This is a genomic window from Hahella sp. HN01, assembly GCF_018986435.1.
Classification (GTDB): Bacteria; Pseudomonadota; Gammaproteobacteria; order Pseudomonadales; family Oleiphilaceae; genus Hahella.
The window spans coordinates 114,406-169,567 of sequence record NZ_JAHMIN010000012.1 but is presented as its reverse complement, the minus strand read 5'-3'; the positions used below and the strand labels follow the sequence as shown (position 1 = coordinate 169,567).

Annotated in this window: 43 protein-coding genes and 1 tRNA gene; 30 read left to right on the top strand and 14 right to left on the bottom strand. The window is 53.4% G+C overall.

Annotated features, from left to right (window positions below; translation table 11 throughout):
• Positions 1-158 precede the first annotated feature (158 nt).
• Together KP814_RS13835 and KP814_RS13830 are read right to left on the bottom strand one after the other, a co-directional pair.
• Positions 159-1,739 (bottom strand): FecR domain-containing protein, encoded by a 1,581-nt coding sequence (locus KP814_RS13835; RefSeq protein WP_216737310.1) that lies wholly within the window; start codon positions 1,737-1,739, stop codon positions 159-161.
• Positions 1,740-1,800: 61 nt separating this feature from the next.
• Positions 1,801-2,487 carry a response regulator transcription factor gene (locus KP814_RS13830; RefSeq protein ID WP_216737309.1) on the bottom strand — a complete coding sequence of 229 codons (687 nt, stop codon included), beginning with the start codon at positions 2,485-2,487 and terminating at the stop codon, positions 1,801-1,803.
• A gap of 607 nt (positions 2,488-3,094) precedes the next feature.
• Between KP814_RS13830 and KP814_RS13825 the strand changes: the two genes are divergently transcribed.
• From KP814_RS13825 to KP814_RS13815, 3 genes are all read left to right on the top strand, one after another.
• Positions 3,095-5,224: a hypothetical protein gene (locus KP814_RS13825; RefSeq protein ID WP_216737308.1), complete on the top strand. Its 2,130-nt coding sequence runs from the start codon at positions 3,095-3,097 to the stop codon at positions 5,222-5,224.
• A 117-nt stretch (positions 5,225-5,341) separates the two neighbouring features.
• Positions 5,342-5,665, top strand: a complete 324-nt coding sequence (locus tag KP814_RS13820; protein ID WP_216737307.1) for a BolA family transcriptional regulator — start codon at positions 5,342-5,344, stop codon at positions 5,663-5,665.
• A gap of 8 nt (positions 5,666-5,673) precedes the next feature.
• A complete protein-coding gene (locus KP814_RS13815) occupies positions 5,674-6,291 on the top strand; it encodes an L-threonylcarbamoyladenylate synthase (protein WP_216737306.1) in 618 nt (205 codons plus the stop codon).
• A 36-nt stretch (positions 6,292-6,327) separates the two neighbouring features.
• On the opposite strand, the gene KP814_RS13810 is transcribed toward KP814_RS13815, so the two are convergent.
• Positions 6,328-6,942, bottom strand: coding sequence for a hypothetical protein (locus KP814_RS13810; protein ID WP_216737305.1), 615 nt, complete (start codon positions 6,940-6,942; stop codon positions 6,328-6,330).
• Positions 6,943-7,115: 173 nt separating this feature from the next.
• On the opposite strand from KP814_RS13810, the gene sbcB reads away from it, so the two are divergent.
• Positions 7,116-8,567 (top strand): exodeoxyribonuclease I, encoded by a 1,452-nt coding sequence (gene sbcB, locus KP814_RS13805; RefSeq protein ID WP_216737304.1) that lies wholly within the window; start codon positions 7,116-7,118, stop codon positions 8,565-8,567.
• Positions 8,568-8,680: 113 nt separating this feature from the next.
• Here sbcB and KP814_RS13800 read toward each other — a convergent pair whose 3' ends face one another.
• Together KP814_RS13800 and KP814_RS13795 are read right to left on the bottom strand one after the other, a co-directional pair.
• Entirely contained in the window at positions 8,681-11,479 is a 2,799-nt protein-coding gene (locus KP814_RS13800) for an insulinase family protein (RefSeq protein WP_253938360.1), read from the bottom strand.
• A 221-nt stretch (positions 11,480-11,700) separates the two neighbouring features.
• The gene (locus KP814_RS13795) at positions 11,701-11,997 is read right to left on the bottom strand and encodes a hypothetical protein (protein ID WP_011398751.1); all 297 of its coding nucleotides are present in this window, start codon (positions 11,995-11,997) and stop codon (positions 11,701-11,703) included.
• Between the two features lie 338 nt (positions 11,998-12,335).
• On the opposite strand from KP814_RS13795, the gene phbB reads away from it, so the two are divergent.
• From phbB to KP814_RS13780, 3 genes are all read left to right on the top strand, one after another.
• Positions 12,336-13,082 carry an acetoacetyl-CoA reductase gene (phbB, locus tag KP814_RS13790; RefSeq protein WP_216737302.1) on the top strand — a complete coding sequence of 249 codons (747 nt, stop codon included), beginning with the start codon at positions 12,336-12,338 and terminating at the stop codon, positions 13,080-13,082.
• Positions 13,083-13,513: 431 nt separating this feature from the next.
• Entirely contained in the window at positions 13,514-15,499 is a 1,986-nt protein-coding gene (locus tag KP814_RS13785) for an SDR family oxidoreductase (protein WP_216737301.1), read from the top strand.
• Positions 15,500-15,903: 404 nt separating this feature from the next.
• Positions 15,904-16,506, top strand: coding sequence for a peroxiredoxin (locus KP814_RS13780; protein ID WP_011398748.1), 603 nt, complete (start codon positions 15,904-15,906; stop codon positions 16,504-16,506).
• 130 nt (positions 16,507-16,636) lie between these two features.
• On the opposite strand, the gene rnt is transcribed toward KP814_RS13780, so the two are convergent.
• Complete coding sequence (gene rnt, locus KP814_RS13775; RefSeq protein WP_011398747.1) at positions 16,637-17,293, bottom strand: ribonuclease T; 657 nt, start codon at positions 17,291-17,293, stop codon at positions 16,637-16,639.
• 103 nt (positions 17,294-17,396) lie between these two features.
• The gene (gene pyrC / locus KP814_RS13770; RefSeq protein ID WP_216737300.1) at positions 17,397-18,434 is read right to left on the bottom strand and encodes a dihydroorotase; all 1,038 of its coding nucleotides are present in this window, start codon (positions 18,432-18,434) and stop codon (positions 17,397-17,399) included.
• A gap of 153 nt (positions 18,435-18,587) precedes the next feature.
• Between pyrC and KP814_RS13765 the strand changes: the two genes are divergently transcribed.
• Entirely contained in the window at positions 18,588-19,493 is a 906-nt protein-coding gene (locus tag KP814_RS13765; RefSeq protein ID WP_371824060.1) for an OmpA family protein, read from the top strand.
• Positions 19,494-19,633: 140 nt separating this feature from the next.
• Positions 19,634-20,848: an argininosuccinate synthase gene (locus tag KP814_RS13760; RefSeq protein ID WP_127969249.1), complete on the top strand. Its 1,215-nt coding sequence runs from the start codon at positions 19,634-19,636 to the stop codon at positions 20,846-20,848.
• Between the two features lie 104 nt (positions 20,849-20,952).
• Here KP814_RS13760 and KP814_RS13755 read toward each other — a convergent pair whose 3' ends face one another.
• Positions 20,953-24,123, bottom strand: coding sequence for an Ig-like domain-containing protein (locus KP814_RS13755; RefSeq protein WP_216737298.1), 3,171 nt, complete (start codon positions 24,121-24,123; stop codon positions 20,953-20,955).
• 471 nt (positions 24,124-24,594) lie between these two features.
• Between KP814_RS13755 and KP814_RS13750 the strand changes: the two genes are divergently transcribed.
• The 14 genes from KP814_RS13750 (at position 24,595) to pyrF (ending at position 40,805) form a co-directional block, all read left to right on the top strand.
• Positions 24,595-26,118 (top strand): fumarate hydratase, encoded by a 1,524-nt coding sequence (locus KP814_RS13750; RefSeq protein WP_216737297.1) that lies wholly within the window; start codon positions 24,595-24,597, stop codon positions 26,116-26,118.
• A gap of 97 nt (positions 26,119-26,215) precedes the next feature.
• A complete protein-coding gene (locus tag KP814_RS13745; RefSeq protein WP_011398741.1) occupies positions 26,216-26,554 on the top strand; it encodes a 4a-hydroxytetrahydrobiopterin dehydratase in 339 nt (112 codons plus the stop codon).
• A 45-nt stretch (positions 26,555-26,599) separates the two neighbouring features.
• Complete coding sequence (purU, locus tag KP814_RS13740) at positions 26,600-27,454, top strand: formyltetrahydrofolate deformylase (protein WP_216737296.1); 855 nt, start codon at positions 26,600-26,602, stop codon at positions 27,452-27,454.
• Positions 27,455-27,617: 163 nt separating this feature from the next.
• Positions 27,618-28,046 (top strand): CBS domain-containing protein, encoded by a 429-nt coding sequence (locus KP814_RS13735; protein WP_216737295.1) that lies wholly within the window; start codon positions 27,618-27,620, stop codon positions 28,044-28,046.
• Positions 28,047-28,361: 315 nt separating this feature from the next.
• Entirely contained in the window at positions 28,362-31,001 is a 2,640-nt protein-coding gene (gyrA, locus tag KP814_RS13730) for a DNA gyrase subunit A (RefSeq protein WP_216737294.1), read from the top strand.
• 61 nt (positions 31,002-31,062) lie between these two features.
• Complete coding sequence (gene serC / locus KP814_RS13725) at positions 31,063-32,148, top strand: 3-phosphoserine/phosphohydroxythreonine transaminase (RefSeq protein WP_216737293.1); 1,086 nt, start codon at positions 31,063-31,065, stop codon at positions 32,146-32,148.
• Positions 32,149-32,151: 3 nt separating this feature from the next.
• A complete protein-coding gene (pheA, locus tag KP814_RS13720) occupies positions 32,152-33,249 on the top strand; it encodes a prephenate dehydratase (protein ID WP_216737292.1) in 1,098 nt (365 codons plus the stop codon).
• Between the two features lie 110 nt (positions 33,250-33,359).
• Entirely contained in the window at positions 33,360-35,576 is a 2,217-nt protein-coding gene (locus KP814_RS13715; protein WP_216737291.1) for a bifunctional prephenate dehydrogenase/3-phosphoshikimate 1-carboxyvinyltransferase, read from the top strand.
• Entirely contained in the window at positions 35,573-36,262 is a 690-nt protein-coding gene (gene cmk, locus KP814_RS13710) for a (d)CMP kinase (RefSeq protein ID WP_216737290.1), read from the top strand. The genes KP814_RS13715 and cmk overlap by 4 nt, the downstream gene beginning before the upstream one ends.
• A gap of 135 nt (positions 36,263-36,397) precedes the next feature.
• Positions 36,398-38,077, top strand: a complete 1,680-nt coding sequence (gene rpsA, locus KP814_RS13705; RefSeq protein ID WP_216737289.1) for a 30S ribosomal protein S1 — start codon at positions 36,398-36,400, stop codon at positions 38,075-38,077.
• 108 nt (positions 38,078-38,185) lie between these two features.
• Positions 38,186-38,482 (top strand): integration host factor subunit beta, encoded by a 297-nt coding sequence (locus tag KP814_RS13700; protein ID WP_011398732.1) that lies wholly within the window; start codon positions 38,186-38,188, stop codon positions 38,480-38,482.
• A gap of 110 nt (positions 38,483-38,592) precedes the next feature.
• Positions 38,593-38,877 (top strand): lipopolysaccharide assembly protein LapA domain-containing protein, encoded by a 285-nt coding sequence (locus tag KP814_RS13695; RefSeq protein ID WP_216737288.1) that lies wholly within the window; start codon positions 38,593-38,595, stop codon positions 38,875-38,877.
• Positions 38,878-38,883: 6 nt separating this feature from the next.
• On the top strand, positions 38,884-40,044 hold the full coding sequence (gene lapB / locus KP814_RS13690; protein WP_216737287.1) for a lipopolysaccharide assembly protein LapB: 1,161 nt from the start codon (positions 38,884-38,886) through the stop codon (positions 40,042-40,044).
• A gap of 59 nt (positions 40,045-40,103) precedes the next feature.
• A complete protein-coding gene (gene pyrF / locus KP814_RS13685) occupies positions 40,104-40,805 on the top strand; it encodes an orotidine-5'-phosphate decarboxylase (RefSeq protein ID WP_216737286.1) in 702 nt (233 codons plus the stop codon).
• A gap of 117 nt (positions 40,806-40,922) precedes the next feature.
• Here the strand turns inward: pyrF and KP814_RS13680 are convergent.
• Together KP814_RS13680 and KP814_RS13675 are read right to left on the bottom strand one after the other, a co-directional pair.
• Positions 40,923-40,998 (bottom strand) — tRNA-Asn (locus KP814_RS13680).
• Between the two features lie 144 nt (positions 40,999-41,142).
• Positions 41,143-42,327: a pyridoxal phosphate-dependent aminotransferase gene (locus tag KP814_RS13675; RefSeq protein WP_253938359.1), complete on the bottom strand. Its 1,185-nt coding sequence runs from the start codon at positions 42,325-42,327 to the stop codon at positions 41,143-41,145.
• Positions 42,328-42,460: 133 nt separating this feature from the next.
• Here KP814_RS13675 and uvrB point away from each other — a divergent pair, with 133 nt between their 5' ends.
• The 4 genes from uvrB (at position 42,461) to KP814_RS13655 (ending at position 47,735) form a co-directional block, all read left to right on the top strand.
• Positions 42,461-44,473, top strand: a complete 2,013-nt coding sequence (uvrB, locus tag KP814_RS13670; protein WP_216737285.1) for an excinuclease ABC subunit UvrB — start codon at positions 42,461-42,463, stop codon at positions 44,471-44,473.
• An 11-nt stretch (positions 44,474-44,484) separates the two neighbouring features.
• Positions 44,485-46,008 carry a DNA recombination protein RmuC gene (gene rmuC, locus KP814_RS13665; protein ID WP_216737284.1) on the top strand — a complete coding sequence of 508 codons (1,524 nt, stop codon included), beginning with the start codon at positions 44,485-44,487 and terminating at the stop codon, positions 46,006-46,008.
• Complete coding sequence (locus tag KP814_RS13660; RefSeq protein WP_216737283.1) at positions 46,005-46,763, top strand: sulfite exporter TauE/SafE family protein; 759 nt, start codon at positions 46,005-46,007, stop codon at positions 46,761-46,763. The genes rmuC and KP814_RS13660 overlap by 4 nt, the downstream gene beginning before the upstream one ends.
• A 141-nt stretch (positions 46,764-46,904) precedes the next feature.
• Complete coding sequence (locus KP814_RS13655) at positions 46,905-47,735, top strand: DUF4126 family protein (RefSeq protein ID WP_216737282.1); 831 nt, start codon at positions 46,905-46,907, stop codon at positions 47,733-47,735.
• A 35-nt stretch (positions 47,736-47,770) separates the two neighbouring features.
• Here KP814_RS13655 and KP814_RS13650 read toward each other — a convergent pair whose 3' ends face one another.
• Entirely contained in the window at positions 47,771-48,922 is a 1,152-nt protein-coding gene (locus KP814_RS13650) for a cation diffusion facilitator family transporter (RefSeq protein ID WP_216737281.1), read from the bottom strand.
• A gap of 181 nt (positions 48,923-49,103) precedes the next feature.
• Here KP814_RS13650 and KP814_RS13645 point away from each other — a divergent pair, with 181 nt between their 5' ends.
• Positions 49,104-49,373, top strand: a complete 270-nt coding sequence (locus tag KP814_RS13645) for a PilZ domain-containing protein (RefSeq protein ID WP_216737280.1) — start codon at positions 49,104-49,106, stop codon at positions 49,371-49,373.
• A gap of 619 nt (positions 49,374-49,992) precedes the next feature.
• Positions 49,993-51,018 (top strand): quinone-dependent dihydroorotate dehydrogenase, encoded by a 1,026-nt coding sequence (locus tag KP814_RS13640; RefSeq protein ID WP_216737279.1) that lies wholly within the window; start codon positions 49,993-49,995, stop codon positions 51,016-51,018.
• Between the two features lie 80 nt (positions 51,019-51,098).
• Here KP814_RS13640 and rmf read toward each other — a convergent pair whose 3' ends face one another.
• On the bottom strand, positions 51,099-51,308 hold the full coding sequence (gene rmf, locus KP814_RS13635) for a ribosome modulation factor (protein ID WP_216737278.1): 210 nt from the start codon (positions 51,306-51,308) through the stop codon (positions 51,099-51,101).
• Positions 51,309-51,604: 296 nt separating this feature from the next.
• Between rmf and rlmKL the strand changes: the two genes are divergently transcribed.
• Complete coding sequence (gene rlmKL / locus KP814_RS13630; protein ID WP_216737277.1) at positions 51,605-53,758, top strand: bifunctional 23S rRNA (guanine(2069)-N(7))-methyltransferase RlmK/23S rRNA (guanine(2445)-N(2))-methyltransferase RlmL; 2,154 nt, start codon at positions 51,605-51,607, stop codon at positions 53,756-53,758.
• A gap of 23 nt (positions 53,759-53,781) precedes the next feature.
• On the opposite strand, the gene KP814_RS13625 is transcribed toward rlmKL, so the two are convergent.
• Together KP814_RS13625 and KP814_RS13620 are read right to left on the bottom strand one after the other, a co-directional pair.
• Entirely contained in the window at positions 53,782-54,372 is a 591-nt protein-coding gene (locus KP814_RS13625; RefSeq protein ID WP_216737276.1) for a porin family protein, read from the bottom strand.
• Positions 54,373-54,514: 142 nt separating this feature from the next.
• Positions 54,515-55,084 (bottom strand): hypothetical protein, encoded by a 570-nt coding sequence (locus tag KP814_RS13620; protein WP_216737275.1) that lies wholly within the window; start codon positions 55,082-55,084, stop codon positions 54,515-54,517.
• Between the last annotated feature and the right edge of the window lie 78 nt (positions 55,085-55,162).

The following is a 55,162-nucleotide window of genomic DNA, read 5'->3' as shown; positions in this document are numbered from 1 at the left end:
GGGTTGGGCTGCGCATCAGGTTTGCCTGGGATCATCCCATAAAGGCCCTTTTTGTTGTGAGCGAAACAGTGTTGTTAGTGAAATACTGCTGTGAGTGAACTAGCCCTGACGTTGCTTGCGCCCGATACGCCTTATGGGAATAACGGGTCTGGCGGAGTCTACGGCTCTATTCTGACCGCCTGAATCGCGCCGAAGTTCGACGAATAGAGCGGCCCTGCAACCGGTCTGATACGAATCCAATATGTCTTTTCCGGAGTCAAACGGAGATTGGCGGAGGTTTTCTCCACTTGCTGCTCTTCAATGACCCGGCTGAAAAATTCGTCTTCCGCCAACTGAAGTATATACCGGTCTGCATTGGCCACGCTTTTCCAGAACACTTTCGCTTTTTCGTCAAAATAATTCACCGCGATGACGTGGGTGTCGTCAAGCTTTCCCAAAATGGTGAATCTCCGCGGCTCGCTATAGGAAAAATCGTCGCCGCCAGCCAGTGTGGCGATACGCCAGAAATACTCGCCTGCATTCAGGTCGCGTTCGGCTTGGGCGCTGGATATGGAAGAGAAGGGGGTGCGGGTGTAGAGGGCGGTGAACTGAGGATCGGCGGAGATTTCAAGGCTAGACATCTGGGTTGGCGTGTCCAGTCGCCAGCGGAAGACGGGGCGAGGCTCTCGCAGCAACGCCCCCGTCAGCGGGGTAATCAGCTGCGCCGGCTCCGCCTTTTGCTCCACCCTGAAGCGCACTTCCGTATCCACGCCCTCCAATCCTCCCGGGTCCACCGCCCGCAGCAGTAAACGGTAGTCGCCATTGCCCAGGTCGGGCAACTCAACCAACGGAGCGTCAATCTGCTGGGAAAAAACCGGCAGCTCCTTCCCATCGCCTTTAAATACTTCGATCACGTACGCCGTCGCATTGGGCACCGGAGCCCAGCTCAAGGTCACCGGCGCGGCGTTATACACCGCCGAGGCGGAGACTTCCGGCGCCTCCGGCAATTGAATTTCGGAGAAAACGGAACCGGAGCCAACCGTGGCGCCCTGGCCTTTATAGAGCTTGCGAGAGGCGGTGGCGTTGGAGACTTCCACCACGCCCTCGGTAACTTCCGCTACGGTGACGTCGGCGGTCGCCCGCAGACGGAAAGCGGTACCGCGCACCGCCGCAACGGCGGAGGGTGTGGAGACTTCGTAACGTGAAGCGGGGCCTCTGCGCGGCGTCACCTTCTGCTGCATTTTGCCGCGCAGCAAACGCAACCGCGTATCCACCATGCCGGTATCGCCATAGTGGGTCAGGGTATTGAATATCACGATGGATTGACGGGAGACTGTCAATTCGCTGCCATCTGCGAATCCAACCAGCGCGGAGCCCTCATCGGTTTTGATCTCATCGCCGATTTCGAGTTTGGCTTCCTGCGTCGCCAGTACGTAATGAGAGGAATGCGCTTTACGCAGCCACACTTTGCCGCGCAGATTGAGGAAAGAGGCGGATTGTGGATAGTGGCGCAGCCAGTCGACAGGAATTCTTAACTGCGTGCCAGGCGTTAGTGACCAGGCGTCGTTGAGGCTGTTATAGCGCATGAGCGCGTCCCAGCCGCGATTGGGCGCCAGGAAGCGCTCACCGATGCTTTGCAGGCTGTCGTTGGGCCGGGTGGTGTAGGTCCACTCCATCTTGTCGGGTTCTTGGGCGAACCCGGTGCAGGAGAACCAACACAGGAACCAGAACCACAACAGGTGGCGTTTGCTCTGTTTCAATCAGACTCCCAATATTCACAGTGTCGTCAATCGTTGGCCGCAATACCCGGACAATGCTGGCCTATTCCACTTCTTCCAGCCGATAACCGTGCTGGTAGATGGTCTTAATGCGAAATCCGTTTTCCGGTTTGATTCCCAGTTTTCGCCGCAGACGGCTCATATGAGTGTCCACAGTGCGGGTATTGATGTCGCTACTGACGCCCCAGACCCGTTCCAGCAGGTACTTGCGCGACAGCAGGCGGCCTTTGTTTTCGAACAGAAACGTCGTCAGGTCGAAGTCTTTGTCCGTCAACGTCAGTGGCTCGCCGTTCAGTTGAATGGTCCGTTTCTTGTGGTTGATGCTGAAAGCGCCATAGCTGGCTTCTTCGGCATCCGTCTCCTCCGTGCGGTTTCTCCGACTCAGCGCTTTGAGCCGGGCGATGAGTTCGCCGGGCCGCGCCGGCTTCACCATGTAATCGTCGGCGCCGGACTCCAGCGCCTCAATAATGTCTTCTTCCGCTTCGCGCTGAGTCAGGAACAGCACCGGTATCGGCCATTCCTGCTGCTGCCGCACCTTGCGGAGGATATCGATGCCGTCCATATCCGGCAGTTGCCAGTCCATGATGAGCAAATCGAAGCTGTCATGGGTGACGGCGAATAAAAAATCTTTCCCCGTATTGTAGTGGCGGCATTGAAAATCTGAGTTCCGCAGATTTAGCAATAGCTGGTCCGCCAGATTCTGGTCGTCTTCTAGAAGTCCGATTTTCATAGTCTGCGTTCGTCTAACTGTTTGATGTATATCTAAGTTTGGCAGTAAACCGCCAATCTCGCTAACTTTTGCCGAAAAATGTGCGGACGGGGTTGAACCGCACCTGATTCAGCGACTTTTTCGACAGACAGCAAACCTTGCGAAAAGCCGGACTAGGGCAAGGTCTACTTCAACTTAAATGATTTTTGTGAGCAATTTAAAAATGTAACAACAAGCTACTTTTTGCATCGTACGGGGCCTTTCAACGCATTCTGGCGGCTCAAATTTCACTTCGATAATGCGTGTTCGCAAACATCTGTTGGACTTAGCCATGGTCCTGGCGGCGGGGTTGGTTATATGATGGCGCTGCGGCTCTCCCGAAACTCACGCCAAGGCGTGGACCAATCAACGGGATGAGCGCAGCGCTCCGCGCCGGAGCGGTGTCAGGCGTTCAAGCAGGAAATGGAACCGTCCAAATGCGAGGGGCTGTGGTCGCAGGGATCGGAAGTCAGGATCTTATGCGGGTAAGCGAAGCGTGCAGTGCTCCCTTCGCGACGCCCTGATAAAGGGATGGACGGCGAATATAAGGAAATAGCGGCGATCGCAATGATCGCTGTGGAGAAGGAAAATGAAATTAATAAGGACTTTTAAACGAGAAACAGGATGTAAACTTCATTTAGGTGTGGCCCTTTTTGCGCTGTTGACGGCCTTTGCTCTTCCAACTCTGGCGGAGATCAATTTTTACCCGCCTGTAAATCTGTCCTACTCAGAAGGTCTGAGTTTTAACCCCAGTCTGGTGACTCAAGGCGATAATCTCTTTGTGATCTGGGACGATAACAGTTCCGGTGTGAAGGAAGTGATGTTCGCGCGCTCTCGTGATAAAGGCGAAAACTACACGCAGGCAAAGCAGCTGTCGTCGCCTTCAGGGCAGTCCAGTGCGCCCGATGTAGCGGTGGACTCCCGTGGTCGCGTGCATGTGGTGTGGCAGGATACCTTGTACGGCGCCTCTACGATCCTTTACGTGCGTTCGGAAGACGGCGGCAAGACCTTTACTCCGGCTGTCAGCCTGTCTGGGGATGATAGCGCGTCCGTGCGGGCGGATATTCTGGTGGACTCGGCGAACGTGATCTACGTGGCCTGGACCGACACCGGTACGGAAGAAGTGATAGTGACCCAGAGCGTGGACGGCGGCGACAGCTTTCAACAGGTCGCCAAAATCAAAGCCAACTTTGTCTCCAGCGTGCGCATGGCGGCGGGCGGAGATCGACGTATTCATGTGGCCTGGACTAATGCGCAGAATGTCTATCACATGTATTCCAGGAATGGCGGGCGCAGTTTTTCTCAGCCGGTGAGCATTTCCGCTAGCAGTGCGGTGTCGTCTTCTGTATCGCTGGCGGCGGACGCGGGCAGCAATGTCTACATCAGCTGGAGCGAGCAGATCAACGATGAGGCGGAGATCTATGTGGCGCGCTCCGAAGACGGCGGACAGCACTTTGCGCCGCCCGGCAACATCAGCCGCAACCCGGGCGCTTCGATCGGACCGGACTTGACCACAGATGCGGAGGGCGTGCTGTATGTCGTGTGGCAGGATACGACGCCTGGCAATTACGAAGCGATGTTCGCGTATTCCTCCGACAGAGCGCTGACCTTCTCGTCGGCCGCCAACATCTCTCCCAGCGAACTGGGGTCTCTGGTGACCAAGGTGGCGGTTAATGAGTCCGGCGGCATATTTGTCGCCTGGGACGATAATCGCAGTGGCAATTTTGAGATTATCGTGGCGCGAGGGATGCAGGGCTTGGCGGCGATCAAAAACGCCACCGCCAAGCCCTCTCCCTTCAGTCCGAACGGGGACGGCGCCAACGATACGTTGAGAGTGCGCGCTGATTTCACCGCCCCGCTGCAATGGGAAGCCTCCGTTCTCACGTCTGAGAATGAACCTGTGAAAGTGTTTCGCGGTAATGGAGAACTTTTCGATTTAACTTGGGATGGGCTCGACCACAATGGCGCAGTAACCCCGGACGGCTCCTATCGTTTTCTGATTACAGGCGTGGACGTGGACGGCGTGGCGGCGGCGCCGGCGGAAGTGTATTTCAGCGTGAATACCGTATCGGATTCGGAACCTCCCCAGTTGTTGAGCTACGAGTCCAACTATGCGGAGTTTGGCCCGGACGGCGACGGACGACGCGATAGCGTCGCGCTAAAAGCGAGCTTCAATAAAAGTCTCGATTGGACGCTCAGCTATCAAAACCGGGATGGCGTGGAGCTGTTCAGCCAACAAGGCAGCGGCGTTTCCTTGGACAAGCAGTGGGACGGCCGTGATTTCAGTGGAATCACCGTTGCGGATGACCGTTATGTGATTGCGTTGTCGGCCACAGACACCCAGGGAATCAGTGTGAGCGGTGAATTGCGGGTGATTGTAGACACAGTGGCCCCGCAATGGGCCAATATCAGTGTGACGCCGGAGGTGATCACTCCCAACGGCGATCAATCCAATGACAAGGCGCGGCTGGAGTTTGATCTCAACGAAGGCGCTTTGACGACGGTGTACGTCTACGAGGCGCGGGGCGGCTCTCTGGTGCGGGAGTTGTATCGGGAGCCGTTGATTGGCGAGCGTCACGTCGTGATCGACTGGGATGGACGCTCCGGCACTGGGAGCGTCGTGGCGCCGGGAAAGTATATCTTTAAGGTATGGATGCGGGATTACGCGGCCAATCGCGCGGAGCCCTATCCGGTCGTGGCGGGCGTCACAGTGAGATAAGCGGAAGCCGCTCCGCTCGTCGAATGCGGCGGAGTGGTTTATAGTGTAGGCATTATCTACGCCGCGACGAGGCCCGTCGCGGCGGCTTGCTGTCTAATCCTATCTGCTGAATAAAATATGAAAATCCAAATCTCTGTTGAGAATAAGTTAAAAGAGGCTTTCACTCCGACGCACCTGGAGGTGATCAATGAAAGCCATATGCACAGCGTCCCTCCCAATTCAGAAACCCACTTCAAAGTGGTGTTGGTGACGCCGCAGTTTACGGACGTGCGCTCCGTACAACGGCATCAGAAGGTGTATGCGGTGCTGGGAGAGTTGATGCAACAGGGCATTCACGCGCTGGCGCTGCACACTTTCACCCCACAGGAATGGCTGGAAAAAGGCCAGGCCCCGGACTCGCCCAACTGCATGGGCGGCAGCAAAAAAGCTAAAACGGAGTAGGGTGGTCAATGAGCCAGTTTTTCCAGATTCACCAAGATAACCCACAGTCCCGTCTGGTTCGTCAGGCGGTGGAAATCATCCACAACGGCGGCGTTATCGTTTACCCCACGGATTCAGGCTATGCGCTGGGGTGCGCTATCGGCGATAAAAGCGCCGCCGACCGCATCAAGAGCATTCGTCGCCTGGATGATAAGCATAACTTTACCCTGGTGTGCCGGGATTTGAGCGACATCTCCACTTACGCCAAGGTGGATAACAGCACCTATCGCCTACTGAAAAACCACACCCCCGGCGCTTATACCTTCATTTTGCCGGCGACCTCGGAAGTACCGCGCAGGCTGCTGCATCCGAAACGGCGGCAGATCGGCATCAGGGTGCCTGATAACCGCATTGCGCAGGCGCTGCTTGAGGAGCTGGGCGAGCCGCTGATGAGTTCTACGCTGATTATGCCTGGCGAAGAAATGCCGATGACCGATCCTTATGAGATCCGCCAGATGCTGGAGCATGCGGTGGATTTGATCATCGACGGCGGTTTCTGCGGTATGGAGCCCACTTCGGTCGTCGACCTGACCGACGATACGCCGGTAGTCCTAAGGGAAGGCGCGGGCGATATCTCCGGCTTCTGAATGAGTGCGCCGCCGGATTCCTGGCGGCGCCTCGCATCAACTGATCGAGATGGAGAAGGCGGCGCCGGAATTTGCGGTCATTTCCGCCGCGGCGGACCCCATCTTGTGAAAGCGCTGCACGATGTCCTGCAGGGAATTGTTCTGCGGATTGGAGGAAAGCAGCGAACTGAACAGCGAATTGTCGCCGCCGTAGGCATTCTGCAGACGCATGACGTTCTGAACGTAGTCCAGTGCGGGCTTCTGATTGCTCAGACGCACGAACGTTTGCTTGATATCCGGGTTGCGGTTGATATCCGCTTCTATCTTCTGCTTGGCTTCGGTCGGAATGGCGCCTGAAATTTCCAGCGCGCCGGTCTCGTTGCGACCCAGGCGAACTTGTCCGCGCACGCTGGTGACGCCATACTCGGCAAGCTTTTGCCTGAGCGTCTGCTGTACAAAGGCAGTATCTTGCCCGACGCCTTGTTGAAACTCTTTGATCATGACCCGGGGACGGGAGCTTTGTTCCTGCTGCTGACCCGACAGGGTGACGGTTCCTGGCTCGGGAAGATTGTCCATGGCCGCGTCGGCCTTTGTCTGCTGGGCGGCGGTGGGCTGTTTCAGGCCTTCGTACGCCTGATTTCCGTATTCAAATAAAGTGCGAATTAAACCCATGACGGCTACCTTGTTATCTCTGAGTGCGTTGTTTCCGACATTGGAAAGCACGTATTCCTGACATATTCAGAACTTATTCAAATGCTGTGCCAGCATTGCTCCGGGAATCCAACATGACGAACGGGGCGCTATTGGCTAACATGGGCGCCTGATTGACGACTCAGAGTAGTTAAATGGCTGACACCTTTTATTGGTACGATTTCGAGACCTGGGGCGCAGATCCCCGCAGAGACAGACCCTCTCAGTTTGCGGGCGTGCGCACGGACTTGGATCTCAACCCCATCGAAGAGCCGCTGGTGATGTATTGCAAGCCGGCGGAAGACGTATTGCCGCAACCGGAAGCCTGCCTGATTACCGGCATCACGCCGCAGAAGGCGCTGTCCGAGGGCGTGAGCGAAGCGGAGTTTATCCGTCTGATCCACGAGCAGTTTTCGCGCCCGGGAACCTGTGTGGTTGGCTACAACAGCATCCGCTTCGACGATGAAGTCACCCGCAATACGCTATATCGCAACTTCTACGATCCATATAGCCGGGAGTGGCGAAACGGCAATTCCCGCTGGGACGTTATCGACATGGTGCGGCTTACCTACGCCATGCGGCCCGAGGGCATAAACTGGCCCATGAACGCGGAAGGCGTCCCCAGTTTTCGCCTGGAAGAACTCACCAAGGCCAATGGCGTGACGCATGAAGCGGCGCATGACGCCATGTCTGACGTGTACGCCACCATTGCCGTGGCGCGTCTGATCAAAACGGCGCAACCCAAGCTGTATGACTACGTGCTTGGCCATCGCAATAAGAAAGTTCTGGAAGGGCTGGTGGATATCGAACGCATGAAACCCTTGTTTCATGTGTCCTCCAAATTCCCGGCGGCAATGGGCTGTTGCGCCATGGTGGCGCCGATAGCGCGTCATCCAACGAATCCTAACGGTGTGATCGTCTATGATCTGCGCGCTGATCCCTCCACCTGGACGCACCTGCCGGTAGAGAAGATTCGAGAGCGTATCTTCACTTCAAATGAAGACCTCCCTGAAGGCGCGGAACGTATCCCGCTGAAAGTCGTGCATCTGAATAAATGCCCGATTCTGGTGGAGAGTAAAATTCTCAAAACCATGGATCCGGAAAGATTGCGCGGTTTCCAGCTGGATGGCGACAAGTTGAGATCGCACCTGCAGGCGTTGCGTCAGGTAGCGAATATTCAGCAACGGGTGGCGGATGTGTTCAACGAGCCCATGGACGACAGCGAGACCGATCCAGACCTGATGCTCTACAGCGGCGGCTTTTTCAGCAACAACGACCGGGAGCTGATGACTTTTATTCACGAGCAGTCGCCGGAAGTGCTGGGGGAGCTGGAGCTGCCCTTTGAAGATCCACGGCTGCAGGAGATGCTCTTCCGTTATCGGGCGAGAAACTTTCCTGGCACGTTGAATGAAGAAGAAATGGAGAAGTGGGAGCGGTATCGTTATCACCGTTTGGCGGGTGAATCCAGCGGAGCCTCAATCGGCTTTCAGGCGTATTTCAAAAAGTTGGAGCAGCTCGCCGCTAACCCGGATATCACGCCGTTTCACTTATCCATTCTTCAGGATCTGCACTTATACGGCGAGTCCATTATTCCCATGGACTTCTGATCTCAGATAGCGCCATAGCCACAGCGCCTGACTCTCGCTGGTGGATAGCGTAACGAAAAAGACCCGCATGATGCGGGTCTTTTTTATTGGAGCGAGCTTCGCTGGAGCGCCTGTCAGTATTTGGCTCGCAGCGGAAACAGCTTGTTCGCGTTGAGCCAGCTCTCTTTGTCCTTCAACGGCTCCGCTTTTCCAGGACGCCAGTGCGCACCGTTTTTGTCCCCATCGGTGACTACCAGCAGCGCGCTCTTATCGGTCACAAACTGCGTGTCGAAGTAATCCGCCAGTTGATCAAGGCTGAGTGTGTCCACTTCGCTGGCGATCTGGTTCAGGGTGTCGAACTGCTCGTTGCCAACGTCAATTTCCGTCCAGAACCGGTCGGAGCGCTGCTCCAGAGTCTGATCTTTCTCCATCAGGCGCGCCTTCAGCGCAGCTTTATGTTTCTCAAACTCCGCTTCAGGCAGCAGGCGCAACTCTTTCGCAAAACGAGCAATGAAGTTCTCGGTGGCGGTGTGGATTTGCTTCGGCGTGTGCGACGGAGATTGCACGATAAAGGCCAGGGCAGGCGTATCCAGCAGCGTATAGGGCGTCGCGAACACCACATAGCCCATCTGCGCTTCTGTGCGGATGTCGTTGTAGTATTCCGGCGAAATGATCTGTGCGATCAAACCGAAAGCTGCACGGTCCGCATAGGTTTTTCCGGGACCCTGAACATAATAAAGATAGGCGGAGTCCTGATGTGGCGTGCTGATTTCTTTAAACCAGTCGCCCCCTTGAATATCCACCACCGCGCTTTTCTGCACATTGACGATATTGGCGCCGGCCATTAGTTGCGTTTCCACAACTTTGGCGGCGTGCAGCGCCTGCTCACGCGAGATATTACCGTGGGCGAGAGCGACCAGATTGATATCCTTGAGCGCAGTGGGCGCGAATGCGCGTACGTCATCCAGCGTGATCTTCTTCAACGCTTCAATCTGTTGCTGTTCCGTCCAGTAAGGTTGCAATAACCAAGTTCGCGCTTCTGAGGCAAGGCGCTCGAACGGCTTGTCCTGAATCGCATTTTTGAGGTCGCGTAACATATCTTTCTTGAACTGATTGAAGCGGTCTTCGCGCAGTTCAGGATGCTTCAATGTGGTCAGAATTCGCTCCAGGAGCACGGGCTGTTTGTCGCTGAAGCCGTCGATGCGAAGCGTTATGCCGCGCAAATGCTTGTAGAGCTTGAAATCCAACCCGGCGAGGTAGGCGGGGTAGGAGTATTCGCTTAACTCGTCACGGGCCAGTGAGATAAATAGCTCCGTCAGCGCCTGATCTCTCGGGCTCTTGTTAGCCAGCGGCGAGCGAATGCTCAAGTAGAAGCTGGATTTGGGAGAGTCGAAAGACAGGTCTTTGGCGAACCAGACTTCATATCCTGGGTGCTCATAGATCTTCTCGGGAACCGGCATGTCTGGGCCGGCCAGCAAATCGAGATCGTCTGGTATGAATTCGTTGGGGCCTGGCAGATGAATGGCGGCCTGTTGATCCGGTGAACGGATCTCGGCGTCTTCTTCTGTGGTGAAGGCGCGCACGCTGTAGGGCGTTTCGTACCAGCGTTCAGTTTTATCGGTGGCGACTTCAGGCGCGGACAGCACCGCCAGCATATTTTCCGGACTCAAGCGGTCGGCGAATTCTTTCAACACCTTGGCGTCATAGTCGTCCATGGCGTAAGGCGCGCGCAGCACTTGCTCAGGAGAGTGATCCTGTAGGCGACCCGCCAGACTGCTCACGTAGTGAATGGGTGCGGCCTGATCCTGGAAGCGATAGGCGATATCCAGCATCTTCGCCTGTTCCTGAAAGCGCCATTCCTCAATGCCTTGCTGCTTGATCAGATTGATGTAAGTGAATACGTCACGGACAACCTTAATCCAGTTCTTCTGGCCTTTCTCCGTCAGCGTGATGGAGACGCTGACCACAGAGCTGTCTTCCTCGCTGGTGAACAGACCGGAAGAAAGTCCCTCCGCCAGATTCTGCTGTTTCAACCAGGAAAGCAGACTGCCTTCGCCTTCGTGGCCGATGAGGTTGGTCAGGTAATACACCGGTTTGGCGTGGTAGTAAGGCTCAATCGGCGGCGCTTCAAACATCAGATGTAACGAGCGCTTTTCCTTGATCGGTTTGACGGACAGAAGCGTCGGCGCTGCGCCGGGTTTGAACAGCGGAGGCCGTTTCTGGTTGTGTTCGATGTCGCGCTTTTTCACGCCGCTGAACTTTTCCTTCACCCAGGCTTCCATCGTGTCCAAGGGCTCTTTGCCATAGACGGTCAGCTTCATGATGTCTGCGGAGTAGTGTTGCTCGTAAAACTTGAGCAGGGCGTCGCGGACGTCTTCGCCAGGACGGTCAGCCAGGGTTTCCAGATTGCCGACGGCGAACTTGGCCATGGGGTGGTCCGGATTGATGGCCTGTTTCACCGCAGCGAAAAAGCGGCGACTGTCTTCCCGCAGCTTCGAAGTATATTCCGAATGCACGGCATTCTTCTCACGCTCGACATAGGCTTCGGAAAACAACGGCGCGACAAACTGCTGGCTGAATCGGTCCAGCGCCGGCTCCAGCGCGTCGGCGTCCACATCGAAGAAATAGTTGGTGTGATCGAAAGCGGTGAAGGCGTTGTGAGAGCCGCCATGCTGGTTGATAAAAGACTGGTATTCGTCAGGCTGGGGGTATTTTTCCGTTCCCAGAAACAGCATGTGCTCCAGGAAGTGCGCCAGCCCCTCCCGACCGACTGGATCGGCTCCGCTGCCGACGTCCACATCTATCGCGGCGGCGGCTTTATCGGTTTCCGGGTCGGATATCAACAGCGCCTGTAAACCGTTGTCCAGCGTGACAGCCCGATATAGTCGCTTGTCATTCGGGCTTTTGGCTATGTTGTTGTTCACTGAGGGCATAGTGTTAGGACTTTTATTGAGAACGCTGCAAGCGGAAATAAAACTAAAAACCAGGATCAAAGTGCCGGCGGCTGCAACGCTAAGGGTTCTTGATCGCATAACTTAAGGCCATTTACTGAGTATAGGTGTTTTGCGGGATAAATTGGCGGGCCGTTGCAGTCTTTTGCTGTGCCGGCGAAGCCAATATCCGGTTAGCTGAGACACGTCCGCCAAGACTTGGTTCAATGATGTTTTGCGGGTTGGTTGGCTTGCTGCAGGGCTTCCAGCGCTGATGAGGCGATGGTTTTGGCCTCGCTCACGGATTCCCTGGCGCTGAGTTCGCTGATTTTTTTCAGCGCGCTTTCAGCGATGCCGGCGTTTTGTTCAATGATCAGAAACTCTTTTTTAAACGCTATATCGATGGCTTCATAAACTTTGCGGATGTTTTCCTGCAGAGCGTCCTTGTCGGTGGAGGTTTCGTTGATGGCGCGCAAACAGGCTTGCGCGATGCGGATGTATCTCTGGTCTTTATTGGTCATGGCGGCCACATCAGGTTAAACATGGGCCGAGTATATCACAATGGTTCTTGAGTCCGACCTGCTTAAGGAATCTTAATGTGAGACTTCATCCGCTTGCTGAAATCTCTCCCGTACGACGTTATTGCCCGGTTTAGCGGGCTCTTAGAGGCGCGAAAATGGTGATCATTGTTGCGCCGGGAAAAATCGAATGCAGGCAGTAGGACATCTCTTGACGTTGGTCAAGACGGGCCCCCTCGGCGAAGGTCTAATTTAAGCTGTCACATAGAATAAATAGTATCCAAAATGCGACTTTTCGCACTGGACAGAAACTCGCATTGGAAAGAAATAAGGAGATTGACATGGAACAGCACATTGCATTGGTTACTGGCGGCACAGGGGGTATCGGGACCGCCATCTCTCAGCGTTTGGCGGAGGACGGCTTTCGAGTGATCGCCACCTGCAGTTCGCCGGCCAGGCGCGCTCATGCGGAAGCCTGGCGGGCTGAGCAGAGGGAGCGTGGGTTTGATATCGCCATCGAACTCATGGATGTCTCCAGTTTCGAAAGTTGCGCCGCGGCCGCCGCGGATATTCGTGAAAAATACGGGGTGGTCGACGTGCTGGTGAATAACGCCGGCATCACCCGCGATGCAGTTATGAAAAAAATGCAGATGGAGCAGTGGAAGGATGTCATCGACACCAACCTCGGCAGCGTCTTCAATGTCACCAAGCAGTTTCTCGACGATATGCTGGAAAGGCAGTACGGCCGCATCGTCAATATTTCCTCCATCAATGGCCAGAAAGGGCAGTTCGGCCAAGTGAATTACTCCGCCGCCAAAGCAGGCATTCATGGTTTCACCAAAGCGCTGGCGCAGGAAGTGGCGCGCAAAGGCGTGACGGTGAACACCATCTCCCCCGGCTATGTCGCCACGGCAATGGTGATGGCGGTGGCGGAAGAAGTCAGAGAGAAGATCAAGGCGCAGATTCCCGTGGGGCGCTTCGCTGAACCGGAAGAAATCGCCCGTGCAGTATCTTTTTTGACAGCGAAAGAGGCGGGTTATATCACCGGCTCCAACCTGTCTATCAATGGCGGCCAGCATATGTACTGACGCCTCCGATGGAACCGGCCGCTGCGGCGGCCGGAGCCTCATTGTCGATCAAACACTCTAATCCCTTGTGATTTTCTTGCACGAAATCCGTTGATTTCGCCTCCGTTGTTTTTACGCTCCGCAATGCCTCATCATCCCGCTTACAATGCGGGTTAGGGCGCATCGGAAGAGTCTCTTCCGTCAGTGTCGCCTTTATCAAATTGTAGTTATTTTGATCTAATCCATATTTCGAGCCATTGCTCTAACACAAACAATGAGTTGCGGAATAAAAATAAGTACACTCGTAAAGGTTTATAGCCTAGGCATTCGACAATAAAAACCTTTGCCATACTTAAAGGCTATACAACTGGAAAACAGGAAAGCTTTGCACTGAATCGGTGGAGCTGGGTTCATTAATAAAGTTAAAAAACATCAACCGGAATGGAGTGGATATGAACTACTTCGTGACAGGAGGCACCGGATTTATCGGTCGTTTCCTGGTTCCCAAATTATTAAAACGCGGCGGAACCGTATATTTATTGGTGCGGGAGGCGTCTCTCCCCAAGCTTGATGAGCTGCGTGAACGCTGGAGTGCGTCGGATGAGCAGGTAGTCGGCGTTGTCGGCGATTTGGCGGAACCGATGCTTGGCGTCAGTGAAAAAGATGTCGCGATGCTGCAGGGCAAAGTGGATCATTTCTTCCATTTGGCGGCCATCTACGACATGCAGGCCTCTGCGGAAAGTCAGGAGCAGGCGAATATTGAAGGCACTCGGAATGCGGTTAAGCTGGCCGATAGCCTCAAGGCCGGCTGCTTCCATCATGTCAGCTCCATCGCGGCGGCGGGTCTCTACCGGGGCATCTTCCGCGAAGACATGTTCGATGAAGCGGAAAAACTGAATAACCCCTATCTGCGCACCAAGCATGAATCCGAAAAACTGGTGCGGGAAGAGTGCCAGACGCCTTGGCGCGTCTATCGTCCGGGCATGGTTGTCGGTCACTCTAAAACCGGTGAGATCGATAAGATCGATGGCCCTTATTATTTCTTCAAGTTGATCCAGAAGCTGCGTAGCGCACTGCCGCAGTGGATGCCCACCATCGGCCTGGAAGGCGGACGCATCAATATTGTGCCCGTGGATTTCGTCGTAGACGCGATGGATCACATCGCGCATGCGGAAGGCGAAGACGGCAAATGCTTCCACCTGACTGATCCTGATCCCCATAAAGTGGGCGAAATTCTCAATATCTTTGCGGAAGCCGGCCACGCTCCCAAAATGGCCATGCGCATTGACGCGCGTATGTTCGGGTTTATTCCTCCGATGATTCGCCAGGGGATTGCGCGCCTGCCCCCAGTACAGCGGATGAAAACCGCTGTGCTTAACGACCTTGGGATTCCGGATGAGGTAATGAGCTTTATCAATTACCCAACCCGCTTTGATAATCGCGAGACTGAGCGCCTGCTTAAAGGAACCGACATCTCTGTGCCCCGCTTGCAGGACTATGCGCCGGCGATTTGGGATTACTGGGAGCGTCACCTCGACCCCGATCTATACAAGGACCGTACTTTGCGTGGGGCGGTGGAAGGGCGTGTCTGCGTTATTACTGGCGCCACCTCCGGCATAGGTTTGAGCGCCGCCCGCAAACTGGCGGAGGCGGGCGCCAAAGTCGTGATCGCTGCGCGCACCCCGGAAAAACTGCAGGAAGTGAAGAAAGAATTGGAAGCGCTGGGCGGCGAGATTTATGAGTACTCCGTCGACCTCTCTGATCTGGAAGACTGCGATCGCTTTGTCGCCAATGTCCTTAAGGATCTGGGGCATGTCGACGTATTGGTGAATAATGCTGGCCGCTCCATTCGTCGCTCCATTCAGCATGCGTTTGATCGTTTCCATGATTTTGAGCGCACGATGCAACTTAACTACTTCGGCTCATTGCGGCTGATTATGGGGTTTGCGCCCAGCATGCTGGAGCGGAGGCGGGGGCATATTGTGAATATTTCCTCAATCGGCGTATTGACCAACGCGCCTCGCTTTTCCGCGTATGTGGCTTCCAAGGCGGCGCTGGATGCGTTCTCCCGCTGTGCGGCGGCGGAGTTCTCCGATAAGAACGTCACTTTCACCACTATTAATATGCCGTTAGTGCGGACGCCGATGATCAGCCCCACCAAGATCTATGACTCGGTGCCAACGCTGACGCCAGAGGAAGCGGCGGATCTGATTGCGGAGGCGATTATTCATCGTCCGAAGCGCATCGCTACACGTCTGGGCGTATTTGCGCAGGTGCTGCACTCCATGGCGCCGAAGTTTAGTGAGATCATCATGAACACCGGCTTCAAGATGTTCCCTGACTCCAGCGCCGCCACGGGCGGTAAAGATGGCGAGAAGCCCAAGGTTTCCACCGAGCAGGTCGCTTTTGCAGCGATCATGCGGGGAATTCACTGGTAACGTCTATCGCTGTCGGAAAACGGGTTCCGGTCTTGGCGCCGGGGCCCGGCTTATTATTATCAAGTATCCCCGTAGTCTGCCTGAATCAGGCCGTTGCGCATTAGAAAATTGGCGGCAAAACACCTACACTTGCTGGCTCAGGCTGCGTAACCCGAAAATTTTTAGGCATTATTTCGGTTCGTAGGGGCTCCGTGATTTTATAGGGCGGACCTATGCTCGCCATTAATAAATTAAATGGCGCGACAATAGGCTTGGTTCAGTGGAAAAGGTATGATTACGCCACTTTTGTGTGGTGTCTTTCACCCTCTGAACGCAGCAACATATCGCTGCAATAATTTGTTGAAATAACAAGCGTATTTTGATGCTTGCATCAAAACAGAAAATGTAATTTAGGAGAAACAACGATGGGCGTTCTAGTAGGAAAACCTGCTCCCGACTTTACCGTTCCCGCTGTTCTGGCTGACGGTCAGATCGTAGACGAATACAAGCTGTCTGAAGCAATCAAAGGCAAATATGCTCTGATTTTCTTCTACCCTCTGGACTTCACCTTCGTATGTCCTTCTGAGCTGATTGCACTGGATCACCGTGTAGAGCAGTTCAAAGAGCGCGGCGTAGAAGTGATCGGCGTTTCCATCGACTCACACTTCACTCACAACGCATGGCGTAACACGCCAGTGGACAAAGGCGGCATCGGTCCCGTCAAGTACACTCTGGCGGCTGACCTGAACCACGAAATCTGCAAAGCGTTTGACGTTGAGTCCGCTGGCGGCGTTGCGTTCCGTGGCGCTTTCCTGATCGACAAAGACGGCGTTGTGCGTTCCCAAATCGTTAACGACCTGCCGCTGGGCCGCAACGTAGACGAGCTGATTCGTCTGGTTGACGCGCTGCAATTCCACGAAGAGCACGGCGAAGTATGTCCTGCTGGCTGGAAGAAAGGCGACAAAGGTATGCAGGCTTCCCCAGAAGGCGTAGCTAACTACCTGTCTCAAAACTCCGACAAGCTTTAATCGCTGTCGAGTTAACGAAAAAGGCCGCTTTTGCGGCCTTTTTTGCGTCTAGGAGAAGGGGGTGACCCAAAAAAGAAAAGCGCTGTAAACAGCGCTTATCGAATCGGTGTGGATAACCTAAATCCGAAGATCAGTCTGCGTAGTCTTGCTGATCGGTAGTCCAGCCGCCCAATTCTTTCCAGCGATTCACGATAGAGCAGAACAGCTCGGCCGTTTTCATCGCGTCATATTCTGCGGAATGCGCTTCTTTATTATCGAAGGGAATGCCGGCTAACTGGCAGGCCCTGGACAATACTGTATGCCCATAGGCCAGCGCCGCTAATGTCGCTGTGTCGAATGTGGAAAACGGGTGAAACGGATTGCGTTTTACATCTCCTCTCTCGGCGGCGGCGAACAGGAACGAGTGATCAAAAGTGGCGTTATGGCCGACCAGGATCGCGCGATTACAGCCGTTGGACTTCACGGACTTGCGAATAGGGCGGAACAGCTCGTTCAGCGCATCGGCTTCGGGTTTGGCGTCGCGTAAAGGATTGAATGGATCAATGCCGGTGAACTCCAGCGCAGCCTGTTCGATATTGGCGCCGGCGAAGGGTTCCACATTGAAGCTGACTGGCGGTTCAGGGTAGAGCATCCCATCATCTTCCATGCTGATAATGACGGCGGAGACCTCCAGTAGCGCATCGGTCTTGGAGTTGAAGCCGGCTGTCTCGACATCCACCACAACAGGCAGAAAGCCGCGGAAACGTCTGGCGAGAGGGGATTTAGGGCGGTTTTGCGATTCAGACACTGGTTATCTACTTTTGGTTGGGGTGGCGAACATCTCCCGCCACGGCTGTACTGTTATGAGAAATAAAGGTTTTGCGCGACAGGAGAGTGCGCGAGGAGCTGCGTCAGAGCAGCTCGGCCTTCCAGCGAATGGTCTCTCCAGCGCGGAAAGGAACTATAGTTGAGTCGCCCAACGCCATGCTGGTGGGCATGGTCCAATCCTGTTTGCTCAAGCGTACTTTGCCGCTATTGACTGGCAGGCCGTAAAACTTCGGACCGTGATGGCTGGCGAAACCTTCCAGTTTATCCAGCGCGCCCAGCTCATCGAAAGCTTCCGCATATAACTCCAGCGCAGAGGGCGCGGTGAAACAGCCGGCGCAACCGCAAGCCGCTTCCTTCTTCTCTTTGGGATGCGGCGCCGAATCTGTGCCCAGGAAAAATTTATCGCTGCCGGAAGCGGCGGCGTCGCGCAGTGCAAGCTGATGTTCAGATCGCTTCAGAATGGGCAGACAATAAAAATGAGGGCGAATGCCGCCTACCAGCATATGGTTACGGTTATAGAGCAAGTGATGCGCAGTAATGGTAGCGGCGACATTAGAGTCAGCCTGATTGACAAACTCCACTGCATCACGGGTGGTGATGTGCTCCAATACGATCTTCAGGTCTGGAAAGCGCTCAGTCAACGGTGCAAGGGTTTCATCGAGAAAACGCTTTTCACGATCGAAAATATCCACGTCCGCCTGGACCACCTCGCCGTGCACCAGCAGCGGCAGGCCGACTTCACTCATTTTCTCCAGTACCGAAAAGACATTGGCGACATCAGTGACGCCGGCGTCGGAGTTGGTGGTGGCGCCTGCGGGATAAAGCTTGCAGCCATAAACGATCCCGCTTTGCTTAGCGACGACAATTTCCTCTGGAGAGGTATTGTTGGTCAGATAAAGCGTCATCAGCGGATCAAACGTCGCGCCAGCGGGAATGTGACTCAGGATTCGGCTGCGATAGGCTTCCGCCTGCGCTGTGTGGGTGACCGGAGGAACCAGATTCGGCATGACGATGGCGCGGGAAAACAGGCGCGCTGTCGCGGGTACGGTAGTCGCAAGGGCGTCGTCGTCGCGCAGGTGAAGGTGCCAATCGTCGGGCCGGGTAATGACTAAGTCAGACATAGAGTATCAACCACCAGGGCAATGCAGAAAAGCAGGGTTACAAAACTGCACGCAAGTATACCAGAACGGAACAGGATTCAGGGTAAAGAATTCCCGCGCCGGGCCGATAATATCGTTAATGTATGTTGTGATCACCGTGTTAGTGAGATTATCGTGCGCAAACTAACAATCGCCTCCATGATCGCCCTTTGCGGGGCTGCTCCAACCCAGGCCATGACTTTTTCGGCTGGCATTGAGAAAAGTCAGTGGTATTTATCTTCCTCCATATTTGAGTGCGCGTTGACGCATAACATTCCGCAGTACGGTAGGGCGGTGTTCTACCGGGAGGCGGGAGAGTCACTGAGATTCTATCTCGACACCTCGCGCAACCCTATGCGCGAAGGCGAAGCGGCTCTGGTGCTGGAAGCGCCCCGTTGGCGTCCTGGCATTAGCGTCCGAGACTTGGGTTACGTGGCTGTGTTGGACAAGCCGCACCCCATTACCGTGGATAATCCCAAAGCAGAGCAAATGATGGACAGCCTGCTGGAAGGGATGATGCCGACCTTTACGCGTCGAGCGCGTTTCAATGACGACACCGTCAGAGTGGAGGTTTCTTCCATCAACTTTTCCCGTTATTACGAAGACTATCTATCCTGTGTTTCCGGGCTGTTGCCTGTGAATTTTCGTCAGGTTGAACGTACAGCGGTATTTTTCAAGCTGGATGAGTCTGTGCTGACGGATCAGGATAAAAGAGAGTTGGACAAGGTGGTCTTGTACGTGAAGGCTGACCCTTCTGTGACGGCGATTTTCGTCGACGGACACACAGATTCCACTGGGCGTAGAATTTATAACCGCCGGCTTTCTAAAGATCGGGCGGAAGCGGTGACCGCCTATCTGACGGAGAAGGGCGTGACCTCCGAGAAAATCACCACCCGCTATCATGGCGAGCGTTATCCTGTGGTTAAAAACGCTGGCCCCAAAGAGCTGGCTCGTAATCGTCGCGCCACGGTCAGGCTGGAAAGAGGAACGCAACCGCCAGCTAAAGATGACGTCCTGGATATTTCGACAGAAGAGCTTTAATAACGCTCCATTTTTAACCAGTCCCCATAATCTGCGCCTCGCCCTGAATGGCGTGCGCGCAGTCACCTTGCTCAGCCATAGAAAACTTTGTACGAAGGGCCTAGAATAACCGCCTTTCGTAATCTCTTGGGAGCATCGTCATGTCTAAGGTCAACAAAGTCGTGCTCGCCTACTCGGGCGGGTTGGACACCTCGGTAATCGTTAAGTGGCTGCAAGAAAACTATAACTGTGAAGTGGTGACCTTTACTGCTGATATCGGTCAGGGTGAAGAGGTTGAGCCGGCTCGCGCCAAAGCGGAAAAGCTTGGCGTCAAACAGATCTTCATTGAAGACCTGCGCGAAGAATTCGCACGTGACTTTGTTTTTCCAATGTTCCGCGCCAACACTATTTATGAAGGCGAGTATCTGCTGGGCACTTCTATCGCGCGCCCCTTGATCGCCAAGCGTTTGGTGGAGATCGCCAACGAGACTGGCGCTGACGCTATTTCTCATGGCGCCACCGGAAAAGGGAATGATCAAGTGCGCTTTGAGCTGGGCGCTTATGCGTTGAAGCCAGGCATTAAAGTGATCGCGCCCTGGCGTGAGTGGGATCTGACCTCAAGAGAAAAGCTGCTGACCTATTGCGATACTCATGACATTGCGGTGGAAAAGAAGAAGGGCAAATCTCCTTATTCCATGGACGCCAACCTGCTGCACATTTCTTATGAGGGCGGCATTCTGGAAGATCCTTGGGCGGAAGCGGAAGAAGATATGTGGCGCTGGTCCGTATCTCCTGAGGCGGCGCCGGATCAGGCGACCTATCTGGAACTGACTTATAAAAATGGCGATATCGTCGCCATCGACGGCGAAGCCTTGGCGCCGCACGAAGTCATCGAGAAGCTAAACAAGATTGGCGGCGCTAACGGAGTGGGACGTCTCGATATCGTTGAGAACCGCTATGTGGGGATGAAGTCCCGCGGCTGCTATGAAACGCCAGGGGGAACCATCATGCTGCGCGCGCACCGCGCCATTGAGTCCATTACTCTGGATAAAGAGTTGGCTCACCTGAAAGACAGTCTGATGCCCAAATATGCTGAGCTGATTTACAACGGTTACTGGTGGTCGCCAGAGCGTCTTGCTCTGCAGAAATTGATCGACGAGTCACAGCAGCATGTCAATGGCGTGGTGCGGGTTAAGCTCTACAAAGGCAACGTGGTTGTCGCGGGACGTAAGTCTGAAGATAGCCTGTTCGACGACCGTATCGCCACTTTTGAAGATGACGGCGGCGTATACAATCAACGCGACGCCGAGGGCTTTATCAAGCTGAATGCGTTGCGCATGCGCATTGCCGCCGATAAAGGCCGTAGCATGAAATAGCGCCGGACTCGGTCCAAAATAAAAAAAACCGCCTGAATGGCGGTTTTTTTATGTCTGTCCAGCAGCCCTCCTCGCAACGGAGGGCGCTTTCTTTGTTGCTTGCCTTAGTTGCTAAGGTTTAACTGTTTGTTGGTTCTGGCTTGATAGTTCGCCTCTGTCTCCAGGCCGGTCGTTTCACCCGCCAATGCTGCGGTGGTGTCTACAGCAGCGGATGAGATTTCACCGCCCAGCGTGAAGAATGCGATGGATTCCGTTACGCCTTCAGCAAATGATGCTTGGCGGCGCTTAGTTTCTGCGGCTACGTCTGGGTAAGACGAGGACTCCGACGATGAGACGATCGGCAGTACGTACATAGCATGAGAACCATAGCTGAGGCGGCTGATTAATGTGTCAGGCGAGCCTGAGGGCGCTGCAGCGTCAAGCGTATTAGTGGCGCCCATTTGCTCGGCCAGTTTGTCCACGCCGGATAACAAGTCTGGATAAGGGGTTCCAAAGCTGGTTGTCAGCTGGGTGGTTTCCGTCTCAATAACATTGGTTTGATCGCTAATGTAGCCAACTTGCGCGTTGCCGTTCACGTCAGGGCGTCCCGCCAATTCAATTATCAATACGCCTGTATCGTCAGCGGAAGTTTGGTAATTCCCGCTATAGTTAACCGACGTATTCAAGTTGTCAGCGAAGCTGATAGGGTCAACGGCGTCCAGCGCAGCCTGAAATACTCCCAGGAAAGTTTCATAACTGGTAGTTCCCTGGGCGATTCCGGCTGCGGACAAGCCGCCAATAATGGTGGGTGCGAATGATGGCGAATTCTCCAGCATGCGTACAATGCCTGAGGCCGGGGTTAATAACGCTGCGGCTTTAATGTTGTCCATTGGCGTGCTGTTGGCGACGGCGACAAACGGCGTGCCAATAAGTGTCCCTAATGAGTGACCCATAAAGAACACATTGTTGTTATCCAGATCGCCTGCATTGAAATCTGTGCCGTCTCCATCCAGGTCAATCGAGCTGATGGTCTGTCTCAGGTTTAGCAGGTCGATAACGCCTTGGCGATTCTTGTCGCGGCTATTGATAAAGCCAGTCAAGTTGATAAACAGACTGCCGGACGAGCCCGAGGCGCTGGCAGGGTCAAAGTTCATTGCTATCGCTTGTTGCGCTGCGTTGGCGGTGTAATCGAAGTGACGTTCGTTATCCGTGTGGGCGATGCCAGGGATGGTGCTGCCGGCGTTGGCGACAGTGTTCTCAAATGAGGCCAGCGCTAGAATGGCTGCGTTAAGGCTCGCATCTCCGCTTGAGCCGCCAGCTAAAACGCTGTTAATGATCGTTTGAGCTGTCGCCGCATCGACAGAGGCGGCCGCCATCACGAAACCAAGATTAAGCTGGCCATCCACTACTGCTTGGTTATTTGTGTCATTTGGGGCGAGTGATGCTGGTAGTCCGCTCTCTTGGCCTGCAGCCAAGAGCGTTGCAGCCAGGCCAAGCTTTTTCGCAGTCGAAGCGGGGGCTACGCCATGTACGACTTGATCAATCGCGATCGTGGCGAAACACTTTTCAGCCAAAGCTGTTCCGATTGACAATGCTGCGCTCCGATCTGTGGTAATACCGTGTTGGAATATCACGGTTTTCAGCGGAGGCGGGCAGTCAGTGGTGTTGTTTGGATAAATCGCTAACCAAGGGATGGATAATGCATCAACTCCGCTAGTGGTGGTGTCTGCGTCAGTCTGCTGTGGAAATGGGAAGACGTAGTTGACCACGGAAGAGGTTGCGTCACGAGTGGTGGTATCCCCTTGCGGTAATGCCAATCCTGCGGAGCTAAAGGCTGTATTTAGAGCGTCCGCCAATGCTTTGTTTGCCGTCCATGTGCTGGACTGAATTGTCGATCCGTCGGAGTCGGATGGAACGCCCAGGTAATACGGTACACCAATGGTTCCTTGTGACACCATTGGTGTGATGCCATTGGTGTTGTCCAGTAAAGAGCTGGTTAATGCGGAAACCAGATTTACCGGTGTGCTGGAGCCGCTATTCGTCACTGTGCGCGCTTTTGGGGTAGGTAAAAGTGCGGAAAAGCTGGAGGTTAATGCTGTAGCTGCGCAACCTATCGCTGTGGCGCCTGTGAGGCCGTCACAACCAAATGGTGGAGCTGCGCTGAAAATAGGGCTGAAAGCCGCCTTTTGTGCGGTGGTTGGGAATGCAGTAACCGCCGCGTCTGCAGCAATTTTTATGTCAGAGTAGTCTACATCTGAATCGCTATCTACGCTTGTACCTGCCGTTATCACTGCTTTGGCGGCGCTGATGCGAATAAAGCCTGTTAATTGGTCGTTAAACCACTCCGCAGGGTTAGCTATGTACTCCATTACCTTCTCGTCCCCAGAGGTGGTGAAAGAGTAGGTTAGCGCTATATTGTTGACAGAAAGCGGGTTCATGCTCAGAGCGGAGCGCGTCGTGTTATTCAGTGTGAAGTAAGTTTCCGCAACAGGCTCCCAGAAGCTGTTAATAATGGTGCGCACAGGCTCAAGCTGGGAAGAGGGCAGATTGCCGCTACCGGTTAACAGGTAATAGTTGGGATCCATAGATATGGCTTGCCCTGTGGCGTCCTCAACTTCGTTGGTGACTATGACTAAATAGCGGGTCTTGGGCTTGAGGGGTTTGGTCGGTTGAATTCTTAAAGTGCTGGCGCCAGATAGCTCGATGACAGAGGCTTTGATGGCTGGCGCATCCGCTATTGCGGCGCCAAGAATAGCGGCTGCGGTAGCGGGGTCGCTTTCAGCGGACGCCAATAGTGCTCCGGCTGCTAAAGGTATAGTCGGCGGTTCAGAAATGGTTAAGCCCTGAATCGGTTCCCCGCTGGCATAGGCCAGCTCAAGTAAGAAAACGTTTTGATTAGGATTGGGGACCAGGCTTCCGCCGGAAGAAATAAACGAGTCGGTGCTTAAACTGCCGCCATCAAGCTCGCCGGAGAATGATATGTCGATGGGAGCGATGGTGGAAGCGCCGCTTAAAGACCCTAAAGCCGCGAGGACAGGATTGGCTGTAGAATCTGAAAAAGTGCCGTCTGCCGCGGTCTGGTCAAGTAGAAGATCGTTGGGAACGGGGACCAGGCTTGCGATAGGGTTGAATAGTGGCCAAATTTTGCCCTCAAACTGCCCCTCTAATGAGTCAGGCAAATCCCCATCAAATTCATTTTGCGCGCCAGCATTAGCATTGCCGCCGCCGTTGCCTCCACACCCCGATAAAGTGACCGCCGACGCTACCGCCAGACTGAGAAAGGTTTTCTTGAACATAGGTAGGACCTTCTTCCTTTTATTATTGCTTTCAGAATGTTCCCGGCGTGACTGAATTATTCGCTCCAGTTCTGCGCCAAAAAAGTTTTATCAGCATAGGTTAGATTTCATCGGCCTGAAAGCCGTGAAATCATACGCCGCACAATAAAATAAGCCTTTCGCCCGATGTGTTGGCGTCATCAGGGCGCAGGCATTTGGTGATTTTCTCATGCATCGTCAGGAGTTTAGCTCATTTTTTCTATGAGCGGACTCCCTAATTCACAAATGGGAAAAATAGATTAGGCCCAGTCCTTAGGGCTACGGTTGCAAAGGCGCTGTATTCGTTAACAGTTTAAGGCTGAACTTGGGGGGCGAATTAGGTACAATTTCCGCCTAAATCAAATAAGGCGGGCACTTGGCGTCCTTTGGGAGGCGTCGCTGTCAGCCAAAGCTGTGACTACTCCAAGAACCATGTAACAAGAGAGTGCGTGCATGACCACCGTGATCCGTCAAGACGATCTCATCGACAGCGTATTCGACGCGCTGCAGTTTATCTCCTACTACCATCCCGTCGACTTTATCAAAGCGGTTCATGCTGCCTATGAGCGCGAAGAGTCCACCGCCGCTAAAGATGCGCTGGCGCAAATTCTGATCAACTCCCGTATGTGCGCGGAAGGGCGTCGCCCCATCTGTCAGGATACCGGCATCGTGACGGTGTTCCTGAACATCGGAATGGATGTGCAGTGGGATGCGGATATGAGCGTCGAGGATATGGTAAATGAAGGCGTACGTCGCGCCTACCTGCACCCTGACAATATTCTGCGGGCGTCCGTCTTGGCTGATCCTGATGGCGCGCGCAGAAACACGAAAGACAATACTCCCGCCATTATTCATATGAAGGTCGTTCCTGGCGACAAAGTGGACGTGCACGTCGCGGCGAAAGGCGGCGGCTCTGAAGCAAAATCCAAGTTCGCCATGCTGAACCCGTCTGATTCTGTTGCAGAGTGGGTGCTGGAGCAGGTGCCGAAGATGGGCGCCGGCTGGTGTCCGCCTGGAATGTTGGGTATCGGTATTGGTGGAACCGCCGAAAAAGCAATGGAATTGGCCAAAGAGGCGTTGCTTGACCCTATCGACATTCAGGACTTGCAAGCGCGTGGCGCAGCTAACCGCAGCGAGGAGTTGCGTCTGGAGCTTTTCGAGAAAGTAAATGCGTTGGGCATCGGGGCGCAAGGCCTGGGTGGTTTGACGACGGTGCTGGACGTTAAGGTAAAAGACTACCCGACCCATGCCGCCAATAAGCCCGTCGCTATTATTCCCAACTGTGCGGCGACCCGCCATGCGCATTTCGTGCTCGACGGMAGCGGGCCTTCTCTGCAAACGCCCCCTAATCTGGATGAGTGGCCGGAAATCACCTGGGAGGTCGGAGCCAACGTTAAGCGTGTGAATATGGACTCGATCACTCGCGAGGAAATTGCGTCCTGGCGTCCCGGCGATACCGTGCTTCTGTCAGGAAAAATGCTGACGGGCCGCGACGCTGCGCACAAGAAAATGGTGGATATGCTCGCACGCGGCGAATCCTTGCCGGTGGATTTGAAAAATCGCTTCATTTATTACGTGGGCCCTGTGGACCCCGTGGGCGATGAAGTGGTTGGGCCTGCCGGGCCAACGACATCCACGCGGATGGATAAGTTCACTCGCACTATGCTGGAGCAGACCGGTCTTATGGGTATGATCGGCAAAGCTGAGCGCGGCCCTGTGGCGATTGAAGCGATTCGTGACAATAAGGCTGTCTATCTGATGGCTGTGGGCGGCGCAGCCTATCTGGTTTCTAAAGCAATCCGTTCTTCCAATGTCGTGGCCTTCCCTGAGTTGGGAATGGAGGCGATCTACGAGTTCGAAGTAAAAGATATGCCGGTTACCGTGGCGGTGGATGTAAATGGCGAGTCTGTGCATCAAACTGGTCCAGCGGAATGGCGTAAGCGCATTGCGGAAAGCGCTGTGAAAATAGTCGGCTAAGATAAATGTTGGCGATCTTTTTCTTGTGGAGTTAGGCTACAGCGACGCTGGGGCGAGCGCTCCGGCAAACGCTTAATTCAAAACAAGGAGAAAAAGCATGAGCGATACAATTCCAAGCTGCGAGGCCTGTAGACCTGACGCTGAAAAGGTGGATCCAGCGAAACTTGAGAAGTACTTGAGTCAGGTGCCCGAGTGGCGTTTGGAAGAGCGTAACGGCGTGCAAATGATCAGCCGCGACTACAAATTCAAAAACTTCGCTTTGGCGTTAGAGTTCACCAATAAGGTTGGCGCTATTGCTGAGGAAATTAACCACCACCCTGAACTGGTGACCGAGTGGGGTAAGGTCAGGGTTACCTGGTGGAGTCATACTATTAAAGGTCTGCATGAGTTGGACTTTGCGATGGCTAAGCGGTGCGAAGCAGTCTTTAACGCATAGAGGTCTGTCGCGTCCCGCTGGCGTCTCACAGCTGGTAGGAAAATAATGGAAAGAACATATCGACTGGTAATCGCCTGTCCTGATCGGGTCGGCATTGTTGCGAAAGTGACCACATTTCTGGCTACTTATAATGGCTGGCTGACCGAAGCGAGCCATCATTCGGATCCAACCAACGGCTGGTTCTACATGAGGAATGAGATAAAAGCGAGTTCGCTCCCTTTTGATCTGAACTCATTTCGCATAGCGTTTGAGCCTATCGCCCGGGAGTTCCAGATGTGCTGGCATGTGGCGGATTCGCAGCAACCCAAGCGTATTGTTCTGATGGCGAGCAAGGAGTCTCACTGTCTGGCGGACTTGCTGCATCGCTGGCATGCGAAAGAAATGGATGGAGAGATTGTCGGGGTTATCTCCAATCATGATGACTTGCGTCGCATGGTGGAGTGGCATGACATTCCCTATTATCACGTGCCGGTGGATGCAGATGACAAGTCCGTCGCATTCGCTGAGGTGGAGCGATTGGTGGATGCGCTGGATGCGGAGGTCGTCGTTCTTGCGCGCTACATGCAGATTTTGCCGCCGGAGCTGTGCGACAGGTACACGGGGCGCATCATCAATATCCATCACAGCTTCCTGCCGTCGTTCGCGGGCGCCCGTCCATACCATCAAGCGTACAAGCGTGGCGTCAAGTTGATCGGCGCAACCTGTCATTACGTCACTCAGGATCTGGATGAAGGTCCAATTATTGAGCAGGATGTGATCAGGGTGAATCACAGTGACACCATTGAAGACATGGTGCGGCTGGGGAAAGATGTGGAGAAGCAAGTGCTTGCGCGAGGCTTGCGTTATCACCTGGAGGACCGGGTGATTGTTCATGAGAACAAGACCATCGTATTTGAATAAGGTCATTATTGACTGACATCAAACCCGGGGCGTTTGCTCCGGGCTCATGAGTTGGCGTTTCAGGTATATGGGCGTATCTTTAAGGTATCAGCGTAATTAAAGGAAGACGCTGACAGGGCGGTTAACAATAACCATCAGCAAATGCCTGCCTTAGGAGAGTCCCATGTTGCGATCCGTGAAAGTGCGCGATTATATGACCACCAATTTGGTTGTATTTTCCCCTGAAACAGAACTGTTTGAAGCCATTCATAAACTTCTTAAAAACAGTATTTCCGGCGCCCCTGTCGTAGATGGTAGGGGGAATCTTGTGGGGATGTTGTCGGAAGTGGATTGTCTGAAAAGCATCCTGAGTGGTAGTTATTACGACTACGAATCTCTGGGCGGCACTGTTGCTGAGTATATGACCGTGGATGTGGATGTCGTCGGGCCGGAGGAGGACATTCTTGCTGTCAGTGAGCGCTTCATTAATGATCGTCGGCGTCGCTTTCCTGTAGTGGAGGAGGGGAAGTTGGTGGGGCAAATCAGTCGTAAGGATGTGCTGCGCGCTGTTGCGGACTTTGTCGCCCCTCAGCGGTTTCATCAGTCGGCCTGACTCGCTAAAAAGAGTGGCGCGCGCTGGCTGATGTGCGCCGCCAAGCAGCCTCTCCCGTTGCTGGATGGAGAGCTTTTTTGCGCCTAAAAAATATCTTATTCTCGCCCTAATTAACTTCGTTGCCGCCGCCTTCTATGCTAGACTTGACCGCTTGTGGCGCAGCCCTTGGTCGAGTAAAGAGTGTGCGATTACATGCCGCTTGAACTGACTCCCCGCCGGGTTCAACGACTGCAAGACGAGCGAACCAGGGTTTGGACAGACTGTGGGTAGAACAAGAACCGAACTATCCTTTCTAGAATAGGTTATTGCTATATTATGGCTGAACTCGCCAAAGAAATACTTCCCGTCAATATTGAAGATGAACTGAAACAATCCTACCTCGACTACGCGATGAGCGTTATCGTAGGCCGTGCCTTGCCGGACGCGCGAGACGGCCTTAAGCCGGTGCATCGCCGCGTTTTGTTTGCGATGAACGAGTTGGGGAACGATTGGAACAAAGCCTATAAGAAATCCGCCCGTGTGGTCGGTGACGTCATCGGTAAATATCACCCCCATGGCGACTCCGCCGTATACGACACCATTGTGCGTATGGCGCAGCCATTCTCGCTGCGATACACCCTGGTGGACGGGCAGGGCAACTTCGGCTCCATCGACGGCGATAGCGCAGCGGCAATGCGTTATACGGAAATCCGTATGGAGAAGATCGCCCATGAAATGCTGGCCGATCTCGATAAAGAAACGGTCGACTTCGCCCCTAACTACGATGGCTCTGAGCAGATTCCCGTCGTACTGCCGACCAAAGTGCCCAATCTCCTAGTGAATGGGTCCTCAGGCATCGCGGTAGGGATGGCGACGAACATTCCTCCTCATAACCTGACCGAAGTGGTCAACGGATGCCTCGCTTACCTGGATAACAGCGACATAACCATCGATGAGTTGATGGAATTTATTCCAGGTCCTGACTTTCCCACTGCCGCCATCATTAATGGTCGCGCGGGGATTTTGGAGGCGTACCGCACTGGCCGAGGCCGGATTTATATTCGCGCTCGCTATGAAATTGAGCAGGATAAGAAAACCAGTAAGGAAACGATTGTCATTACTGAGATTCCTTATCAGGTTAACAAGGCCAAGCTGGTTGAGAAAATCGCTGAGCTGGTCAAAGAGAAAAAGGTTGAAGGCATCACCGAGCTGCGTGATGAATCCAGTAAGGAAGGGATGAGGGTCGTTATTGAGTTGCGTCGCGGCGAAAACGCGGACGTACTCATGAACAACCTGTTCGCCCTTACGCCATTGGAAACCGTATTCGGCATCAATATGGTCGCCTTGATTAATGGCGAGCCCAAGCTGCTGAACCTGAAAGACTGTATTGAATGTTTCGTACGTCACCGTCGTGAAGTGGTTACGCGCCGGACCATTTACGAGTTGCGTAAAGCTCGTGAGCGCGGCCACATCCTGGAAGGTCAGGCGGTTGCGCTGGCGAACATCGACCCGGTTATCGCTGTTATCAAGGCTTCTTCCACTGGCGCGGAAGCCAAAGAGCGTTTGATGGCGCAAGGCTGGTCTCCGGGGGCTGTGACAGGCATGCTGGAGCGCGCAGGCGAAGACGCCTGTCGTCCTGATGACTTGGCACCTGAATTTGGTCTGCGTGATGGCCTGTATTTCCTGTCTGAAGTGCAGGCGCAATCTATTCTGGACTTGCGTCTGCAAAAGCTGACTGGTCTGGAAATTGAAAAAATTAACGACGAGTACCGCAGCATCATCGAGCAAATTGCTGAGTTGCTGGAGATTCTGCAGAATCCAGAGCGTCTGATGGAGGTTATCCGTGAAGAACTGGAAGCTGTCCGCGAAGAATTTGGCGACGCTCGCGTAACGGAAATTACCGCTTCCAAGCGAGATCTTACGATTGCTGACCTGATCGCCGAAGAAGACATGGTGGTTACGTTGTCTCACAAAGGCTACGCGAAGACTCAGCCGCTGGAAGCGTATCAGGCGCAGAAACGAGGCGGCAAAGGTAAGGCTGCGACGGCGATTCGCGACGAAGATTTTGTCGAGAAGCTTTTGATCGCCAGCTCTCACGATACGATATTGTGTTTCACCTCTCACGGTAAACTGTATTGGCTTAAGACCTATGAAATTCCTCAGGCAAGCCGTACTGCCCGTGGTCGTCCGATCGTAAATATTCTGCCGCTGGCGGAAGATGAGCGCATCACTACCATGTTGCCGGTGCGTGAATACGCGGCTGATCACTATGTGTTCATGGCCACCCGTCAGGGGACCGTCAAGAAAACGCCATTAGAGAACTTCTCGCGTCCTCGCAGTAGCGGCTTGATCGCTTTGGCGCTGGATGAAGGCGATATGCTGATCGGCGCAGCCATTACCGATGGTAAGAAAGACGTCATGCTGTTCAGCAGCAGCGGTAAAGCCATTCGCTTCAATGAAGACGACGTGCGACCAATGGGGCGCACCGCTCGCGGCGTTAGAGGTATTCGTATGGCGGAAGGGCAAACTGTCGTTTCCCTTATCATTCCGCAAGAAGATGCATTCATCCTTACTGCAAGTCGTAAAGGCTATGGTAAGCGGACTGCGGTGTCGGAGTTCCCTGTATACGGGCGTGGAGGCCAGGGTGTTATCGCTATCCAGTGTTCTGAACGGAATGGCGACCTGGTAAGCGCGGTGCAGGTAATCAGCGGCGATCAGCTTATGTTAATCAGTAACCAGGGAACATTGGTGCGGACTCGTTCGGACGAAGTCTCTATCGTCGGAAGAAATACTCAGGGCGTGCGATTGATCCGTCTGTCTGAATCGGAAGACTTGGTTGGCGTAGAGCGGATTGCAGAGCCGGAGGAAGACGAAAATGACTTCCAGGGCGAAGAAGGTGAAGGCGCCGAAGCCATTGGTAGTGATGAGTTGGACTCTGGCGAATCAGGTGAGGAAGGCTCCGAGGCGGAAGAATAACTTTCGCTTCGGTTGGCTTGTCTGAGAAGTTTATTTGACCAAATACCGGAGAGCGGCCTGTATGGCTGATAGAAAGTTTAATTTTTGCGCGGGCCCTTCCGCGCTGCCTACGGAAGTGTTATTGCAGGCTCAGGCGGAACTGCTCGATTGGCGGGGTAAAGGTCTGTCAATTATGGAGATGAGCCATCGCAGTGACGATTTTGTCTCTGTGGCGGTTGAGGCGGAACGCGACTTTCGCGAACTGATGTCCGTGCCTGACAATTACAAGGTTCTCTTTGTGCAGGGTGGCGCTGCGACCCAGTTTGCGTCAGTGCCGCTTAATCTGCTGAAGCTTGGCGCTGAAGCGGATTATATTGACACGGGTATTTGGTCGAAGAAGGCGATTGCTGAAGCGGGGCGCTACCTTAAGGTGAATGTTGCCGCGTCAGCTAAAGATAATGGCTATTCCCGCATTCCTGCTCGCAGTGAATGGCGTTTGAGTGAAAGTGCAGGTTATGTGCACTACACGCCGAATGAAACGATTGGCGGCGTTGAGTTTCTCGATATTCCTGATGTGGGTGATAAACCCTTGGTGGCGGATATGTCTTCCACCATATTGTCCCGTCCTGTAGATATCAGTCGCTTCGGGGTGATATACGCTGGCGCGCAGAAGAATATTGGGCCCGCTGGCCTGACGCTGGTTATCGTGCGAGAAGACTTGCTGGGGTATGCTTCCGACAGCCTGCCCACCATGCTGAACTATAAAGTGGCCAGTGAAAATGACTCCATGGTCAACACTCCGCCTACTTTTTCCTGGTACTTGGCTGGCCTGGTATTCAAGTGGCTGAAAGGAAAAGGGGGGGTGCAGGCTATGGAAGCGATTAACTGCCGCAAAGCTGACAAGCTCTATTCATATATAGACGACAGCGAGTTTTACGCGAACCCGATAGACCTGTCTTGCCGCTCATGGATGAATGTGCCTTTTACCCTGAAAGACGACAGCCTGGATCAGAAGTTTCTGCAAGAGGCGGAAGAGGCTGGTTTGCTTAATTTGCAAGGGCATCGTTCTGTTGGAGGGATGCGCGCCAGTTTGTATAACGCATTGCCGGAAGAGGCGGTGGATGCGCTGGTTGGGTTTATGCAAGATTTCGCCGGGAGGAACGCCTGATTCATGACCTCTGAGCAGACCGAACTCGCCAAGCTGCGCGAACGAATAGATCAGATTGACCGTCAACTATTGGCGTTGATTTGTGAGCGGGCCAAGTGCGCGCAAAATGTCGCGGAAGTGAAAATGCGCGGCAATACAGGGCAGGATGTCGTTTTTTATCGCCCAGAGCGGGAAGCTCAGGTTTTACGGAAAATAATGGACGATAACCCGGGGCCGCTGAGTGATGAAGAGGTGGCCAGGCTGTTTCGGGAAGTTATGTCGGCCTGTCTTGCCCTTGAGGCGCCATTGCATATTGCGTTTTTGGGGCCTGAGGGCGCCTTTACTCATGCGGCTGCGCTTAAGCACTTCGGGCATTCCGGTGTCTGTCTGCCTCATTACGCTATTGATGAGGTTTTTCGTGAGGTCGAAGCGGGGGCGGCTCATTACGGCGTAGTCCCGGTGGAAACCTCCAATGAAGGCGTGATCAGCCACACTCTGGATGTGTTTGTTAATTCGCCTCTGCTGATCTGCGGTGAGGTGGAGGTGCGCACTCACCACTTCTTGATAGCCCCAGAACAAGTTGATGCCGCTGATATCAAGGTTGTTTACTCCTTGGCGCAGTCATTTTCTTTGTGCCGGCAGTGGCTGGATGAAAAGTGGCCGGGGGTGGAGCGTATTGCGGTACCCAGCCATGCGGACGCTGTAAAACGGGCGTCTGAGCGTCAGGATGCAGCTGCAGTAGCTGGTGAGCACTGCGCCAGACTGTATGGTATGAAAGTGCTGGCGAAAAATATCGAAGATCATCCTGATCAGATCGCCAGGTATTTGATTATTGGTAAAAATTCGGCTCCGCCAAGTGGGGATGACAAAACATCTCTGATGGTTACCATTCGCGATGAGCCGGGCGCTCTGTACAAGATGCTAGGCGTGTTTCATCGTCAAAATCTGAGCCTGACAAGAATTGATTCGCGTCCCGCCCTCAGTGGCGCACGTCGCTATCACTTCTTTGTGGACTTTATCGGCCATAAAGATCTGCCAGAGGTTGGTGTGGCGATTCAGGAGTTATCCCGGGACGCTCTTGACGTGCGATGTCTGGGGTCGTATCCCAAAGGCGTGCTTTAGGCGCGCCCTCCGCTGGTCTCAGTAGGTTGGCTTTTTTGGTATCTTAGCCCTTGAGGGCGTTTCAATTTATTCTTTATACGGACATGGCTGCCAAGCGCGCCTGATTAACAATGTTGCAATCCCGAGTTAAATGTTTGGCTGTTGTCGGACTGGGTCTGATCGGCGGTTCTTTAGCCAAGGCTGTGAAAGAGCGCAGTTTGGCGGAGAAAGTAATTGGTTATGATCGGCGCGATTCTGAGGCTGCATTAGCCGTGCGTTTGGGGGTTGTTGATGAGGCTGCCCCGGATCTTGTCACGCTTGCTTCACGGGCGGATGTCATTGTTTTGGCGGTGCCGGTTGGCGCGGTCGCTCCAGTGTTGGAGGAAATGAGATCGGCTTTGCGAAGCGATCACATTCTGACGGATGTGGGAAGTGTGAAAGGTGAGATAGAAAAAGCCTTTATCTCTGTATTTGGTGAAATGCCAGCGAATGCTGTGCTGGGGCACCCTATCGCTGGCTCTGAAAAGAGCGGCGTTCAGGCCGCTAATAGTGCTTTGTTTGAGAATCATAAAACCATATTGACGCCGGTTCCGGTAACGGACTCTCATGCGCTGGGAGTGGTGGCGGCTCTGTGGCGCGGCATGGGGGCGGAAGTGCTCTTCATGTCGGTGGCTCACCATGATGAGGTGTTGGCTGCAACCAGTCACTTGCCTCACTTGATCGCTTTTTCGCTGGTCGATACGCTGGCGGGGGCGGATGATAATAAAGAAATATTTCGCTATGCGGCGGGCGGCTTCAGGGATTTTACCCGAATTGCCGCCAGCGACCCGGTGATGTGGCGGGACGTTTACCTGACTAACCGGGATGCGGTGCTGAAAGTGTTGGATGCGTTTGACGCGGATTTAAAAAAGCTGCGCAGCGCTATTGCTGATGGGGACGGACAAACGTTACTTGGTGTGTTCACCCGGGCCCGGGCGGCCCGCGAACATTTCACAAAAATGCTTGAAGGAAAGGCTTACAAGACTGATATGGCTAACAATGTGACCTACGTTGCCGGGAAAGGCGGTCCGGTGTGCGGCGATATTCGCGTGCCCGGAGATAAATCGATGTCCCATCGCTCCATCATGTTGGGTTCGCTGGCGGAAGGCGTTACGGAAATTGAAGGTTTTCTTGAAGGGGAGGACGCTCTGGCCACCCTGCAGGCCTTCCGGGATATGGGTGTCGTCATTGAGGGGCCGGATCGCGGTTCAGTAAGAATAAATGGCGTGGGCATGCACGGCCTGAAACAGCCGCCAGGGCCTCTGTATTTGGGTAATTCCGGAACTTCCATGCGTTTGCTTGCAGGTTTGTTGAGTGGTCAGTCGTTCGATGTTGAACTGACAGGCGATGAGTCCCTGTCCAAGCGGCCTATGGAGCGGGTTGCAAAGCCGCTGCGGGAAATGGGTGCGGAAATCTCCACATCTGAGGGCGGGCGCCCCCCTGTCAAAATTAAAGGCGGCTCCAAGCTTCATGGCATTCATTACGATATGCCTGTCGCCAGCGCCCAGGTTAAGTCCAGTCTGGTTCTCGCAGGTCTTTATGCAGAGGGTGAAACCTCTGTGACGGAGCCTGCGCCTACCCGGGATCATAGCGAGCGAATGCTGCGTGGTTTTGGTTATCCTGTGGATGTGAATGGCCCCAAGGTGACGATTGAGGGCGGCCATAGGCTGAACGCTACCAAAATCGATGTCCCTTCGGATATCTCTTCCGCTGCGTTTTTCCTGGTTGCGGCGAGCATTACTCCCGGCTCGGATCTGACCTTGCGCCATGTCGGTGTCAATCCGACTCGTGTTGGCGTTATTAGTATTCTTAAGTTGATGGGCGCTGATATTGAGTTGTCCAACCATAAAGAAGTGGGTGGTGAGCCGGTGGCTGACATCCGTGTGCGCTATGCTCCTTTGAAAGGGATCCGTATTCCAGAGGACCAGGTGCCTTTGGCGATTGATGAGTTTCCGGTTCTGTTTATCGCTGCCGTGTGCGCTGAGGGAGAAACTGTGTTGAGTGGCGCAGAAGAGCTGCGGGTCAAGGAAAGCGACCGTATTCAAACTATGGCGGATGGTCTGGCGGCGCTGGGAGTTAGTAGCGAAGTAAAAGAGGACGGTATTGTATTGCGTGGCGCGGAAATCGGCGGCGGCGCAGTAGATAGTCATGGCGATCATCGCATAGCAATGGCTTTTGCCGTAGCGTCTTTAAGAGCTACCGGCGCTATTGTTATTAAAGATTGCGCTAACGTCGCTACGTCATTCCCTGGCTTCACTACTCTGGCGAATGAGGTTGGTTTTAATCTTCGGACTGAGGAGACAGCATGAAGGTGAGTTCTGGCATTCCTGTCATCACCCTTGATGGTCCCTCCGGCTCAGGCAAGGGAACCATCGCGCAGCTGACTGCGCGGGCGTTGGGATGGAATATTTTGGACTCCGGCGCATTGTATCGCCTGACCGCCTTGAGCGCTGAGCAGCAATGCGTTGATTTGGCTGATGAAGGCGCTGTAGCGAAAGTCGCTGAAACCTTGGATGTGCGTTTTGAAGCGGGAACTCCCGGTCAGCCGGTGTCCGTTATTTTAATGGGCGACGACGTGACTCTGGAAATCCGGACGGAAACCTGTGGCGCTATGGCCTCGCGGGTGGCAGCGTACCCTATGGTGCGCGCCGCTTTGTTGCAGCGGCAGCGGGACTTTCAGTCCGCGCCGGGGTTGGTGGCGGACGGGCGAGACATGGGGACGGTCGTGTTTCCTGACGCTCCATGTAAGATATTTATGACTGCAAGCGCCGAAGTAAGGGCGCGGCGAAGATATGATCAGTTGAAGCAGCAAGGCGAGAGTGTTAAAATTTCGCACCTTTTAAAAGAGATAAAGGAACGCGATGAGCGTGACACGAATCGGTCAAACGCTCCTTTGCGACCTGCGGATGACGCCGTAGTCCTTGATACTTCTGACTTTTCGGTGGATGAGGTGTTGGAGAAAGTACTCCAGATCTGGTCTTCCCGTCAATCCTGAGTGTCCATCACTACGGTAAATTAATTAACCGGTGATCTTTTTTCGGGAGTATGCCAGTAATGCCCGGAATAAGATTTTAATCGAACAGACCGTGCTTGCTGGCCGCGCGGATGAAAATGTTCAACAGGAAACACAATGAGCGAGAGCTTTGCTGAGCTTTTTGAAGAAAGTTTAAAACAAATTGATATGAAACCCGGCTCTATCGTTAAGGGCGTAGTGGTTGATATCGATGAAGACTGGGTTACTGTAAACGCAGGCCTTAAGTCCGAGGGTGTAATCCCTGTAGCACAGTTCCTGAACGAGAAAGGGGAACTGAATCTGCAAGTCGGCGACGAAGTTGAGGTTGCTCTCGACGCAGTTGAAGACGGCTTTGGCGAAACCCGCCTGTCTCGCGAAAAAGCGAAGCGTGCGGAAGCCTGGAAAGATCTTGAAAAAGCTTTCGAAGCAAACGAAGTTGTTAACGGCGTTATCAACGGCAAGGTCAAAGGTGGTTTCACTGTTGAACTGGGCGGCATCCGCGCATTCCTTCCTGGTTCCTTGGTAGATGTGCGTCCTATTCGCGACACTGCGCATCTGGAAGGAAAGGATCTCGAATTCAAAGTTATCAAGCTGGATCAAAAGCGTAACAACGTAGTTGTTTCACGCCGTGCGGTTCTGGAAGCGGAAAACAGCGCTGAGCGCGACGCTCTGCTGCAAACTCTGCAGGAAGGTATGGAAGTCAAAGGTATCGTTAAGAACCTGACTGACTACGGCGCATTCGTTGATCTGGGTGGTGTTGACGGTCTGTTGCACATCACTGACATGGCTTGGAAGCGTATCAAGCATCCTAGCGAAATCGTTAACGTTGGCGACGAAATCACCGTTAAGGTGTTGAAGTTCGATCGTGAGCGTAACCGCGTATCTCTGGGTCTGAAACAGCTGGGCGAAGATCCATGGGTTGCTATCAAAGAGCGTTACCCAGAGAACACCCGCGTTACTGCGCGCGTTACTAATCTGACTGACTACGGCTGCTTTGCTGAGTTGGAAGAAGGTGTTGAAGGTCTGGTTCACGTTTCAGAAATGGATTGGACCAACAAGAACATTCACCCATCCAAAGTTGTTCAACTGGGCGACGAACTGGAAGTGATGGTTCTGGATATCGACGAGGAGCGTCGTCGTATCTCTCTGGGTATCAAGCAGTGTCACGCTAACCCATGGGAAGAGTTCTCCGGCAATTTCAACAAGGGCGACCGCATCTCCGGTAAGATCAAGTCTATTACTGACTTCGGTATCTTCCTTGGTCTGGAAGGCGGCATCGACGGTCTGGTTCACCTGTCCGACATTTCTTGGAACGAGCCAGGCGAAGAAGCTGTTCGCAAGTACAAGAAAGGCGACGATCTGGAGACTGTGATCCTGTCTATCGATCCTGAGCGTGAGCGTATCTCTCTGGGTATCAAGCAGCTGGAAAGCGATCCGTTTGCTGAGTTCACTCAGTTGAATGAGAAAGGCTCTATCGTTACCGGTACTGTTAAGTCCGTTGACGCCAAAGCTGCTGTGATCGCTCTGAACGACGAAGTTGAAGCAACTTTGAAAGCGTCTGAAATCAGCCGCGATAAAGTTGAAGACGCTCGCAACGTGCTGAAAGAAGGCGACGAAGTTGAAGCGAAAATCATCAGCGTTGACCGTAAAAACCGCGTGATCAACCTTTCAATCAAGTCCAAGGACATTGATGAAGAGAAGCAGGCGATTCGCGATGTCAAAGAGAAGCAAACTGAAGCTCAAGGTCCGACCACTATCGGTGATCTGATCAAAGAGCAATTGCAACAGCAACAGTAATTTCTCTTAGATATATTCTCTAAAAAAACGGGCTATATGCCCGTTTTTTTTGTGTTTTTTTAAATCTTTAACTACACTTCTGACGAAGGCTACGATAAGGAAGCTTCTATGACCAAATCAGAGTTAGTCGAGATTATTGCGCAAAAACAACCACAACTTTCGATAAAAGACGTTGAGCTCGCGGTTAAAACGATCATAGAGTACATGTCACAATCTCTGTCCCAGGGGCAGCGCATAGAAATACGGGGATTCGGCAGTTTTAGTCTCCATTATCGCGCTCCACGGGTAGGGCGTAATCCCAAAACAGGTGAGACTGTCCATCTTCCTGCGAAGTATGTACCGCACTTCAAGCCTGGTAAGGAATTGAGAGATGAGGTTAACGCAAGTCTCAAGGCCGGTTATTAATCGCCGGCGTCAAACCGCTAATTAATTGTAAGTGCACGTTTTTCTATGCCTGACATCAAATCCAGGTATGGTAAGATAGTGCACCCAATTAGACCGGTTCGGGTGCGCTAATGTCCAAGCTTAAAAAAATCTTTTTGCTATGCCTTATCTTCCTGATGGTGATTGTTGGTGTAGTATTTGTGCTGCTGAATAATTCCAAGTTGGAGCTAGACCTCTTCTTCTACCACACGGGGCCTGTGAATGTTTCCATTCTGATCGGGTTGGCGTTTGTTGTAGGGTTTCTATTGGGGATGGCGGTAACTAGTTTGACCGTTCTGAAGTTGAAAATTTTCGGTAAAAAAGGGCGTGATCGCGCCATAAAGTCATCTACGCAGGTTGTCGCCAGCAAATCATAAGGGCTTATGGAATACCTTGGCCAATTGTTGTTAATTGCCGTTGCAATAGGCATTGGTTGGCTGATCTGTTTTATTCAGGGGCGAGTTGGTCAGACTGCCAGAGCTATTAGGCGGGGCGGCGAATATCCTAAGTCCTTGCAATATCTTTTTGAGGCGTATGATGCGCCGACTCTGGACTCTTTTGTTCAGGAGTTAGAGATAAATCAGCATACGGTTCAGCTTCACCTCTCAATCGCCAACTTCTTTCGCCGTAAGGGCGAAATCGAAAAAGCGACGGCGATCCATCAGAATCTTCTTTCACATCCAGACGCAAGAATCAAACACGGTGAGCAGCTTACCTATGAGCTGGCTCAGGACTATATGTTTGTTGGTCTGTATGACAGGGCTGAAGCTCTTTTCATTGAGCTGGCGGCGTCCCGGCAGTGGCGGAAGCTGAGTACCGAGTGTCTTCTTGAAATCTATGAGCACGAAAAGGAGTGGGGAGTTGCGCGTGAGCGCGCTTTAACTCTGGACGTTAAGCGGGATCGAGACGTGCAGGTGCGGCTGGCTCAATACTGTTGTGAGATGGCTGAGCGCAGTATGCGGCGTAAGGAATATTCAGACGCAACGCGCCATCTTCGAGAGGCGCTGATGTATGACAAGTTTTGCGCTAGAGCAAGTATTCAGGTGGCTCAGGTTTGCGTCGCCACGGAGCAGTATCCTGAAGCGCTGGCGGAATTGAAGCGTATTGAGCAGCAGAACCCAATGTTTCTCTCGGAAGTCGTTGGGTTGGTGAAAGAGATATGCGAAAAGCTTAATGAGCGGGAGCGACTGCTGAAAATACTTCAAAGAATGTGGGAGCTGCAGCCGTCAGCGAAAGTAATGATTGCGCTGTCCGGCGCTCTCAACGAAAACGAGAATACGGAAGAGGCGATAGAGTTTCTTTTGGGGCAGTTAAATGCTCACCCTACTCTTGGTGGCGTGAAGGCGTTGTTGGTGTTGTTGGCTCCTTATGCAGACCCTGAGCCCAAGCGTTGGATTATGATTGTGAAAGGGGTGCTGGAGACGCTTTTGGAGAAGAATCACTCCTATTTATGTGAAAGTTGTGGCTTTTCGGGGCGGCATTTGCACTGGCAGTGTCCCAGTTGCAAAAAATGGGGAGTGGTGAAGCCGTTGCCTTGGGTGTAGGTTTGGCGCGGTTAGTGGTTGGGTTATGGTAATAAGTGACGTGAGAGAAAGGTGAGACGATGGTAAGTGGACCAAGAGTCGTGGTGGCTTTGGACTTTTCTGATAGAAAGCAGCTTGATGAGTTTGTCGCCAAGCTTGATCCAGATTTATGCCGACTTAAGGTTGGCAAAGAGCTGTTTACAACATTTGGGCCCGCTATAGTTGAGCAATTGCAGGCGCGCGGCTTTGAGGTATTTCTAGACCTCAAGTTTCATGATATTCCCAATACAACGGCGCAGGCGGTGAAGGCTGCGGCTGGTTTGGGGGTATGGATGGTGAACGTGCATGCGTCCGGGGGCAGAAGAATGATGGAGGCGTGTCGCGAGGTGTTGGAGCAGGGGCCTCATGCGCCGTTGCTGATTGCTGTTACGATGCTAACCAGCTTGAGTGATGAGGAGATCGCCGAGATAGGGTTTCCCTGCTCAGCTCAAGAGATGGTCGGCAGGCTTGCGGGTTTGGCGCAAAGTAGCGGAATGGATGGCGTGGTGTGTTCTGCTCAAGAGGCTCCCTTGTTGCGTCGTGCGCACGGCGAGGAATTTTGCTTGGTAACGCCGGGCATCAGACCTGCCGCGGCTGCGGCGGATGATCAGACGCGAATTGTTACTCCAGCTCAGGCGATTCTAGATGGAAGCTCATATTTGGTCGTGGGAAGACCTATTACCCGAGCATTAAATCCTCTGGATGCATTGCAGCAGATCGTCAAAGAAATTGAGTCGGTCTAAATTGGAGTTAGCTGTTGGTGGGCGAGGAGAGGTTATTCTCGTCGACCGATGGTGTGTAGAAAAAGTGGGCTTAATTTAGGCAATAAAAAAGGCTGGTAAAACCAGCCTTTTTAAATTTGGCTCCCCGAGCTGGACTCGAACCAGCGACCCAATGATTAACAGTCATTTGCTCTACCAACTGAGCTATCAGGGAATGAAACCGTTAGTGGCGCGTATAATAATGACCTTTAATTTAAAGGTCAACACTTCGGAAGTGGTTTTTCTTTAGTGTTTTCAGCAAATAAAAAGCCCGCTGAACCGCGGGCTTTTTAACGCTCTTGGAGACTGTCTTGAGCGTTTATTTGATCGCTTTCGCGATGCGCTCCATGGCTTGTTCCAGATTTTGCATGCTGGTGGCGAAGGAGATACGCAAATGTCCAGGCGCGCCAAAAGCGGAGCCTGGAACCAGGGCGACGCCTGCTTCGGTCAGCAGATACTCAGCCAAGTCCAGATCGTTATAGATATTTTCCATACGGTTGATCACGCCTTGGAACCCTGGGAATGCGTAAAAGGTTCCGTCCACGGGCAGGCAAGTTACGCCGGGCATGTCGTTAAAGGCTTTAACGACAAAGTCGTGACGTTTCTTGAACTCTTTTACCATTTCTCCAATGCACTCCTGTGGGCCGTTCAGCGCGGCGGCGGCGGCGGCTTGGGAGATGGAGCAGGGGTTGGATGTGCTTTGCGACTGAATTTTTTTCATGGCCGCAATCGCTTTGGCGGGGCCCGCCGCGTAACCGATGCGCCAGCCGGTCATGGAGTAAGCTTTGGAAACGCCATTCAGGACAAAAGTGCGGTCGTAAAGGTCTGGGCATACACTCAAAATATTGACGAAATCTTCTCCAGTCCACAGCGTATGCTCATACATATCGTCTGTCGCCACCATCACAGAAGGATGTTTGCGCAGCACTTCGCCTAAAGCGGACAGCTCTTCTTTGCTATAAGCCATACCGGTTGGGTTGGAAGGGCTGTTCATTACTACCAGGCGGGTTTTGCTGGTGATTGCAGCGTCCAACTGCTCCGCAGTGATTTTGAACCGCGTCGCTTCGGTGGTCTCAATGATGACAGGTTTGCCGTCCGCGACAATAACCATGTCGGGGTAAGACACCCAATAAGGCGCGGGGATAATGACTTCGTCACCTTCATCCAAAAGAGCTAAAGCAAGATTGAAAAAGCTTTGCTTGCCCCCGCTGGAGACCAAAATCTGGTTGGCTTCGTAATTCAGGTTATTATCGCGTTGGAATTTGCTGATAATCGCGTTCTTTAGTGCAGGGGTTCCATCGACTGCGGTATATTTGGTCTGGCCCGCGTTAATCGCGGCGATAGCGGCGTCCTTAATATGCTGGGGGGTATCAAAATCAGGTTCTCCGGCGCCTAAACCAATAATATCTTTCCCGGCGGCTTTGAGTTCCGCCGCGCGGTTGGTGACAGCCAGAGTGGGAGAGGGTTTGATTGCTTGAACACGGCGTGAGAGATCGATTTCCAACGGAGTAATTCCTCGATTTTGGTGGTTAAGCTTGATAAGTTGGCCAATGGCTTGAATTAAGGCGAACGGCGCGCCCAATTAATGGCCAAACGGTATAATTCTACAATGTCGTCGATTCATACGTAAGTGAGTAATGCAAAAGTTTCAGCTTAAAGCGAATTATCAGCCGGCGGGCGATCAGCCCGGCGCCATCGCCGGCTTAGTGGATGGACTGCGCGATGGTCTGCTGCACCAGACGTTGCTGGGTGTTACCGGCTCAGGGAAAACATTCACCATGGCTAATGTCATTGCGGAAATGCAGCGGCCCGCTATGGTGATGGCGCACAACAAAACCCTGGCGGCGCAGTTGTATGGAGAATTCAAAGAGTTTTTCCCAGATAACGCAGTGGAATACTTTGTCTCCTACTATGATTACTACCAGCCGGAAGCTTACGTGCCGTCTTCCGACACCTATATCGAAAAAGACTCCTCTATTAACGACCACATTGAGCAAATGCGTCTGTCGGCCACCAAAGCGCTGATGGAGCGTAAAGATGTGGTGATCGTCGCCACTGTCTCCGCGATCTATGGTTTGGGCGATCCGCAGTCCTACAAAAAGATGATGTTGCACCTGGATCGAGGCGATAAGGTTGATCAACGATCTTTGTTGCGCCGGCTGGCGGAATTGCAGTACACACGCAACGACCTGGAGTTGCACCGGGCTAACTACCGGGTGAGGGGGGACGTCATTGATGTATTTCCTGCGGAATCCGAATCGGACGCGCTACGTATTGAGCTGTTTGACGACGAAATTGAATCGCTGTCCTGGTTTGACCCTTTAACGGGAGAAGTATACCGGCGCGTGCCGCGGGCGACTATCTATCCGAAAACCCACTATGCCACGCCGCGCCAGGTCATACTGGATGCGACGGATCAAATAAAGACGGAGTTGCAGGAGCGTTTGCAGCAGTTTCGCGGCTCCAGCAAGTTGCTGGAGGCTCAGCGGCTGGAAGAGCGCACCAAGTATGATCTGGAGATGATGTTCGAGCTGGGTTACTGCAACGGCATAGAGAACTACTCCCGGTATCTGTCGGGGCGTCAGGCGGGAGAGCCGCCGCCGACCTTATTTGATTATCTCCCTTCCGATTCCCTGCTATTTATAGATGAATCTCACGTGACGATTCCGCAGATCGGCGCCATGTATCGCGGCGACCGTTCCCGTAAGGAAACGTTGGTGTCCTATGGGTTCCGGTTGCCCTCCGCGTTGGATAACCGTCCTTTACGTTTTGACGAGTGGGAGCGTCTGGCTCCGCAAATGATTTTTGTGTCGGCGACGCCCGGTAATTATGAAGCCGATCATCAAGGACAAGTAGTTGAGCAAGTCGTGCGTCCCACCGGCCTGGTCGACCCGGAAATAGAAGTATTGCCGGCCTCCACTCAGGTTGATGATCTGTTAGGACAGATCCATGATCGGGTGGAGCGCAACGAGCGTGTGCTGGTGACCACACTGACCAAGAGAATGGCGGAGGATTTAACGGACTTCCTGTTGGATAAAGGCATTCGTGTGCGTTATCTGCACTCAGATGTGGAAACTGTCGAGCGGGTGGAGATCATTCGCGACCTGCGTCTGGGTGAGTTTGACGTGTTGGTGGGCATCAACTTGCTGCGTGAAGGTTTGGACATGCCGGAGGTTTCTCTGGTCGCCATTTTGGATGCGGATAAAGAAGGCTTCCTGCGTTCAGATCGTTCACTGATTCAGACTATCGGCCGGGCGGCGCGGAACGTACGCGGCAAAGCGATCTTATATGCGGATAAAATCACTGGCTCCATGCAGCGAGCGATGGATGAAACCGAGCGTCGGCGTAATAAACAGATCAGCTATAACGAAGAGCATGGCGTTGTGCCACGCGGGTTGGACAAGAAAGTCGCAGACATCATGGAAGGCGCGCGGGTTCCTGGCTCCAAGAAAGGCGCGTCACAGCGCAGAGTGGCGGAAACAGCTTCTTCCTATAATGTAGAAACCGAAGCGAGAACGCCGCAGGAATACGCGAAAATGATACAGAAGCTGGAAACCGCTATGTACGAAGCCGCCCGTAATCTGGAGTTTGAGAAAGCCGCACAGTTGCGGGATCAACTCAAAGAACTGAAAGAAAAAGGCCTGCAATAAAAGAAGAAGTAATGGCGTTATTACAACTATATTGGCCCTACCTGACGGCGGGGGGGGTAGGGCTTGCTCTCGCGCTTCTTGCGTTGATGGGGATGATGAGGCAACGCCGGCAGCGAAGGGAGCTTGAGCTGCGCAATGCCCAATTAATGGAAAAGCTCATGGCTCGTGAGGACGAAGTGGCGCGTCTTCAGGATGCGTGTGCGGAAAAAACGCAACGCTGTGAGTCCCTGCAACGGGAAGTTGGTTTGCTGCAACAAAGTAATGCAGCGGTGAAGGCGCGGATGGAGTCTATCCATGAGCGTTATGTCAGTGCGGAGGCGGCGACCAGAGACAAAGACGCTGATTTGTCTGAGTTAACGCAGGCGCTTAGCGCCGCTCAGAGTGAGCTGGCGTCCTTGAAAACCGCCGCAGCGAAGGAGCAGTTACATCATCAGGAGAAGCTGAAGTTGTTGGAAGCGTCGCGTGAGGCGCTGACGCAGGAATTTCAAGTGTTGGCGAATCGCATCTTCGAAAGTAGCACGCAGAAACTGTCCGAGTTCAGCCAGAACAATCTGAAGACCATTCTCGACCCCTTGAATACACAGTTGAATGACTTCCGTAAGAAAGTGGAGGACGTGTACGACAAGGAAGCGCAGCAGCGTTTCTCGTTATCTGCGGAAATCAAAAAGCTGCAAACGCTGAATGAGCGCATCAGTGATGACGCCATCAAGCTGACCAATGCGCTGAAAGGCGATAATAAGGCGGCTGGAACCTGGGGAGAAGTCATTCTGGAGCGCATCCTGGAGCGTTCCGGGCTGGTGAAAGGGCGCGAGTACGAAGTGCAGAGCGCTCAGAGAAATGAAGCCGGGCGCCGTATTCAGCCGGATGTGATTATTCGTCTTCCAGAGAATAAAAATGTTGTCGTCGACTCGAAAGTCAGTCTGGTAGCCTATGAGCAATACCATAACGCTACGGACGACAGCGCCCGCATGGACTACCTGAAACAGCATGTATTGTCTGTGCGACAACATATTAAGGGGTTGAGCGGTAAGCGCTATCAAGACGCTTTAGGTCTGAACTCATTGGATTTTGTGCTGCTGTTTATCCCCATCGAAGGCGCCTTTGCTGCGGCGGTGCAGGGAGACCAAAGTCTGTTCAATGAAGCGTTTCAACAGAATGTGGTGATCGTCTCTCCTTCGACGCTTCTCGCGACTTTACGCACCATTCACAATATCTGGCGCTATGAGCATCAGTCGCAAAATGCGCAGGAAATCGCGCGGCAGGCTGGTTATTTGTACGACAAGTTCGTCAATTTCGTGCAGGATCTGGAGGAGGTCGGCCAGCGTTTGCAGCAGACGCAAGGCGCCTATGATACGGCTATGGGACGCTTGGCCACAGGGCGAGGCAATTTGATTACCCGGGTGGAGAAGCTGAAGCAGTTGGGCGCCCGCGCCGGTAAGCAATTGAGTGAATCTACACTGCAGCGGGCGCAAATGTCGGAAGAGGGCGACTCCCGAACGGCGTCGCTATCACTCGGTGACGGCGTCGGATTATGACGGAATGGTTTGCGGGCCTCTCTTGGCTCGAAGTCGCAACGCTGCTGGGAAGCAGTTTTCTAGGCTCTATGTTGACCGCCGCGCTTGGTGTTGGCGGCGGCGCATTTCTGATTGCCGTGATGGCGGATGTCGTGCCGCCGTTAGCCCTGATTCCCTTGCATGGCATTGTGCAAATGGGCTCTAACGCCAGCCGGGCCGCCTTGACCCGCAAGCATATTCAACCGCGTACAATTGCTTTCTTTTTGAGCGGCGCTCTCGTGGCGGCGCTCGCCGCAGTTTGGCTATTGGGGCGCGTCGATCCCGCCTGGATTCCTCCGCTGGTGGCGCTTTTCATCATCTGGTTGTGCTGGGGACCCATTCCTGAACTGGGATTGGGGAAAACCAAAGCAGGTTTGTTTTGCGGCGGTTTGTTGACGACACTGGCTACAATGATCGTTGGCGCAACCGGTCCCCTCGTGTCCGCCTGGCTCGGGCGTAGCGGCGTCGACCGCTGGACCTACACCGCTAACTTCTCCAGTTGTATGACGGCGCAACATTTGTTGAAAATTATGGTGTTCGGGTTAGCGGGGTTTGTTTTCACTCCCTGGCTTCCTTTGCTGGGTTTGATGGTGCTGGCGGGGTTTTTAGGCACCAAAGTCGGCTTGAAAATACTCGGTAAACTGCCCGAAGCGCGTTTTAAATCACTGTTCAAATGGGTGCTGACGTTGTTGGCGCTGCGTTTGTTGTGGCTATGGTGGCGAGGATTCTCCGCCTGAAACGCTGAACCCTGAAGTTGAATTCAGCCAGGGTTCAGGTAAGAAAGGATGTAATAGCGATAGTAATGATAGTTCCGCCTGTGACGCTGACGATGCGCCTCAGGTGGGAGATGAATAACCCAGAGTGGTTGAGGTGGTTTAATGGAAACCTATGATAGTTTGGTCTCCACAATTGCATTAATGATGGGCGTGTCCTGGGCCAGCGGCGTGAACCTGTACGCCGCAGTGCTGATGCTGGGGCTGGGCGGCGCCACCGGACATATCGATTTGCCGCCGGATTTGCAGACTCTGCAGGACCCGCTGGTGATCGCAGCTGCCGGATTTATGTACTGTGTGGAGTTTTTCGCGGACAAAACCCCTGGCGTGGACAGTGGTTGGGACGCGCTGCATACCTTTATTCGTATTCCTGCCGGCGCGGTGCTGGCGGCGGGCGCGGTCGGCGATATTTCGCCGGCGTTGCAGATCGCGGCTGGATTGGTCGGCGCCTCAATGGCGGCGACGTCTCACGCTACGAAGGCCGGAACGCGCCTGGCGATCAATACTTCTCCTGAGCCGTTCACCAATTGGGCGGCCTCGATTGGCGAAGACGTCATGGTTTTGGCAGGTTTGTGGGCGGCGCTGAATCACCCCTTTATTTTCCTGGTGCTATTGGGGCTGTTTATTGCATTGGCGATCTGGCTGCTGCCGAAACTATGGCGATTCCTGAAGCTGGTGTTGCGCAAGATTGGCGGATTTCTGGGGCTGGTGGATAAAGATAAGGAGCCTTCTCCTTCAGTGGGGAGTTATCAATTTGGCTCCTTTTCCGCTGCATCTGGTCCTTCTTCACCCGGCGGCGATGCTGACTTTACGACGCCAAATCCCGCGATTGAGGATAATCTCAGTCGGATTAAGAAGTTAAAGGAGTTATTGGACGCTGGCGCGCTCACACAGGAAGAGTTTGAGGCGGAGAAAAAGCGCATACTTGGGCCTTAGCCAATAACTAAAGGGAGGCGTTGTGGGCGAATTGCTCAGGGCGCTTCCTTCCAGACTTTGATCTCACCCAGCCAAGCCAGGTCGGCGGTACTTTCACGCATGCTTTTTACCATCTCCTGGGAAAGATGGCGCTCGTTTCCGGAAATCATCACTTCCACATGCACTTGGCCGTTGATGTAGTGCAAAATCAGCCGTTTGATTGAGCCTTCGGGCGTCAGGTCGCGCCAGCGTTGTTGCAGGATCTCTGTCACGTCATGGCGTAGCGGCAACAGAGGAGATCCGGTCCGCTTTTTGCCGTCAGTGTCATTCTCTGTATCTATGTGGTAGGTGATGTCGCTGATGTGCTCAAACTTCTCTCGAATCTTTCTAGCGACGTGCACGCCAATATAGTGCCCTTCCGAGACGCTTAGCGCTGAGTCCACTTGTAAGTGCAGGTCAATGACAATGTCCGGCCCCAGATAACGTCCGCGCAGATCATGCACGCCGCGAACGCCTTCCACCGACAATGCAAGTTCTCTAAGGGCGAGGACCTGTTCTTCTGGTAGCGCGGTTTCCACTAGTTCCTTGACGCTTTTGCCCGCCAGCTCAATGCCAATCTTGCCGACGAGAATCGCCACAATGATCGCCGCCACAGCATCGAGCCATGGGAAACCGGCTATAACGCCGAGTAGTGCGACCAGGACGACAACCGAGGAAAGGGCGTCGCTGCGTGAATGCCAGGCGTTGGCGATAATCAGATCGGAACGTAGTTTCTTGCCGATATCCAGCGTGTAGCGATAGATCCACTCTTTACCGGCGATAGACAGGGCCGCCGCCAATAGCGCTGGCCATCCCGGAGTGACTTGGGCGTCTTGCTCCCATAGGCGCAGAATGCTGTCATAAGCCATGGCCCCCGCGACGGCGATAAGCATGGAGCCCAGCACCACTGTGCCCAGCGTTTCGAATTTCCCGTGACCGTAGGGATGTTCCCGATCAGGCTTCTGGTGGGAGTAGCGAGTGATGACAATCACCAGGATATCCGTTCCTGCATCAGTGAAAGAGTGGATGCCGTCCGCCACTAACGCGTGAGACTGTGCGATGACCCCAACAATGATTTTCAGCAACCCCAGCGCAATATCCAGAATCATTCCAATCAAGGTGACGCGATGGGCGGCGCGAGTCTTTTCGGCGGGGGTAGAGTATGTCATGCTGCTGTTTTACAAAGCTTTATCGTGAGAGCGATGAAGAATTGTAGCATGTTCCAACTATCCTGCGGAGAAGATGGAGGTTACGTGGGATGGGGCTGAGGATAATAGTTGAACCAGAGGCTTTAAGTTTTTTATACTGGTCAAAAAATAACCATAATAAATAGCGGAAAAGGTGCATACTATGAGTTCCCACACAGAAAGGCGTCGTTTTGAACGACTATCCGCGTCGATGAGCGTTCTGCTTGATCACCCTGTGACAGGGCTCCACGAGTTGAAAACAGTCGATCTTTCCGAAGGCGGCGTATTAGTGACCGGTGACTTTACCGGTAACGCCGAGGTCGGAGATCTGGTTTCACTGAAAGTCGTTGGCTTATTGCAGGAACGCAGTCCGACTGTCCCGTTGAAAGTGGTGCGCTGTGGCGCTAATGAAATGGCCTTGAACTTTGTTTGATGTCCGCCATTGCATTCATCAATTAAATCCACGTTAAACATTTTCAGTTGAGACAAAAAGGGGAGCGGTAGCTCCCTTTTTTGTTGTTCTGACGGTTGTGGATAACTTGTCACCCTCTATAAATGAATGACTTACATATAAATCTGTGGAAATCCCGGCGAACTTTGCCATGTTTCGCGCCAAACCTAAGCGGCGATTTTGATGGATTTGAGTATCCTATTCCGGTGCAAAAAGTGACGTTATTCTCGGATTGGGGGAGGTAAGGTTAATAAGTGGTTGAAATTTAAGCGCAAAAAATAACTGATTAAAAAGTGATCAATTCGCTGGGAGGGCTGGAATTTCGTGGGGTCTGAGATTTTTCCCTACCGATATTAACAAAGTTATCCACAGATTTAGTGGATAAATTACAGTTCTGTCACAGATATCCCCAACATGTAGTTGTGGGTGGTCAAAAATAGTGCAAAACGCAATGTGAAGTTACTTTTCGTGAGGGGCGGGCGTCGATAAGCGTCGCGCCGGTGATGGGAAATAAACCTTTTAATGCGATTCTGGTTGGTTATAATACCGCGCCTGAAGTTCACCCCTCTTTTAAACTGTTCTACAGCAGTGGAATAGCCTTATGTCATATCAGTTAGCCCGACAGTTTCTGTTTCGCCTTCCGGCGGAAGCCTCCCATAATATTTCCCTGAAAATGCTTAAGATGGCTGATAACGCCGGCATGTTGGGAATGTTTATGCCCCAAATGTATTCCCGGCCGGTCGAGTTGATGGGAATTACCTTCCCCAACGCGGTGGGTCTGGCGGCGGGGTTGGATAAAAACGGCGATTACATCGATGGCCTGAGTAAACTGGGTTTCGGCTTTATCGAAGTCGGCACAGTGACTCCTAAGCCTCAGGACGGGAATCCGCTGCCGCGGCTCTTCCGTCTGGAGGAACGCAACGCAATTATCAACCGCATGGGATTCAACAATTATGGCGTTGATTACATGGCGGAGCGCTTGCGCAAGAAAAAATACGACGGGGTGATCGGCGTTAACGTCGGAAAGAACAAAGACACTCCCGCTGAGGAAGCCGCTTCGGACTATATCACTTGCATCAATAAGGTGTATCCCTACGCTTCCTATATCACGATCAACATCTCTTCGCCCAATACGCCTGGATTGCGCGCACTCCAGTTTGGCGACTCTTTGCGCAGCATGTTGCAGGATATCAAAGACTGTCAGGAGCGTTTGAACCAGCAGCATGGGCGCTATGTGCCTTTTGTCGTGAAAATTGCGCCAGACATGTCTGACGACGAGGTGCATATGGTTGCGCGCACTCTGCTGGACTACAACATGGACGGCGCTATCGCCACGAACACCACGTTATCGCGCGAGGGCGTTGAGAGTCTGGCTCATGGAAAAGAGCAGGGCGGCCTGAGCGGCGCGCCGCTGACCAAGCGTTCCACTCATGTGGTGAAAGAGCTGTGCGCAGCGCTGGAAGGGCGGATTCCTGTCATCGCATCCGGCGGCGTGATGAGCGCCCAGGATGCGGTGGAAAAAGTGCGTGCTGGCGCCAAACTGGTGCAGGTGTATAGCGGTCTTATTTATCGAGGACCGGTGCTGGTGCGGGAAGCGGCTGAAGCGATTGGCGGTCTGGAGGGCTAATCCCTCAATGAAAAGGCCCGCGATGCGGGCCTAAATGGGGTTGGGTGAACCCCTCCTTTATGAATGAGTGTCTAAGTGAATCAGGATGCTATGCCAGGGCTTCTGTGTATCCCTGAGACGCCGGTGTAACCATCCCAATGGTCCGCTCGGCCGTCGCGCCAGCCGTTAATCCACTCTTGACGCATGTGAGGATTGGCGGCGGGACATAAATCTTTTGACCGGCCGCTTACGCCGGCACGGTAACCCTTGAGGTACGCTCTTTCGAACATATCGCGCTTCTGTCTTCTCATTCTTTAATGACCTCACCAATTTCTGGGTTAGACAGGAATTCAAACAGATAAACTTTTGAATCGGAATTTGGACTAGAAAGCATCTCCTTATCATCTGATCGTGTACGAGGGATATATATCAGAGTAATAGCGCTACACTTTCAAGTTAAGCCAAATTTAATTTCGATGTACACGAATTATTTCATCTATGTGACGGTTTTTTTATAGTTTTGTGGAATTAAATCCGGTTAAGCGCTTGATCGCCTTAGAACCGTCTTTAACCCTTGATATGCAACGATTTGTAACGGCGTAGGAATATGAATGAATTTTCATTGTTTGCGAGCTGCCCCAAAGGACTGGAGTATGTGCTCGCAGACGAATTAAAGACTCTGGGCGCGGAAGTGCTTAAAACCAATCCCGCTGGAGTTGAGGCGAAGGCGGATCTTGCCGGCGTTTACCGAATTTGTCTGGGCTCCCGTCTCGCTAACCGAGTGCTGCGATTATTGCAGTCCACCCGCACTGCCACCCGGGATGGTCTGTATCAGGCTGCTTCCGAGGTGAATTGGAGCGAGCACCTGCGTCCGGGAGAAAGCTATTGGATCGCGGCGTTTGGCTCCAGCGGCGATATTCGGCACTCGCGCTTTGGCGCACAGGTAGTCAAAGACGCTATTAATGACCATTTTCGTGACCGTGATCTGGAGCTGCCGGTTATCGACAAGCGGTCCGGCGTACAGACCGTCCAGTTGAATCTAGCGAAGACCATTACCCTCGGCCTGGATTTGGCGGGCAGAAGCCTGCACCAGCGCGGATATCGACAAGAGGGCGCGGCGGCGCCATTAAAAGAGAATCTGGCGGCGGCCATACTTTATCGCGCTGGCTGGCCGGAGTTGTGTGGAGAGGATGGATGCTTCGTCGATCCCATGTGCGGTTCCGGCACTCTGGTGGTTGAGGCGGCGATGATCGCCATGGATGTTGCGCCAGGGTTGCTGAACCCGCACTTTCTGTTTGAAAAAGCGCCCTGGCATGATCCGGAAGTCTGGCGTGGAGTCTACGAGGAGGCGATGGAGAAAGCGGTGCTGGGCAAGCGACGCTGGCGCGGCGCCATATTCGGCTGCGACCTGAACCCCGCCGCTATCCGCACCGCTAAGCGTAACCTGTCTCGCGCCGGACTTGATCGCTGGGTGAAGCTGGAAACCGCCAGCGCCATGGACTTCACTCCTGATACGGAAGGGTGTGGGCAGCGTTTGCTGGTGTGCAACCCGCCCTATGGCGAGCGTTTGGGACAGGAGTTGGAGCTGCGCTCGCTGTACCGGGCGCTGGGGCGGAGGCTGAAAACCGCATACGGTGAATGGAAAGCGGGTATTTTTACTTCCAGCGTCAACCTAGCCAAAGAAATCGGGCTGCGGGCGGACAAACAATACCATCTTTACAACGGACCTCTGGCCACAACGCTTTATTTGTTTGATGTTTACGGGAACCGGCCTGAAGCAGAAACGCCGCGTAAGCCGCAGAACGCCTCTCTAGAGGGGATCTCTGAGCAGGCGCAAATGTTCCGCAATCGGCTGAGTAAGAACCTGGCGAAGTGGAGCAAATGGGCGAAGAAGCAGCAGCTTAGCGCTTATCGGATCTATGATGCGGATATGCCGGAGTATGCGGTCGCCATCGACTGGTATGACGGCGGAATCATCGTGCAGGAATATGCGCCGCCGAAATCAGTGGATGAAGAAAAGGCGCGCCAACGCCTGCTGGACGTGTTGGAAGTAACCCCGGCGGTGCTGGGGATTGATGGCGGACAGCTGTTTCTCAAGCAGCGTAAAAAGCAAAAAGGCATGCTGCAGTATGAGAAAACGGACTCCAGTCGCAAGGAGCGTACGGTAGAGGAGCATGGTTGCCGGTTCTGGGTGAACCTGTCTGATTACCTGGACTCAGGACTTTTCCTTGATCATCGTCCAACCCGCTATTGGATTCAGAAGCATTGCTCGGGTAAGCGCTTTCTGAATCTGTTCTGCTACACCGGAGCGGCGTCTGTCCATGCGGCGGCGGGCGGCGCCGCGACCACCACCAGTGTGGATATGTCGCAAACCTACCTGGGCTGGGCGGAGCGCAACTTCCATCTCAATAAACTGACTGGTCCCCATCGTTTTGTGCGCGCAAACGTGCTGGAATGGCTGAAAGCTGAGCGCAATACATACGATCTGATATTCCTTGATCCTCCCACCTTCTCTAACTCCAAGAAAATGGAGGATGTGCTGGATATTCAGCGGGATCATGCCGGGCTGATTGAAGATTGCATGCGCTTGCTTGCGCCTGGAGGCGTATTGATCTTTTCCTGCAACTATCGACGTTTCAAGCTGGATTCAGGCATTGAAGAGCGTTTTGCGGTGGAAAATCATACCGCCGCCAGCATACCTGAAGACTTTAAGCGCAACGAACGGATTCACCAGTGCTGGCATATCCGCCATAGCGCTTGAGTCTGTGAAGCTTGGCGCCGGGCCTAGAACTCGTATTTCAGGCCGGCGCTGAGCTGCATGGTGCGGATCGCCGTTTCCGTATCGCGGTGAATGCGGCCGAACTCCAGGACGCCCCACAGGTCGCCAGTGACCTTGATTTCCGTTCCTAACGCATAGCTGACGCTGAAGCTGCTTTCGGTGAGGTCTTCCGGGATGCTTTGATACGAGTCCGGGTCGTCTTTGGAGACCTTACCTTTCATATGGGTGAACCCGAACAGGGCGTAGACGGACAGATAATCCGTAGCTGGATACTGTGCGCCCATATACCAGCTGGCGAAGTAGTCCATGCCGATATCCAGCCCCGGTTTTGCTTCTTCCTCATCCAGGCCCATGCCGGCGCGAAACTCGGTTTTGACGTAGTCAGTAAGATAGGAGCCATAGGTTAGCGTGACGCCTGTCGTGCTGGCGCTGTCACTGCCGTCGACTCGTTTGAAATCGAACTGGGTGGCGCTCAGCCCGACATAAGATTTGCCTTCTTTTTCTCCCTCCGCACGGCTGCCGGGGCTGGCCAGMAAAACCGCCAATACGGTGAGAACGGTTGTGATCGAACGCGGATGACGAATGCTGCGCTTCATTATTTTTAGCTTTCCATGAGTTGTTTTTATCGGTGCGGCATGCGGCCAGAGTGGAGGCGCAATAGCTCGGGATTGTGACTTAAGCGGTTGGCGCAGTCACGGAAAAGCGTCACAAATCAATTTTCCGCCCTCGGTGAGGGGGTTAGAGTTCACCCATGTCCTGCATCTTGGTTTGGATGACCCGGCGCAGCTCGCTTTTTTCGAATTCGCTGGCGCGATGGATTAGCGGCAGGCGCAAGCGATGCAGGTGCAGACAGGGGATCTGGTCCTGGAAGGGCTTCAGGTCGCCTTTGACCAGAATAGGCAGGAAAGGGTCGGACTCCGTGCGCATTTTATTAAGCACTTCCAGCGCCTTGCGCATAGCGATGGGCTTCGCTGGCGCTTCCGGGTCTTTGGGCTGTATCAGCATGAACATCCCTTTCTGTTTGATCAGTTCGCCGGGGATAATGTGAAAGCCGGTGCGGGTGACGGCCTCTTCTTCAATATGGTTGAACGTGTCGTGAAAGGCGTAAGGATCAGGCAATATGACCAGATTACGGTTATAGTCTTCAGGGAAGTGCATGCTGTAATTGGTATAGATTTGCCGTACGGAGCCTGAGAAGACGCATAGTTTGTTCTCAAACTTCAAGACGAACTCCTGGGCTTTGCTACGATCGGCGAGCAAATCCAGGTCCCAGATCAGGTCTGAGTTCACGTTGTTCGATATTTCCATGTAGGCGCGTTTAATTGGCTGATACGTCTGATTAAAGCGTGAAGACACTGGAAGTTATCTGCAGTCCAGTAAAAACTT

What these genes read in the sequence shown, in the direction of transcription:
- KP814_RS13830 (WP_216737309.1), bottom strand. Translation starts at nt 2,487, where the DNA reads ATGAAAATCGGACTTCTAGAAGACGACCAGAATCTGGCGGACCAGCTA.
- KP814_RS13825 (WP_216737308.1), top strand. Translation starts at nt 3,095, where the DNA reads ATGAAATTAATAAGGACTTTTAAACGAGAAACAGGATGTAAACTTCAT.
- KP814_RS13820 (WP_216737307.1), top strand. Translation starts at nt 5,342, where the DNA reads ATGAAAATCCAAATCTCTGTTGAGAATAAGTTAAAAGAGGCTTTCACT.
- KP814_RS13815 (WP_216737306.1), top strand. Translation starts at nt 5,674, where the DNA reads ATGAGCCAGTTTTTCCAGATTCACCAAGATAACCCACAGTCCCGTCTG.
- KP814_RS13810 (WP_216737305.1), bottom strand. Translation starts at nt 6,942, where the DNA reads ATGGGTTTAATTCGCACTTTATTTGAATACGGAAATCAGGCGTACGAA.
- sbcB (WP_216737304.1), top strand. Translation starts at nt 7,116, where the DNA reads ATGGCTGACACCTTTTATTGGTACGATTTCGAGACCTGGGGCGCAGAT.
- KP814_RS13800 (WP_253938360.1), bottom strand. Translation starts at nt 11,479, where the DNA reads ATGCCCTCAGTGAACAACAACATAGCCAAAAGCCCGAATGACAAGCGA.
- KP814_RS13795 (WP_011398751.1), bottom strand. Translation starts at nt 11,997, where the DNA reads ATGACCAATAAAGACCAGAGATACATCCGCATCGCGCAAGCCTGTTTG.
- phbB (WP_216737302.1), top strand. Translation starts at nt 12,336, where the DNA reads ATGGAACAGCACATTGCATTGGTTACTGGCGGCACAGGGGGTATCGGG.
- KP814_RS13785 (WP_216737301.1), top strand. Translation starts at nt 13,514, where the DNA reads ATGAACTACTTCGTGACAGGAGGCACCGGATTTATCGGTCGTTTCCTG.
- KP814_RS13780 (WP_011398748.1), top strand. Translation starts at nt 15,904, where the DNA reads ATGGGCGTTCTAGTAGGAAAACCTGCTCCCGACTTTACCGTTCCCGCT.
- pyrC (WP_216737300.1), bottom strand. Translation starts at nt 18,434, where the DNA reads ATGTCTGACTTAGTCATTACCCGGCCCGACGATTGGCACCTTCACCTG.
- KP814_RS13760 (WP_127969249.1), top strand. Translation starts at nt 19,634, where the DNA reads ATGTCTAAGGTCAACAAAGTCGTGCTCGCCTACTCGGGCGGGTTGGAC.
- KP814_RS13755 (WP_216737298.1), bottom strand. Translation starts at nt 24,123, where the DNA reads ATGTTCAAGAAAACCTTTCTCAGTCTGGCGGTAGCGTCGGCGGTCACT.
- KP814_RS13745 (WP_011398741.1), top strand. Translation starts at nt 26,216, where the DNA reads ATGAGCGATACAATTCCAAGCTGCGAGGCCTGTAGACCTGACGCTGAA.
- purU (WP_216737296.1), top strand. Translation starts at nt 26,600, where the DNA reads ATGGAAAGAACATATCGACTGGTAATCGCCTGTCCTGATCGGGTCGGC.
- KP814_RS13735 (WP_216737295.1), top strand. Translation starts at nt 27,618, where the DNA reads ATGTTGCGATCCGTGAAAGTGCGCGATTATATGACCACCAATTTGGTT.
- gyrA (WP_216737294.1), top strand. Translation starts at nt 28,362, where the DNA reads ATGGCTGAACTCGCCAAAGAAATACTTCCCGTCAATATTGAAGATGAA.
- serC (WP_216737293.1), top strand. Translation starts at nt 31,063, where the DNA reads ATGGCTGATAGAAAGTTTAATTTTTGCGCGGGCCCTTCCGCGCTGCCT.
- pheA (WP_216737292.1), top strand. Translation starts at nt 32,152, where the DNA reads ATGACCTCTGAGCAGACCGAACTCGCCAAGCTGCGCGAACGAATAGAT.
- KP814_RS13715 (WP_216737291.1), top strand. Translation starts at nt 33,360, where the DNA reads ATGTTGCAATCCCGAGTTAAATGTTTGGCTGTTGTCGGACTGGGTCTG.
- cmk (WP_216737290.1), top strand. Translation starts at nt 35,573, where the DNA reads ATGAAGGTGAGTTCTGGCATTCCTGTCATCACCCTTGATGGTCCCTCC.
- rpsA (WP_216737289.1), top strand. Translation starts at nt 36,398, where the DNA reads ATGAGCGAGAGCTTTGCTGAGCTTTTTGAAGAAAGTTTAAAACAAATT.
- KP814_RS13700 (WP_011398732.1), top strand. Translation starts at nt 38,186, where the DNA reads ATGACCAAATCAGAGTTAGTCGAGATTATTGCGCAAAAACAACCACAA.
- KP814_RS13695 (WP_216737288.1), top strand. Translation starts at nt 38,593, where the DNA reads ATGTCCAAGCTTAAAAAAATCTTTTTGCTATGCCTTATCTTCCTGATG.
- lapB (WP_216737287.1), top strand. Translation starts at nt 38,884, where the DNA reads ATGGAATACCTTGGCCAATTGTTGTTAATTGCCGTTGCAATAGGCATT.
- pyrF (WP_216737286.1), top strand. Translation starts at nt 40,104, where the DNA reads ATGGTAAGTGGACCAAGAGTCGTGGTGGCTTTGGACTTTTCTGATAGA.
- uvrB (WP_216737285.1), top strand. Translation starts at nt 42,461, where the DNA reads ATGCAAAAGTTTCAGCTTAAAGCGAATTATCAGCCGGCGGGCGATCAG.
- rmuC (WP_216737284.1), top strand. Translation starts at nt 44,485, where the DNA reads ATGGCGTTATTACAACTATATTGGCCCTACCTGACGGCGGGGGGGGTA.
- KP814_RS13660 (WP_216737283.1), top strand. Translation starts at nt 46,005, where the DNA reads ATGACGGAATGGTTTGCGGGCCTCTCTTGGCTCGAAGTCGCAACGCTG.
- KP814_RS13655 (WP_216737282.1), top strand. Translation starts at nt 46,905, where the DNA reads ATGGAAACCTATGATAGTTTGGTCTCCACAATTGCATTAATGATGGGC.
- KP814_RS13650 (WP_216737281.1), bottom strand. Translation starts at nt 48,922, where the DNA reads ATGACATACTCTACCCCCGCCGAAAAGACTCGCGCCGCCCATCGCGTC.
- KP814_RS13645 (WP_216737280.1), top strand. Translation starts at nt 49,104, where the DNA reads ATGAGTTCCCACACAGAAAGGCGTCGTTTTGAACGACTATCCGCGTCG.
- KP814_RS13640 (WP_216737279.1), top strand. Translation starts at nt 49,993, where the DNA reads ATGTCATATCAGTTAGCCCGACAGTTTCTGTTTCGCCTTCCGGCGGAA.
- rmf (WP_216737278.1), bottom strand. Translation starts at nt 51,308, where the DNA reads ATGAGAAGACAGAAGCGCGATATGTTCGAAAGAGCGTACCTCAAGGGT.
- rlmKL (WP_216737277.1), top strand. Translation starts at nt 51,605, where the DNA reads ATGAATGAATTTTCATTGTTTGCGAGCTGCCCCAAAGGACTGGAGTAT.
- KP814_RS13620 (WP_216737275.1), bottom strand. Translation starts at nt 55,084, where the DNA reads ATGGAAATATCGAACAACGTGAACTCAGACCTGATCTGGGACCTGGAT.